Source organism: Actinomyces sp. HMSC08A09 (genome assembly GCF_001807465.1).
Classification (GTDB): Bacteria; Actinomycetota; Actinomycetes; order Actinomycetales; family Actinomycetaceae; genus Actinomyces; species Actinomyces oris.
Map to the genome: position 1 here is coordinate 24,550 of NZ_KV789122.1, position 55,318 is coordinate 79,867.

Sequence of the window (55,318 nt, forward strand, 5' to 3'; positions counted from 1 at the left end):
GGCGTCGCGCTTGGCGCGCAGCTCAGGAGTTAGGGCCGCTTCGCGCGAGGCAGTCGCGCTGGCGTTGGCGTCAGCGATGCCCTTCTCCGCCCGGGCAATAGCCGCCGAAGCGCTGGCGCTGGCGCTCGCACTGGCCTCCGCCTTGGCATCCTTCACCGAGCAGGCCGCCACCCCCAGCGCCAGCGCACACACCGCCACCAAACCAGCCACACCCTGCCGGCACCCGAGACCTGTCCCTGGGCGGGGTCTGCGCCTCGACGGAACCGACCCGCCCGGCCGCTCTGGTCCTTCCGTCAGGGCCGTCCATTCCACGCGCCCGTCGAGGCCGTCGTGGTCCAGAGGGACTTCATGCTCGCGTGCAACAAGATGCGCCTCCGACACTCTCCGCTGGCCGGGGTCGGGTACTGGACGCCGGGCATCTGCAGGCTCGGGGGATCGTAGGGACGCACTCATCACGGAAGCCTCCTCGCCACCGAAACAACTCCATACCCCGCCCGGCCGGGCGACACTGCCCGTCCAGACGGTGCATTGACATTACCTGCCCCAACGCCCCCAAACCAGACCCCGAGGACAGTCTGTGGAAAACCCCGAAACGGGACTCCCTGGAGAGGTCGGCGCCTCTCGCGTCACCAAGTCCACAACCGTCGACTGTGACCGGGACCGGGGAGAGTCATGGTGGCTGCGTGAACCGTGCTCACACTCGGCCACCTGACCTCGCACGATTCCACCAGCCTCTGTGTTGTCTTATGGCTTCTGAGCGTTTCGGATGTCATGACATCTCAGGACACCGGTGGGGTGGGTCTACCAGGTGGGGGAGCTGTTTCGGCCTGTTGGAGGGGGCGGGCCCGGTCGCTGTGGTGGCTGCCGGCGTCGTCTGGGTGCACTGCACGAGGGCGGGGTGTTATTGGACGAGGGTTGGGGGTACTGGGGGTAGGTGGGGCCTTCGTGCAGTACGCACAACCCTTGGTCAGTGGATCCCGACCCTCGTGGAGCAGGCCGACTCAAGGCAAAGCCGGCGTCGGGTCATAGCCTCTAGGGCCCCTGCGCAGACGGCGAGCAGGAAGCGGTGCAGGAGGACCTGTGACGGGGGCGCCGGGCTATGCCGTAAGGACCCCGGACTCACTCCTGCGCGGCCCTGTGTCCACAGCGCTGACATTACCGAGCCTGCCGGCGAAGCACCCCGCGGGGATCGTTGGAATACTGCGGTTCTTCTCCGGCGTGCAGGCCCGATTCGGGGTTAATGTCAGCGCTGTGGACACCCACACCCCGTCATGTCTCACCTCTAGGCCACCCTCGCCTCCTGGACCACCAGCCTGCCCCGGGTTCCCGCCCGAGCGAGTGTCTCAGAAGTCATGACACCCACATGTCTCAGAAGTGAGGAGACAGCACAGATTCCACCAGCCGCGTTCACAACCTCATGTGGAAGTGCATCGCCACCGCTCTGGCACTTTGTGCCATCCGAGTCGCCCACGTCACCGTCCGGCCTCTATCTGGACGGTGACGGGCCACCCCTCCCTGTCCCTGCTCAGGCGAAGACGACGGTGCGGTGCCCGTTGAGCAGCACCCGGTGCTCGGTGTGCCAGCGCACCGCCTGCGCCAGGACCCGGCGCTCGACGTCCTGTCCCTTGGCCTGCAGCACGGACACCGAGTCCTCGTGCCCGGCCCGCGTCACGTCCTGCTCGATGATCGGCCCCTCATCGAGGTCGGCCGTCACGTAGTGCGCCGTCGCCCCGATGAGCTTGACCCCGCGCTCGTGCGCCTGAGCGTAAGGGCGCGCCCCCTTGAATGACGGCAGGAACGAGTGGTGAATGTTGATGACGCCCCCGTGCAGCCGCTCGCACAGGGCGGGGGAGAGGATCTGCATGTAGCGGGCCAGCACCACCAGCTCGATGTCGAGGGAGTCCACCAGCCCCAGCAGTTCGGCCTCGGCGGCCTCCTTGGTCTCCTTGGTGACCGGGATATGGTGGAAGGGCACCCCGTAGAACTCGGCGACGTCCAGCAGCGTCTCGTGGTTGCCCACCACGCCGACGACGTCGACCGGCAGCCCCTGGCTGCGGGCCCGGAAGAGCAGGTCGGTCAGGCAGTGCCCCTCCTTGGAGACCATGATGAGGGTGCGCATCGCCCGCCCCACCTCATCGAGGCTCCACTCCATCTCGTACTCGCCGGCCAGCTCGGCCAGGTCCTTCTCCAGCTCCACGCGCGGCACGGTGGTGAGCACCTGGACCCGCATGAAGAACAGTCCGGTGGAGGAGTCCCCGAACTGCTTGGACTCGGTGATGTTCCCGCCGCGGCGCGCCAGCGTGCCGGTGACCGCGTGGACGATCCCTGGGCGGTCGGGGCAGGACAGGGACAGGACCAGGTGGGCGGCGGAGTCGGTGTGCGCCGTGGAATGAGCCATGGCCTCAGCCTAGTCGGCGCTCGCGCCACTTGACGACGGCGAGCATCAGCCAGGTGGTCACGATGAAGGGCCAGGTGTAGGTCGGCACCGGGATCTCCGTGAAAAGCCGGTCCACGACGACGGTCAGCACCGATCCCACCACCGCCAGCACCCAGGCCCGCCTCCCGGGAGGCAGGAGGACGACGCCGATTGCGATCGCCGTCAGGCACGGCGAGTATCCGCCCAGTCCGTGTGCCGCCTGACCGGCGGGAACGAGCGCCAGCGTCGCTGCCGTCCCGACGACGCTGCCCAGCAGCGCCGCCGCCCCGACTCTCCACCCGGCGATGAACAGCCCAGCCAGGATCAGCGCCCCGCCGACCCAGGAATCGACGAGCACCACCTGGGACTCTCCCGTCAGCACCGCCTCCGGGACCAGCCAGGCCGTCGCCCCACTGACCGGCGCCGGATTCGGGACCATCGGCGCATCGATCGCCCTGAGCAGAGCGGTCAGCAGGCCGGAGACGATGCAGAAAGGAGCTGTGAGCGCCGGGAGCCCGACCGGGGCGAGGGCGCGCTCCAGGGCGCGGTGGACCGCGGGGCAGGCCGCCGCCCCGACCACGGTGACCAGCGTCGCCGGCCAGAAGACCCCCATAGCGGCCCAGGCCGCTGCTCCCACCAATGCCCCGTTGTAGCCCTGGAGTCCGTCACGCACACGCAGATCTAGCAGCCTGGCCGCCACCGTCGACACCGTCGTCCCGAGGACCACCTGAAAGGCCATGAGCGGTGAGTAGACGGCGATGCCGGCCACGATGAGCAGTCCGGTGAGCGCCCGGGGCTGGAAGAAGATCTGCCCCACCCCGCGCCCCAGCGCGCCCACGCCGGACGAGACGATCGACGGGACGACTGAGGCGCCCGGTCCGTCAGCCGGGCGGCGGGACTGGTGAACAGGTGACTCAGGCATGAGGGGCTCCGATCGATAGAGACTCGGGAGGTGCCCGCCGCCCAGGCGAGCGGGCTGTTGCTAGTACTTGCGCAGGTTGAGCCTCGGCGCGCAGAACCACCGGCCGCGCAGAAGCTCGCTGATGTCGAGCATGAGATCGGTCAGACGGGTCGTGTCATCGCCCAGCGCCCGGGCGATGAAGCCGGGCCCCTGCACCCGCGTCACTGCGCCGCGCACGCCGTCGACCTCCAGCATCTGGGCCGCTTCATTGACGAGGGCGTCATCGACCCGGGCGTCGAGCACCGTGAAGGAGGCCAGGTGGCTGTGCCCCTCCAGGCCTCCCAGCCCCGCCAGCCCGGCCTCACCGGGGACCAGGCGCAGGTTGTCGACGACGGCGCACCGCCCACCGACACGGATGTCAGTGCGCATTCGCAGGCAGTCGTAGCCGAAGGCCGAACCGTCCGGGGCCCAGCCGGGGGTGAGGACCTCCAGGGACATGAAGGTCGCCGTCGGGTCCATCTCAACCAGGGTGGTCTGCCGGTAGGAGGACTCCCGGTAGGCGATGACCTGGTCGGGAACGAGTTCCAGCACGGCCCGGGGCCCCAGGTTCACCCGGGTGTCCTGGCGGACCGGGCAGGTGGGGGTGCGGTAGATCTTCGTGGCCGCCTGGGTCGTCAGCACCGCCGAGGCCCCCTGGAGGACCTCGACCTCGGTGAGATAGGAGTCGCCGTCCAGGTACCCGCCTCCGGGATTGACCACGTAGTAGGTCACCTGCCCGGTCTCGTCGAGGTACAGAGGGCGGAAAACCCTCAGTGCTCCCCGGTGGTACTGCTCGATGGCGATGCTCCGGTCCCCGCCCCGGGCGATCCGCAGGTGCAGCTCGCCGGTGGTGCTCACGACTCCAGGTCCGTCATGAGCACGTCATGGTGGATCCACTCGATGACCTGCTCCAGGCCCTCGTCGGTCTTGAGGTTGGTGAAGCAGAAGGGCTTGTCACCCCGGAACACCTTGGAGTCGGCCTCCATGACCGCCAGGTCGGCGCCGACGTGAGGGGCCAGGTCCGTCTTGTTGATGACGAACAGGTCGGACTTAATCATCCCCTGACCGGCCTTGCGAGGAATCTTCTCGCCCTGGGCGACGTCGATGACGTAGATGGAGAAGTCGACCAGCTCGGGGGAGAAGGTGGCCGAGAGGTTGTCGCCTCCCGACTCCACGAACACCACCTCCAGGTCCGGGTGGCGCTCCATCAGCTCGGCGATCGCCGCCTCGTTCATGGAGGTGTCCTCACGGATGGCCGTGTGCGGGCAGCCCCCGGTCTCCAGCCCGATGATGCGGTCCACCGGTAGGACCCCCTGGGCGGCGAGGATCTTGGCGTCCTCGATCGTGTAGATGTCGTTGGTGACGGCGGCCATGGAGACCTCCCGGCTCATGGCCCGGGTGATGCGCTCGATGAGCTGGGTCTTGCCCGCCCCCACCGGGCCGCCCACCCCGATCCGGACCGGGCCGGGGTGGGAACGGTGCGCCGGCTGCTCGGGCGCGTCCGCGTGCTGCTGGCTGGTTGCTGCTGACATGAGAATCTCCTCACTGGCTCTTCAGGAAGGTCTTTCAGGACATGAACATGCGGGCCCGCTGGCGCTCGTGCCGCATCTGGCTGATCTCGATCCCGGGCGCGGCGGCCCCCAGGTCCATTTCATCGAGGCCCCCGATCCGCCTGACCGCGGCGCGGACGTCGCCGCGCACCGAGGCGATGGCGCGCTGACCGGCGTCCTGCCCCAGGGGGATGGCTCGTACAGCGTTCTGCGTCAGCGAGATGACACTGGACTGGAGGTAGGCCGCCGCGACCGCCGCCGCCGGCGCCTCCAGCGCGTAGCCGGCGATCGCCAGCACGATGGCGGGGTGGGAACGGCAGCCCCCGGTGCCCCCGGCGTTCCCGGTGTCCACGAGCGCCGCGTATCGGCTCAGCAGCCTGCCGCCGTCGGTGCCCTCCAGGGCCAGGCGGGCGATGGTGAGCATCCTCCGCCCCATCGTCACCCCGGCCCGGCGGACCTGGATCGGCACCGCCTGAGCCACGAGAAGCGCATCGAGGTGCGCGATCGCCTCCCAGTCATCGGCCGCCACCGCCTCGAAGGCCAGCCGCAGCCCCAGCCCCTCGGAGAAGGTCAGCTGGGTGGACACGAGCGCGCGCAGCCAGGACACGAAGGAGGCCTCACCGTCCACGACACCCTCGTAGATGTAGGTCTCCAGCCCGAAGGAGTGGGAGAAGGCACCCGTGGGCAGCGCGGAGTCGCACAGCTGGGCCAGCGGCAGCTGCCAGCCGGCGACCTCGCCCCACTGCGGGGCGGGAGTGTCAGTGAGTGTGCTCGGCATGACGGAAGGGGACGGGCATGGACCGCTCCATCCGCGCATGACGCACACCCAGGTGCTCCAGGTAGTGCTCGGCGGTGTGGTCGTACTGGATGACCATGACGCCGTCATGCCCCTCAAGGCCCGGGAAGGGCTCCTCCGGCCCGAAGAACTGGGCGGGCAGGTGCCGGTTGCCCAGGTTGTGGGCGACGACCCCCATCTCGCGCACCGTGGCGGGCGCGATGACCAGAACATCGGTGGGCTCCAGGCGCACGACGACGATCCCGCGCTCGTTGCGAAGCAGGATGTCGCCCTCGCGCAGGTCCGGTGCGCCCGGCGCGAGCCGGATGCCGAGCTCGGTGCCGTGGTCGGAGCGCACTCGTTGGATGCGTTTCGTGAGGTCGGCCAGGGGGAGGACCACGTTCTCCACGTGCACGCCCTCCAGCTCCTCGCCGGGCAGGTCGTGGATATTTCCTGAGATGGACTCGATAATCATGAAGGCTCCAGGGGTGAGGGTTCAGAAGAGGAAGTAGCGCTGGGCCATGGCCAGGACGTGGGCGGGCTCGCAGGTGACCTTCTCGCCGTCGACGGTGACCTCGTAGGTCTCGGGATCGACGGTGAGCGCCGGAGTGGCGTCGTTGAAGGCCATGTCCGCCTTCGTCAGCCGCCTCACCCCGCGGGCCGGGCAGATCCTCTTGCGCAGCCCCAGGCTCTGGGGCACTCCCGCATCGATGGCCGCCTGGGACATGAAGGTGATCGAGTTCGACGCCGGCGCCGCCCCGTAACCGCCGAACATGGTGCGCATGAGCGTGGGCTCGGGGGTGGGGATCGAGGCGTTGGCGTCGCCCATGACCGCCGAGGCGATCTGGCCGCCCTTGAGGATCAGGGACGGCTTGACCCCGAAGAAAGCGGGGTCCCACAGCACCAGGTCGGCCCACTTGCCCACCTCCACGCTGCCCACGACCTCGGCGATCCCGTTGGTGCGGGCCGGGTTGATCGTGTACTTCGACACGTAGCGCTTGATGCGCAGGTTGTCGCCGCCCTCCGGGTCCCCGGCGAGCCTGCCGCGAGCCTTCTTCATCTGGTCGGCCACCTGCCAGGTGCGGATGACGACCTCGCCGACGCGCCCCATGGCCTGGGAGTCCGACGACGTCATCGAGAACACGCCCAGGTCGTGCAGCACGTCCTCGGCCGCGATCGTCTCCGGTCGGATGCGCGAGTCGGCGAAGGCGACGTCCTCCGGGATGGCGGGGTTGAGATGGTGGCACACCATGAGCATGTCGAGATGCTCCTCAGCGGTGTTGCGCGTGAAGGGCAGCGTCGGGTTGGTCGAGGACGGCAGGATGTTGGGGTCCTGCGCCAGGGTGATGATGTCGGGGGCGTGACCGCCACCGGCGCCCTCGGTGTGGAAGGTGTGGATGACTCTCCCGCCGATCGCGCGGCGGGTGTCCTCGACGAAGCCGCACTCGTTGAGCGTGTCGGTGTGGATGGCGACCTGCACGTCGAACTCGTCGGCGACCTTGAGGGCCTCGTCGATGACGGCGTGCGTGGCGCCCCAGTCCTCATGGATCTTGAAGCCGACCGCGCCGGCGCGCAGTTGCTCGGCCAGAGGCTCCCGGGCTGAGGCGTGTCCCTTGCCCAGCAGGCCGATATTCATGGGGAAGTCCTCGACGGCCTGAAGCATGCGGGCCAGGTGCCAGGCCCCGGGAGTGATCGTGGTGGCGTTGGTGCCGTCGGCCGGTCCCGTCCCTCCTCCGATCATGGTGGTCACCCCCGAGGCCAGGGCGGTGGCGACCTGGGTGGGGGAGATGAAGTGAATGTGGGAGTCGATGCCCCCGGCCGTCAGGATGCGGTGCTCGCCGGCGATCACCTCCGTGGAGGCGCCGATGACGATGTCGACGTCGTCCATGATGTCCGGGTTGCCCGCAGCGCCGATAGCGCTGATGACGCCGTCGCGGATGGCGACGTCGGCCTTGTAGATGCCGGTGTAGTCGATGATGATCGCGTTGGTGATGACGGTGTCGGGGATGCCCTCGTCCCGCGTGCGCTGGCCGTTGTGGCCCATACCGTCGCGGATGACCTTGCCGCCTCCGAAGACGGCCTCGTCGCCACGGTGGGTCAGGTCCCGCTCGATCTGGGCGAACAGGTCGGTGTCGGCCAGGCGGACGGCGTCCCCAGTGGTGGGGCCGTACAAGGCGGCATGCTCCCGACGGCTGAGTTCCTTGCTCATGATGTGCTCCTGTGCTCTCAGCCCTCGACCGGGCCGTTCGTCTCGCCTGCCAGACCGAAGACCCGCCGTGCTCCCGCCAATGCCACCAGGTGGACTGGCCGGGAGTCGCCCGGCTCGAAGCGAACCGCGGTTCCGGCCGGAATGTCGAGGCGGAAGCCACGAGCGGCCCGCCGGTCGAAGGACAGCGCGGGGTTGACCTCGGCGAAGTGGAAGTGCGAGCCGACCTGAATGGGACGGTCCCCAGTGTTGAGGACGTCGAGACGGAGAGTGGGGCGGCCCTCGTTGATGGTGATGGTGCCGCCTGCGAGTCGGTACTCCCCGGGGATCATGGCAGACTCCTACGAATCGGGTCGTGAACGGAGACGAGCTTGGTCCCGTCGGGGAAGGTCGCCTCCACCTGGACCGCGCGGATCATCTCGGGGACTCCCTCCATGACGTCGTCGTAGGTCAGCAGAGTGGTCCCGTAGGCCATGAGATCCGTGACCGTGCGCCCCTCTCGGGCCCCCTCGAGGATCTCAGCGGTGATGTAGGCGACTGCCTCAGGATGATTGAGCCGGATACCCCTGTCCTTGCGTCTTCGCGCCAGGTCTGCGGCGACGACGATGAGTAGCTTCTCCTGCTCACGAGGGGTGAGGTGCATGGGGGCTCTCCCAGAGATGGATCCGGAGCGGGCGCATAGGCGCGAGCTTGTCCGCGCACGACGGACGCATATAGGCAATGCCTGACATGTTGCAGAAATATTTCCGACTGTTGAGCGGCAAGGATCAGGGAGCAGCTGACCCCCTTGGTTTTCCGCGTCATGGTGAGAGAGAACTGAATATGGTTGACGTGCCGTCGATCCTCGGCGACTGATGTCGATACTGAGGAAAAGCAGGGCCGGGATGCGGTCTGAGACGCATCCCGGCCCTGCGTGGGTGGTGGTGGCTCTTAGCCCTGACGGGCCTTGAGACGGGGGTTCTTCTTGTTGATGACGTAGGTGTGGCCGCGGCGTCGGACCACCTTGGACCCCGGCTGCTTGGCCAGGGACCGAATCGAGGCACGAACCTTCATGTCGGCTCCTTTCCTTCTTCGTGTCCAGTGAGGGCGGTGAGAAATCAAGACGAGGGGCCATCAGCGCCCCGCCTGAGCGCCTACCGCTTGCGCTTGCCGTAGCGGCGCTCGAACTTCTCCACCCGGCCGGCCGTGTCCAGGATGCGGCCCTGGCCGGTCCAGAACGGGTGCGAGGCGCTGGAGACCTCGACGTCGTAGACCGGGTAGGTGTTGCCGTCCTCCCACTCGATGGTCTCCGACGACGTCAGGGTCGAACGGGTCAGGAAGGCGAAGCCTGCGGACTTGTCACGAAAGACGATGGGCTGGTAGCTGGGGTGGATCCCAGGACGCATACGAGCTCCTTGGATGGGGGTGAATGTGAGAACTGACGTGGTGAACGGGCACCGGTGTCGGCGCTGCGAGAGGGCGGTTGCGGCTGCGTGACGCCGCACGCCCCGGCGGGTGCGGGCCCACAGACCCACCCCGCCCGCACCCGCCTACCAGGAGGACTTGACGATGCCCGGCAGCTCGCCGCGCAGCGCCATCTCGCGGAAGCGCACCCGGGAGGTCCCGGTGACGCGCAGGTGCCCGCGCGGGCGACCGTCCACCGCGTCGCGCCGACGCAGGCGAGTGGGGGAGGCGTCTCGCGGCAGCGCGTGCAGCGCCGCCATCGCCTCATCGCGCTCGTCCTGGCTCAGGTGAGGGTTGACCGAGACCCGCTTGAGCTCGGCACGGCGCTCGGCGTAACGCTCCACCACCTGCTGGCGCCGCAGCTCGGCGGCGATCTTGGACTTCTTGGCCATCAGCGCGACTCCTTGTACTCCACGTGCCTGCGCACCACCGGATCGAACTTGCGCAGCACCAGCCGGTCGGGGGTGTTGCGGCGGTTCTTGCGGGTCACGTAGGTGTGGCCCGTCCCCGCGGTGGAGACCATCTTGATGATCGGCCGCAGGTCCTTGCCCTTGGCTCCGCTCATGACAGCTTCTCCCCTCGGGCGAGCATCTGAGCCACGACGACGTCGATGCCCAGCTTGTCAATGGTGCGGATGCCCTTGGCGGACACCGTCAGGCGCACGGTGCGCCCCAGGGACGGCACCCAGTAGCGCTTGCGCTGCAGGTTGGGGTCCCAGCGCCGGGGCGTGCGCTTGTGGGAGTGGGAGACGGACCGGCCGAAGACAGGCCGGGCCCCCGTGACTTGGCAGTAGGTGGTCATGACGAGCATGATATAAGAATGATTCTCAGTTTCGTCAACTCTGCTGGAGGACCTCGTGACCGATCCCTCGGATGACTTTGCCGGCAACCTCGCTGACATCCCCGGCTCCCCGGCCGACGGCCGGCACACCCTGGCCGTCATCGGCGCCGTCGACCCCGCCCTGCTGGACCTGGTCGACCTCGCCCTGGCCGGCCAGGACGCCGTCGTCATCCGCGCCGGGCTCCACTTCGCCGCCGACGACGAGACCGGGAGCAGCGACGCCGACGACGACCTGGTCCGGCTCGTCAGCCACAGCTCGGCCGAGGGCTTCGACGACGAGCCGGTCAGGCTCGACGTCCCCATGCCCTACACCTGCCCCACCTGCTCCCTGCGGGAGGTCCTGGCCGCCGTCACCCAGGACCGTGCCGCCCAGGAACCGGGCGGCACTACCGTCATCCTCCTGCCGGCGTCCATCGAGCTCGCCCACCTCCTGCCCGGCCTGGCCGAGGAGCTCGCCGGCACCGGCGCGAGACTGGCCGGAGCCGCCCACGTCCTGGACGCCACCACCGCCCTGGACGAGCTCCTCGAGCACCGCCAGCTGAGCGCCTTCCCCGGCGACTCCCGCTGCACGGGCGCCGTCCACCTGACCAACCTCGGATACGCCGACCTCGTCCTGGCCCTGGGGCGCGATGAGGACCCCGCCGGGGCCGACCTCATCGAGCACCTGCGCCCCCATGACGCCCTCCTGCTCCCGGGCCTCGACGCACCCCTCCTGGAGACCCTCACCACCCTCACCCACGACGTCGCCACCTCCTTGAGCCGCATCCACCCCGCCTCCACCAGCGCCTGGGGTGGCCCCGACGAGCACGGCGTGTGGACCCTCGACCTCAGCGCCTCCCTGCCCTTCCACCCCGAGCGCCTGCGCTCCCTCGTCGTGGAGCTCGCCGGTCAGGGTCTGTGCGCTCGCGGCTGCTTCTGGCTGCCCAGCCGTCCCGGTCGGGTCTGCACCTGGGAGGTCGCCGGAGGTGCTGTGAGCGTCGGCGACGCCGGTACCTGGGCGGAGGTCCCGGCCGCCCCCTCCGGTGCCGATGACGACGTGGCCGGCGAGCCCCGTTGCCACCTCGTGGTCACCGGCGTCGGGGACGAGGAGATGCGTGAGCAGGTGCGCCGCGCCTTCTCCCGGATCCTCCTGCGCCCCGAGGAGATGGCCCAGGCCCTGGCCTGGATCGGCGCCGACGACGGCATGGGCGACTGGTTCGGGCAGGAGGGCCAGGAGGGTTGAGCGCCCGCTCCCGAGGTGCGAGCCCCGCCCCCAGGCGGCATGCGGTGGTGCTGTGCTGCACTGTGCGGTAGGGGACGGCACGGCTGTGCTCCGGCACGGTAGGGTGTTCCTGTCGCGACTGGCGCCGGGTGGATCACCACCGGGGAGCGGCACGAACACGACTCCGGGGTCGCCCGCCTGGGCCACGGATCGCCCACCAGTGCGCGCACAGCCGCCTGCCATGGCGCAGCGTGCGCCCCACACCTGAGGAGAGACATGACCGCGCAAGCCGTCACCCCGTCCCTGAACCAGCCGCTGGCCGAGCTCGACCCGGACATCGCCGAGGTCCTCACCGGTGAGCTCGCCCGTCAGCGCGAGACCCTGGAGATGATCGCCTCGGAGAACTTCGTTCCCCGGGCCGTCCTGGAGTGCCAGGGCTCGGTCCTGACCAACAAGAACGCGGAAGGGTATCCCGGTCGCCGCTACTACGGCGGCTGCGAGGTCGTCGACGTCGCCGAGTCCCTGGCCATCGAGCGCGCCAAGGCCGTCTTCGACGCCGAGTGGGCCAACGTTCAGCCCCACTCCGGGGCCCAGGCCAACGCCGCCGTCCTCCACGCCCTGGCCACCCCCGGCGACACCCTCCTGGGCCTGTCCCTGGCCCACGGCGGCCACCTCACCCACGGCATGAAGATCAACTTCTCCGGCAAGAACTACAACGCCACCGCTTACGGCGTGGACGAGACCACCATGCGCATCGAGATGGACCAGGTGCGCGAGGCCGCCCTGCGCGAGCGCCCCTCGGTCATCATCGCCGGCTGGTCCGCCTACCCCCGCCACCTCGACTTCGCCGCCTTCCGCTCCATCGCCGACGAGGTCGGCGCTGCCCTGTGGGTGGACATGGCCCACTTCGCCGGGCTCGTCGCCGCCGGCCTGCACCCCAACCCCGTCCCGCACGCCGACGTCGTGTCCACCACCGTCCACAAGACCCTGGGCGGCCCCCGCTCCGGCATGCTCCTGTCCAGCCGCGCCGAGCAGTGGGGCAAGAAGCTCAACTCCGCCGTCTTCCCCGGCCAGCAGGGCGGCCCCCTCATGCACGTCATCGCCGCCAAGGCCGTGGCCATGAAGATCGCCAGCACCGAGGAGTTCCGCGAGCGCCAGGAGCGCACCGTGCGCGGCGCCGCCATCATCGCCGAGCGCCTGGGAGCCGACGACGTGCGTGCCGCCGGCGTCAGCCTGGTCACCGGTGGCACCGACGTGCACCTGGTGCTGGTGGACCTGCGTGACTCCTCCCTGGACGGTCAGCAGGCCGAGGACCTCCTGCACACCGCCGGCATCACGGTCAACCGCAACGCCGTCCCCTTCGACCCGCGTCCCCCGCGCGTCACCTCCGGCCTGCGTATCGGCACCCCCGCCCTGGCCACCCGCGGCTTCGGTGACGCCGAGTTCACCGAGGTCGCCGACATCATCGCCGCCACCCTCGTCCACGGCGCCGCCGGCACCGCCGACGACGAGACCCTGGCGGCCCTGCGCGGTCGCGTGCGCGCCCTGACCGACGCCTTCCCCCTCTACCCGGGGCTGGCCCAGTGAGGGCTCCCTGGAACGGGGCGGCCCGGGTCCTGGACGGCAAGGCCACGGCCGCCGCCCTCAAGGCCGAGCTCAAGGAACGCGTGACGGCGCTGCGCGAGCGCGGCGTCACCCCCGGCCTGGGCACGGTCCTGGTGGGGGAGGACCCCGGCAGCGTCAAGTACGTCGCCGGCAAGCACGCCGACTGCGCCGAGGTCGGCATCCTCTCCATCCGTGAGGACCTGCCGGCCACCGCCACCCAGGCCGAGGTGGCCGCCGCCGTCGACCGCCTCAATGCGGATGACGCCTGCACCGGCTACATCGTCCAGCTCCCGCTGCCGGCGGGCGTGGACACCAACGCGATCCTGGAGCGCGTCGACCCGGCCAAGGACGCCGACGGCCTGCACCCCACCAACCTGGGGCGCCTGGTGCTGCGGGCCTCGGGGCCCATCGACTCGCCCCTGCCCTGCACGCCGCGCGGCTGCATCGAGCTCATGGAGCGCCACGGCATCGACCTGGCCGGCCGCAACGTGTGCGTCGTCGGCCGCGGGGTCACGGTGGGCCGCTCCATCGGTCTGCTCCTGGGCCGCAAGGACGTCAACGCCACCGTGGACATCTGCCACACCGGCACCACGGACCTGGCCGAGCATGTGCGCCGGGCCGACGTCGTCATCTCCGCGGCCGGCAGCCCCGGCATCATCACCCCGGAGATGGTCGCCCCCGGCGCCGTCGTCCTGGACGTGGGCGTCTCGCGCGTCGTCGACCCCGCTACCGGCAAGGGCCGCATCGCCGGTGACGTCGCTGACGGCGTCGACGAGGTGGCCTCGTGGCTCTCGCCCAACCCCGGCGGCGTGGGCCCCATGACCCGCGCCCTGCTGCTGGCCAACGTGGTCGAGACCGCGGAGCGTTCGCTCTGAGGGGCGCCGCCGCTCGCCCGACCGGCCGATAACCTTGTGGCCATGACGGACGAGTCCCACGGCGCCCATCCCTCCCATCCTGACCACCCCACCGATCCGGCTGAGTCGGCAGGCTCCACGCACTCCTCGGAACCCGAGCCGGCTCAGCCGGAGGCGTGTCCGCCGGCCCCTGGGGACGCGCTGCCCGCGTCGCCCTCAGCGGACTCGACCGGCTCCCAGGACACGCGACCGGACCGCGGTGGCCTGCGACGGCGGACCCTGATCCTCGGTGCGGCCGGGGCCGGCGTCCTCATCGCCGGCGGAGCCATCCTGGTGCGCTGCTCCACGGGACGCCGGAGCTCACCGACGCCCACGGCCACCGACTCGCCTGCCTCGGCCGCCTACCGCCCCGCCTACCACTACAGCCCCGCCACGGGGAATCTCGCCGACCCCAACGGCCTGGTCCTCTACGAGGGCGAGTACCACCTCTTCCACCAGCAGGACGGCACCTGGGCCCACGCGATCAGCCCTGACATGGTGCACTGGAAGCGCCAGGGGACGGCCCTGAAGCACGACGCGCAGGGCCTGGCCATGTCCGGCAGCTGCGTCGTGGACGGGGCCAACACCTCCGGCCTGGTCGCCGGCGGCGGCCTGGTCGCCGTCTACACCTCCACCGACGGCGGAGAGGCCCAGTCCCTGGCCTACTCCACCGACCGGGGCCGTACCTGGCAGCGCTTCTCCGGCAACCCCGTCATCCCCAACGACGGGCGCAAGGACTTCCGCGACCCCAAGGTCTTCTGGCACGAGGACTCCAAGGCCTGGATCATGATCGTCTCCGCCGGGGACCACGTCTCCCTCTTCCGCTCCACCGACCTCAAGGCCTGGAGACACGCCAGCGACTTCGGCCAGGGCATCGGCTCGCACGCCGCCGTATGGGAGTGCCCCGACCTCTTCCCCCTGACCGACTCCAGCGACGGGCGCACCCGCTGGGTCATGACCCTCTCGGTGGGAGCCAACGAGGAGACGGCCGGCTCCACCGCCCAGTACTTCATCGGCGACTTCGACGGCTCCGTCTTCTTCCCCGAGGACCGCGACACCCGATTCACCGACGTCGGCCAGGACTTCTACGCCGCCCAGAGCTTCGAGCACGTCGAGGGCCGCCGCGTGTGGCTGGCCTGGCTGGGCAACTGGAACTACCCCTACTCGCTGCCTACCGGAGACTGGCGCGGTGAGATGAGCATCCCGCGCGAGCTGTCCCTGACCACCATCGGCGGCAAGCGCACCCTCGTGCAGAAACCCGTCCCCGAGCTCGACGCCCTGCGCGGGCGGGCCGCCGACCTCTCCGGCCTCAAGGCCACCGACACGGTGACGGCTCTGGGCACGGGCCGCACGGTCGAGATCGACCTGACGTTGGACGTCTCCCATGCCTCTGAGGCCTGGCTGGGCCTGGCCCGCGGCACGGTTGATGGCAAGACCCAGGAGGTGCGCGTCGGCGTCGACATCTCGGCCGGCACCCTCTACCTCGACCGCACCGACGGCGGGCTCACGCAGGTTGACGGCAAGGACGAGGGGACCACCACCGACTTCGCCCTGCGTCGCCAGACGCAGTACCGCCCCACCGGCTCCACAGTGCGTCTGCACCTCTACCTGGACCGCTCCAGCCTCGAGGTCTTCGTCGACGACGGTGCCACCGTCGGCAGCCTCCTGGTCTTCACCGCCCCCTCCTGCCAGGAGATCGTCCTGGGAGCCAAGGGCACGGCCACCATCACCTCCGGAAGCCTCACCCCTCTGGCCGCAGCCCTGTAAGGGCGCCGCAGGACTTCGACGACGAGGAGGTGGGGCCGCCGGACGATTCCGACGACCCCACCTCCTGCTCGAGCCGTGATGCCCTGAGTGCGGCGCCTACTTCAGGCGCTGCGGGCGGGTGTCACCGCCGTTGGAGCGGGCCCTGTCGGAGGGGATGTCCGCGAAGCCCCCCAAGCCGTTGGTGCCGTAGGTGCGGTCCACCGAGGTGGTGTCCCCGGAGATGGTGAGCTTCACCGTCGGGGCCAGCGAGCCTCCACGCACCGGGTTGCCGTCCTTGTTGCCGCCGATGGAGTCGATGAAGGACTCCACCAGGCCGCCGGGCATGACGTAGTGCGAGTAGGACTGGAAGGTGTACGGGCTCTGGTTGAAGTCCGGCGAGTAGGGCTTGCCCGGGTTGAAGTTGAGGTTGATGGGGTTGCCCAGCGCGATACCCGTGTTCTGGTTGAGCGGCTTGTAGTCGCTTCGCAGCCCGTCGCCCACGAAGCCGTAGACGCCCTCAGGTCCCTGGAGCCCGTCGGCGTAGGTCTCCCGGTGCGAGATCGTGAACAGGTAGTACTTGCCGTCCTGGAAGTAGATCTGCGGCCGCTCAGTCTGATCGTTGACGCAGTTGCCGCTCAGCAGCGGAGGCAGGTACTCCCACTGGGTCATCGCCTTGTTCTTCGCCCGGGCCAGACCCACGTTGGCCAGCTGGTAGCGGCCGCCGCGCTGGTTGACCGCCTCGACCGTCTCGGCCTTGGGATCGCCCTGCTCGTAGCCGAGGTCCTCCGCGGTGCAGGTGGCCAGAGTGGTGTTCTGCCCGGCCTTGGCCGCGGCGTCTACGTACTGCTGCTCACGGACGAAGGCCGAGTTGCCCTCGAAGACCATGTACTCGGTGGGGTCCGAGGGGTTGTTCTGGTCGCGGAAGGTGAAGGGGTCGCGGAAGTTCACGCCCGGGTTCTGCTCGCGGGTCTGGTAGTACTTGCCGTCCGGGACGAGAAGCTGGTGCTGGGTGCGGAACCCGGTGAGCCACACGCCGCTCTCGTCAGCGTAGATGCGCCCCTCGGACTGCACGATCCGCGGGTCGTAGGGCTTGGAGGACCCGCCGTTGCCGTCCTGACCGTAGCCCTTGTCGCCACTGCCACCGGTGGCGGTGTTGTAGAAGGCCACCGAGGTGTAGAACATGCGGATCTTGTTGCCCTCCATGAGGCGGGCCGAACCGGACCACTCGGTCTGGGCCGTGAAGCTCTGATCCTCGAAGATCGAGCCGGAGGCGCCGTCGGGGAAGACGTGCCCGCCGTAGATCCAGCCGCCGTTGGAGCTGCCTGCGCCGTCGGCCGAGGAGGTCTGCGTGCCGGCCTTGCGGTAGAAGAAGCCCAGGCGCGCGTGGGTGTGGCGGTCGTCGAAGGTGTAGCCGGCGTGCCGGTCGGCTACCAGGGAGAAGGCGATCTCCCAGCCGTTGTAGGAGATCTGGTGGGCGGCCTCATCGGTCAGCGTCCAGGTGTCCCACACCCACACGTCCTCGCTCGTGGCCGGGAAGCCGTTGGAGATCTCCGGCATCGTGAGCTGCTCGGGCATCGAGTTGGTGCCCGACGGCGCATTGGGGTTCGAGACGCGCTGGATCTGCATGGCGTCGGCACGGGTCCACTTGGCGGTGTAGTCCTCCTCGACCCCGTGTGCCGCACCGGTGTGCTTGGTGGCGTTGGCCCAGCCGGGGTTATCGGCCTTGAATCCCGTCGCGTTCTGGGCCGCGGCTCCGCCGGCGGCCTGCTGGTCGCTCTGGCCCGCCTGTGCCTGCTCGGTGGGGCTCTGGCTCGCCTGCGCCTGGTTGGCAGGGGACTGGTCGTTCTTCTGGTCCGCTCCCGCCTCGGGCGAGGCCTCGGCAGTAGCGGTGGCGGTGGGGGAGGCGCTGGGGGAAGGTGCCTCATCGGCGAGTGCAGTGGTGCCGGACCCGGCCACCAGGAGTCCGAGCGTCAGCGCCACGGCCAGTCGTCTGCGACGGGCGCGGAACGAAGTGTGTGTCACGGTCATTGTCCGTACTGTCCTTACTCATGAGGGATGAGGGTGTCAGTGCGCCGTGAGCCTTTGTTATGTGATCTCCCAGGCCCAACCTTAGGAGAACCTGGGGGTGGAGGAACAGGTCTTTGGACCGCTCTGTCAATATCGGGACACTGCCACCAAAGACGTAGCCCCTGCATTCTCAGGGTTTCTTGAGGTTTTCGGCACTTTGGTGACATAGACCACAAGCAAAGGTCTTATCGTCCGGTTATTCTTGAACGCGTTCTCCGTGAGCTGTTCGGTCTCCCATGCCTGTCGGTTCAGGTGGTCGCTCAACGCTGGGCGGCCCCGTGTCTAACGGAGATCCTGTGAGTATCATTCCCATCCGTCTGCGACGGTTATCCGCACCAACATCCGCTCTCCTGGCTGCGCTCGCCCTGGCTGCAGCCGGTCCGGCTGTGGCCGCCCCGGCATCGAACACAGCCGGGCAGTCCACCACCTCCCTGCGCAACACCTCCACGGTGAGCGCTCAGAGCCTCGCCCAGATGGTCGCCGGTCCGAAGGCGACAGTCTCCAACGCATCCGTCTCCGGCAAGGACGTCCAGATCGGCACGGTCAAGGGACTGCCTGGTGACGGCAACGCCATCACCGAGGGGGTCGCCCTATCCACCGGCTCCCTCATCGACCCCGATCCCACCGCCGACTCCGACACCGACATCACCCGCTCCGCCGTCCTGGGACCCAACGACGCCCTGGACACCACTGGTGACTTCGGCGTCGTCGAGGACCCGGCGGGACTGGCCAAGGTAGCCGGCACCGACGTCTACGACGAGGCCGTCCTGGAGTTCGACGTCACCGCCACCAGCTCCAACATCGTCCTCTACTACAGCCTCGGCTCCGAGGAGTACGCCGGTGCCACCGAGGGCACCCCGGCCTCCTGGCAGTCGCGCGGATACAAGGATCCGCTGAGCATCCAGGTCAACGGCACCGAGTGCGCCCACGTCCCCGGCACGCAGACGGCCGTGAGCGCCGCCTCGATCAACGAGTCCTCCAACGCCGCCTACTACACGGCCAATGTCTCGGGACACACCCCGGGACAGATCCCCGTGGAGTTCAACGGCTACACCTCCGCCCTGCCCTGCCAGGCCTCCGTCACCCCGGGGCAGAAGGTGCACGTGCGCGTGGCCATCGCCGACGCCCAGGACGGTCAGCTCGACTCCACGGTTCTCCTGCGCACCCAGGGACTGGGCTTCACCGACAAGCCGATCACCGACCCCTGCAACGCCAAGGCCGGCACCTGTGACATCCCCAGCAACGGCAAGGGTTCCAACGGGAACGGCTCCAACGGGTCGAACAACGGCAAGGACTCCGCCACTCCGCCCGGGCAGGGCAAGCCGGGCGTGACCGACTACAGCGCCGCCTCGCCCACCGCAAGCCCCAAGAAGACTGTGGCCGGTCTGCCCCTGACCGGAACCCAGGCGCTCTTCCTGGGAGGCATCGCCCTGCTGCTCCTGGCTGGCGGTGGTGTCGCGCTCATGCTGCGCCGTCGGCGCCTGACCGGCTCTGAGGCCGGCTGACGGCGAGACTGCGGCCAGCAGACGGCTGACGGGGCGGATGAGGCTCTCCTCATCCGCCCCGTCAGTCTGTGTCTGCGGCTCACCGCTGTCGGGCGCTCAGTCCTCCTCTTGCCGGGAGGCGCGACGCGCCGCCAGCTCCTTGGCCAGCATCGCGCATCCCAGGATGCACAGCGGCATGGAGGCCAGCCACAACAGGGTGCTGACGCGGGACAGCAGCGAGGTCTGAGCCAGGACGGGCAGGACGGCGGCGATGACGATAACCGCCATCCACGCGCCGACTCGTCGGGCGCTGCGCGGCGCCTGGGCGTCGTCGGGTTCCATGGCCCGATCCTCTCACCCGGTGATCTCGAACCTGCGCTCATCCAGGCAGCCGGCGTGCAGGTCGGTGACGGTGAGCCGGCGCACCGAGGCCCACCGCGGGCCGCGCCTCAGCCACGCGATCAGCCGGCCCACGGCCTCCGGCTCGCCCTGGGCCATGACCTCGACGTCGCCGTCGGGCAGGTTACGGACCTGCCCCACCACCCCCAGCTCCTGGGCGGTGTAGGCGCAGTGGTAGCGGAAGCCCACCCCCTGGACCGTGCCCTGGACCAGGACGTGAACGGTTCTCACGGTGCGGGCACTCCTACCGGCGTCGCTCATGGCCCTATCGTCTCAGGCTCAGGGCCGAGCGCGTAGGCTTGCCGCCATGCGTATCGCCACTGTCAACGTCAACGGCATCCGGGCCGCCGCCCGCAAGGGCATGGGGGAGTGGCTCGCCGCCTCCGCCCCCGACATCCTCCTGCTCCAGGAGGTCCGAGCCGACGAGCAGATCGCCGTCGACCTCCTGCCCGGCTACGAGGCCGCCATCTGGCCCTGCCGCATCAAGGGACGTGCGGGCGTGGGTGTCGCCGTGCGCGAGGGCGGCCCCGCCACCCTCGGCGAGCTGCGCTACGGCGTGGCCGCGCCCGGCACCGAGGAGCCCGACGTCGACTCCGGCCGCTGGCTCGAGGCCGACCTGAGCCTCGCCGGCTTCGACGGTCTCGAGCGGCTCACCGTCATCTCCGCCTACCTGCACTCGGGCCAGCTGGGCACCGAGAAGATGGACCAGAAGTATGCCCACCTCGAGCTCGTTGACGCTCGCATGGCCGAGCTCCTGGCCGCCGCCCGCGATGGTGGGCCCCAGGTCGTCATGGCCGGGGACCTCAACGTGGTGCGCTCCGAGCGTGACATCAAGAACTGGAAGCCCAACCACAACAAGATCGCCGGCGTCATGGATGAGGAGATCGCCCACCTGGAGGGCTGGTTCGCCTCCGGCTGGGTGGACGCCTCGCGTCACCTCGTGGGGGACGAGGAGCAGGGGCCCTACACGTGGTGGTCCCAGCGCGGTAAGGCCTTCGACAACAACACCGGCTGGCGGATCGACTACCAGGTCCTCACCCCCGCCCTGGCCGAGCGGGCCCACAGCGTCACCGTGGACCGGGCGCCCGACTACGCCTCACGCTGGTCCGACCACGCCCCGCTCGTCGTCGAGTACCGCTGAAGACGCGGCTGACCTTTTCGGAGAGCACGTCGGGGTCGGGTGCCTGCTCGGCCCGACCCCGACGGCCTCTCAGTAGCGGATCGCGTCGATCGGCCGGATGCGGGTGGCCACGATCGCCGGGATGATGCCCGCCAGCGCGCCCACGGCGGTGGCCGCGACCAGGCCGATGACGGCCGCCACCATGGGGAAGGGCGGGGTCGTGGTCACCGGGATGCCCAGGAAGGCGCTCAGCGGCATGACGCGCATCCCCACGATGGCGATCCCGATGCCGACGACGCCGGCGACCACAGTGGCCACCACCGACTCCAGCATGATGGAGAAGAAGATGCGTCGGCTCGTCGCCCCGAAGGAGCGTCGCACCCCGATCTCGTGGATGCGTTGACGCACGGTCACCAGTGAGATGTTGACCAGGCTCAGGGCCCCCAGCAGCATGACGAACACGCCGGCGGCCGTGACCACCTGGGTGAAGGTGTTCGCGCTGGAGCTGAAGCCACCGCTCTGGAGATTGTCCTCGGCCTGGGTCGAGCCCTGACCGAAGCGCGCGTCCAGGTCCTTCTTGGCCAGGCTGGCGACCTCCTTCGCACCGTCCTGACCGGCCCAGATCTCCAGCGTGGGGGCGGGGCGGGCGGCGTCCTTGGGCAGCCAGTGCTCATAGGGCGTGTTGAGGGCGAAGGCGGTCACGGGCTGGGTGCACGGCAGGCCCGCGTCCCGCTCGGGGTCGCCGCTGCAGCCCATGAGGGAGAGGTCCTCCGCCTCCAGGACGCCGACGATCGTGAAGGAGGTCTGCACCGGGGAGAAGGAGGTGATGGTGACCGGCTCGGTGAGCTGCTGGATCCCCAGCGCGTCGAGGAAGCCCTGGGTGACGACCATGCTCGGGGAGAGGTCGTCCTCATCCTGCGCGGTGAACCAGCGCCCCTGGGAGACGGTCTTGTGGTGCAGGAGCCCGTAGCTCAGGCTCACGGTCTGGGTGGGCACGCTCCGAGCGCCGTCGGGGAAGGAGAAGCGCACGTTGGAGGTGTAGGTCGTCGCCCAGGACTTGACCTCGTAGCGCTCGACGAAGCTGTTCATCGCCGAGGAGATCTTCGCCGCGGTCGCAGCGCTGGTCGTGGAGCCTCCGCCCCCGCTACCAGCGCCCCCTGCGGCGCCCGCACTGCCTGCGCCGCCGGTACCGCCCGCACCGTCGCTGCTGCCGCCGCTGGCACCTGAGTCTGCGCCGGCGCTCGACTCGGGGGCGTCGTCGGCCTGGAGGGCCTGGTCCAGGCCCTTGCCGGTGGGGCTGACGTTGATCGTCACCGTGCCCGGGCGGCCGGTGTACTTCTCGCTGACCTTGTTGATGGCGTCGACGGAGACCTGCCCCAGGGCGATGACGAAGGTCATGGCCGCCACCGCCGCCGCCACGCCCACCAGCGACAGCAGGACCCTCAGCTTGCCGATGCGCAGCTGGGCCCAGGCCTCGACGATGGCGCCGAAGAATCCGGTGAGAATGCCGTTCATGAGGCTCCTTCGTGGCTGGTGGGCGCCGACGGGTAGGGGGATGCCGGAGGGGTGGTGACGACCTCACCGAACTCCTCCAGGCTGCCGACCTTGCGACGCATGACGGAGATCGGGGTGAGGGCGCCGTGATCGAGCCGGTACTGGGTGTGAGCGCGGCCGGCCACGGCCAGGTCGTGCGTGATGATGATGAGGGCGGCACCGTTCTCGGCGCACTGACGCTCCAGGAGCGTCATGACCGAGTTGCCGGTGTCGACGTCGAGGGCGCCGGTGGGCTCGTCGGCCAGGATGACGCTGGGGCGGCGCGACAGCGCCCTGGCGATGGCCACCCGCTGCTGCTCGCCTCCCGATAGGCGCGAGATGGGCGAGCCCACCTTGTCACCCAGGCCCACGGCCTCCAACAGCTCGGCGGCCCGTGCGCTGCGGGTCCAGAAGGCCCTGCCGGTGTCGTACAGGAGGGGTGCCGCTACGTTCTCGGTGGTGGTCAGTCCCGGGATGAGGTTGAAGGACTGGAAGACGAAGCCGAAGGTCTGCCCCCGCAGGTGGGCGCGGCGACTCTCCCCGAGCCGGGAGGTGTCGGTGCCCGAGAGCGTGTAGTGGCCCGATGTCGGCTTGTCGATGAGACCCAGGATGTTGAGCAGAGTCGACTTTCCCGTTCCCGAGCGTCCCACGATGGCCACGTGCTCACCGGGGGAGACGCTCAGGTTGACTCCCGTGAGGATGTGCAGGGGCTCGGAGTCGGGGACGGTGAAGGTACGGGTGATCTCCCGCAGCTCCAGCAGCCCGCTCACAGGATCTCCTTGCCTTCGGAGTCGTAGCAGGCGGAGTTGTCCGGCTCGCAGGTGTCCGGTGTCCCGGTGCGGCGCGTGTCCTTGTTGGGGACGAACTGCAGGACCTGCTGGTCGGCCTTGAGGCCGGCGGTGATCTGGATGTTCGTACCGTCCGTGATCCCCAGCTTCACAGCGGTCTTGACCGCCTTGGAGGCGTCCCCGGACTCGGGCACCAGCCACACGAAGCCCGAGCCGACCTTGCCCTCCACGGCGGTGACCGGAACCATCAGGGCCTCTGAGGCGCTGCCGGCGTCAACGCTGATGGTCACCGGCATACCGGCGAAGACCTTCTGGTCGCCGGGAACCGCGCAGCGCATCTCCACGCTGGTGCCGTCACCGGAGGTAGTCGTCGTCGAGCCGTCCCCACCGGTGGTCGTGGAGGTGGAGGCCTTGGTACCGACCTTGAGGTTGTTGCACTGGAAGGGCGCCGGGCCCCCCTCCAGGGTCAGGGTCGCGGCAGTGGGAGCGTTGGTGAGCCGGTACTGCTGCGCCGCGCTGACGGTCCCGGTGGCCGAGTAGGTCGCGGGGGTGATGGTGGCCACGACGACGCCGACGCCGGTCTCCTGCTGCTTGAGGACCTTGGGGGTCACGGTGCCGCTGACGGGGGCGTAGATCGTGGACCAGGTGACCTTGTCCTCGGTTGGGGTCTGGGTGACGTTGCCGCTCTCATCGGTCTTGGTCACCGGGGGCTGGGACTCGGAGTGCTTGATGTAGAGCAGCGGGTCACCGGCACTGACCTGGGTGTCCTTCTCCACGGCGACCGAGTCCACCACGCCGGCCAGGTCGGCCTGGACCTCGACCGTGGCGTCCTGAACGATGTGACCCTTGACCGAGACCGTGTTGGAGATGCTGCCTTTGGTCACGGGGACGGTCTTGACGTCGGCGGCGTAGCCCGGGGAGATGTCAGCGGTTGTCCCGTCGCCCTGCGAGGGGAAGAAAGCGATCTTCACCAGGGCGACGGCGACGATCACCGCAATGAGGGTCTTGAGGGCGGGCCAGACGAAGCGCTTCACGGCGTCCTCCATGGAAGGCGGCGGGATCAGAACCGGGTAGGGACCCCGGGCTCCTGATTAATACGCGCAGAGACTACGGCACAGGCGGTTGTCTGACTTCATCCTGAAGGAGGAATGCTGACAGTCCTCTCCAACCGAGGTTGGAGAGGACTGATGGTCGTCAGGCGTGGAGGCTCAGCGGTGCGTCGGGGCCGCTCAGGCGAGCCTGCCGGCCGGGGCGGCGGGAACCGCGTCGAGGAAGGCCGGCGGGTTGAAGCCCTCGCGCTGGTAGGCCTCGGCCACGGCGCGGGCCACGTCGTGGACGGTGTCGGCGTCCACCAGGGCGATCGCCGAGCCGCCGAATCCGCCGCCGGTCATGCGCGCCCCGTGGGCGCCGGCGGCGCGGGCCGCCTCCACGGCCACGTCCAGCTCGGGGCAGGTGCACTCGTAGTCCACACGCAGTGACTCGTGCGAGGCGTCCATGAGCCTGCCGGCCTCGGCGAGCTTCTCTCCGCGCAGGGGCTGCCCGTCCTGCAGGAGCGCCACGAGCCGGCGGGTGCGGTCGATCTCGGTGACAACGTGGCGGGTGCGCTTGACCAGCTCGTCGGCGTCGTCGCCGTCGGTGGCCGCGAGGCGCTCCAGGGCGCCGGGCAGGTCCTCGATCGCGATGTCCGCCAGGAGCTCCACCCCAAGGATCTCAGCGGCCCGCTCGCAGGCCGCTCGCCTGGCCCCGTACTGGCCATCGTCCAGAGAGTGCTTGGCCTTGGTGTCGATGACCAGGAGGGCCAGGCCCTCGGCGGCCAGGTCGAAGGGCACGTGGGTCACCGAGCCGTCGCGGCAGTCCAGCTCCAGGGCGTGACCCTCGCGGCAGCGCAGGGAGGCCGACTGGTCCATGCCGCCGGTGGGGGCCCCGGCCATCTCGTTCTCCGTGCGCACGCAGTTGGTCACCAGGCGGGCGCGCCCGGCGTCGTCGGGCTCCTGCGCAGTCCCGGCCAGGCCGAGGTGCGCGACCTCGTCAATGGCGACGGCGGCCGAGCACTCCAGGGCCGCCGAGGAGGACAGTCCGCCTCCCAGGGGCACGCAGGAGACGAGTGCGGCGTCGAAGCCGGGCAGGTTCTCGAAGCCGTCGCGCTCCAGGGACCAGGCGACGCCGGCGATGTAGGAGGCCCAGTGCGCCACCTCCCCGGGGGTTCCCTTCGGGCCGATCGTGTCGAGGTCCATGACGTCGACCTTCTCCCGGGTCTGGGGGGAGACCAGGCGCACGACGCGGTCCTCGCGGCGCCGCAGCGCCAGGTGCGCCCGGTGGGGCAGGGCGATGGGCAGAGCCAGGCCGCCGTTGTAGTCAGTGTGCTCGCCAATGATGTTGACGCGCCCGGGGGCGTACCAGACGCCGTCGGGCTCGGCCTCGAAGACCTCCCGGAACAGGGCGGTGGCGGCCTCGGCGCCCTCCTGGGGGCTCAGCGCAGGGGCGAAGACGGGAGCATCGTTGGTCATCGTGTTCTCCTGTGGTGGGTTGTTGTGAGTGAGCGGACAGGCTGAGGAAGGGGGCGGGAGCGGTGGGGCCGGGTCAGGTGGCGATGGTCAGGCGGGTACCAGCCTGCTGCAGGGCGTCGACGCCGTCGGCGTCGGGCTCGGCCTCGGTCACCAGGACCCCGATGTCCCGGGTGGCGCAGAAGGAACGCAGCCCCAGGACCCCCCACTTGGAGGAGTCCAGCGTGGCCACCACCGTGCGTCCGGCGGCGACCAGCGCCTGGTTGGCGGAGGCCTCCTGCAGGTTGGGGGTCATGAGCCCGGCCTCGGGAGTGAAGCCGTGGGCGCCCAGGAAGACCCACTCCACACGCATCGTGCTCAGTGCGTCGATGGCCACCAGCCCCACCAGGGCGTTCGACGGCGTGCGCTCGCCGCCGGTGATGACCACCGTCGGGGCGTCGCGGTTCTCGGCGCGGGCGGCGTCGGCGGCGTCGAAGAGTACCTGCGCGGCGGGAAGCGAGTTCGTGATGACGGTCAGGGTGGGGAAGTGCTCCAGCTCGGTCAGGGCCTGGGCGAGCGCCAGCGTTGTGGTCCCTGCTGACAGCGCCAGGGAGTCCCCGGGGCGGACCATGGCGGCCGCGGCCTGACCGATGCGGCGCTTGGCCTCCAGGTTGAGGGTCGACTTGGCGGTGAATCGCGGCTCGAGGGTGGTGGGGCCGGCGGCCACCGCCCCGCCGTGGACGCGCTCGACCAGCCCCTGGGTGACGAGCTCGGTGATGTCACGGCGCACGGTCATCTCCGAGATGCCCAGCTCCTCGACGACGTCGGCCACCCGGACCCCGCCGGTGGCCGCGACCCGTTCCAGGATGTGCTCCTGGCGCTGACGGGCGAGCATCGGGGCCGGGCGGGGCGATCCGACGGCGGAGGCTGAGGGGCCGGGTTGCATGGGGACAGTCTGCCAGACCTCGACGTCGAAAACGCCATGTCCGCACGTTCCCGCACAGAGTCGCACAGGCGGCGGCGGGGCGACCGTTCCACCCGTTCGGTCGGTCATGGCACACTTATCCCGCTCGTGCCGCGCTCCCGGCTGGGATAACGGGGGTGTGACACGGTAATGTGTTCGGGTCACCCTCGTGGTCATGCGTTCTCCGGACGCAGGAACTCACATCAACCCGGTCAACCAGTCATCCCGTAGGAGCCCAGGAGTCATGCAGATCCCCGCACCAGACGCGCACCAGTGCGTCATCGGTGTGGCCATCGCCCTGCCCTCCCATTACGCCGCCCAGGTCCGTGCGGTGCGGGAGGCCGCCGGGGATCCTCTGGCCGAGGTCGTGCCGCCCCACATCACGCTGCTGCCGCCCACGGCCGTCGACCTCGACTCCCTCGACGAGGTCGTGCGGCACCTGCGCGATGTGGCCGCTGGGACGAGCCCCTTCGAGGTGCGGCTGGACGAGGTCGGCACCTTCCGGCCCGTCAGCCCCGTGGTCTACCTCGGGCTGCGCAGCGGCGCCGAGGAGTGTGACCGTCTTCAGGTACGGGTGCGCGACCGCCGGGGACCCCTGGCCCGTTCGCTCAGCTTCCCCTTCCACCCTCACGTGACTTTGGCTCACGAGGTTGCCGAGGACGGCCTCGACGTCGCGGCGAGGAAGGGCGCGGACCTGACCATGGACTTCACCGTCACCGAGCTTCATCTCTACCGACACCGTAGCCGGCCCGCCGGCCACGGCGGTGGCCGGTGCTCGGCTTCGGAGGGGAGCTGGGACGTGGTGGCCGCCTTCGCCTTCGGGGGCTCCCTGGCCCCTGACGCCTCCGCCGACACTGCTGTGCCCGCAGTGTCGGTGCCCCCGACGGCTCCGGCGGTGTCGGTGTGATGGAGCGCGTCAAGGAGCTGCTGGCGGCCGGGCGGCGCACACGGGTCGGCCGGGCCCTGATCCGCTACGGCACGGCGCGCGGCGCGCTCATGGCCGGAGGAATCGCCTACACGGGCATGTTCTCGGTCTTCGCCGTCCTCGTCATCGGCGTGAGCATGCTCATGGCGATGCTCGGTCAGCACCCCACCATCCGGGCCGCCGTCGTGGACTCCATCAACTCGTTGCTGCCCGGGGTCATCGACACCGGCAACGGCAAGGGGCTGGTCTCGGTCGAGCAGCTGACCCTCCCCTCGGCGCTCAACCTGGGATCGGTGCTGGCGGCCGGGGCCTTCATCTACTCCGTCATCAGCCTCATGGGCACTCTCAAGATCGCCTTGCGGGCCATGTTCGGGCTGGTCAATCCCGTCATGAGGCCGGTGGTCGGGCAGCTGGCGAATATTGCGGGGTTCCTCGTCATCGTGGCCGGAGTGCTGGTGACGGCCGTGGCCTCGGTGGTGACGACGACGCTGTCGGGCAGTGTCGGTCGTTCCCTGGGCCTGCCGCAGTCGCTGACCGGAACCGGGGCGTGGGTGATGACGCTTCTGCTCTCCTTCCTCATCGACACCGGTGTCCTGGCGCTCCTCATCACTATGTGTGGCATCCGCCCGCCCCGACGCGACCTGCTGCAGGGCTGCATGCTGGGCGCCTTCGCCCTGGGCGTGCTGCGGCAGGTGGGGACCGGGGCGGTCGGCTCGGTGACGCGCAACCCGCTGCTGGCCTCCTTCGCGGCCATCGCCGTCCTCATTCTGTGGCTGCACCTGACCAGCCGCGTCGTGCTGCTCGTGGCGGCCTGGATGGCCAACCCGCCGCTGCCCCGGGACGTCGACCACCCCGACGAGGTCCACGCCCACGAGCGCCCCAACTACGTGACGCTCTCCGTGCCCGAGACCCTGACCTGGCCCCGCCAGTCCATCACCGGCAGCCTCGAGGCGGACCCGACGGCGCACCCCGACTACGTCCCCCCGGTGCCGATCCCGTGAGTGCATGGAAGTACTTCTGGGAGAGGTGGGGAATGGTAGTGCTGATGTCCGAAGGCGAGTTTCTCACGAATCAAACGATGGGGACGACGTGTTCTTGAGGCCTCAGATGCCTACCAAGTCGATAGGGAATAGATACGCTGGTGGTTCGTGAATCCTGGGTTGAGATTCTCGTCCACGCGGGTAATACTGCGTATCGAACACATTCCTTGTTCTCTTCCCTTGAAAGGAGTCGTTGTGTCGGCGGCTAAACGAGTGCTCATCTTTGCGTTGGTTCTGCTGGTAGTGGGGGTGGGGGCCATTGGGGTCAGTCTTATTCCTGCGAGCGGAGAGGCCCCCAAGTACGAATGTGTCACCGATGGGTCCGTCAGTTCCGGGTTCAGCGATCCGGACCAGGGGGACTGCCCCATCACCATTGAGAGCTATCAGGCTCGTGCCGAGTGGAAGAGTCAAGGATGGCTTGGCGAGAGCGCCTATACGGTTCGCAAAGCAGCGGCCGGTGGAGTGGTGCTCGGCATTATTGGTTTGATTGCCGCAGGTGTCATGAAAGCGACCCAGCGGAAGAAGGGCTCTCGGCCCGGGATGTAGATGCTGAGACTGGGGCGGTGGTGTGTGCGAGGTTGCGGTCCGAGCGCTAGCCTGTGGCGGTGACTGAGATTTCTGGCAACCCTGGCAAGCCCGATCGCGCCGTACAGCCCGACAGCTCGGCGCCGGCCATTCACGCCATCATTCCCGCCGGAGGTGCGGGCACCCGGCTGTGGCCGCTCAGCCGACGCCACCGCCCCAAGTTCCTCCTCGACCTCACCGGGGCCGGCCGCAGCCTCCTGCAGGACACCGTTGAGCGCCTGGCCCCACTGACCGCCACCACGACGGTCGTCACCGGCGTCGCCCACATCGCCGCCGTGGCCGACCAGCTCCCGAGCGTTCCGCGCGACAACCTCCTGGCCGAGCCCTCCCCGCGAGACTCCATGGCGGCCATCGGTCTGGCCGCCGCCGTCATCGCCCACCGCCACGGGCGAGACGCCGTCGTCGGCTCCTTCGCCGCCGACCACACCGTGGCCGACCGGGTCGCCTTCGCCGACGCCGTCCGCCAGGCCGCCCGCCTGGCCGAGCAGGGCTGGGTGGTCACCATCGGGATCGAGGCCACCGGCCCCTCGACCGCCTTCGGCTACATCCACGCCGGCGACCCCACCGACGTGCCCGGGGCCCCCGACGGACGCCGGGTCCTGGGCTTCACCGAGAAGCCCGATGCCAACACCGCCGCCGCCTACCTGGCCACCGGCGACTACCGCTGGAACGCAGGCATGTTCGTGGTCCGCGCCGGCGTCCTCCTGGACCACCTCGCCGAGCTCAGGCCCCAGCTGGCCCAGGGCATCGAGGCCATCGCCGCCGTCTGGGACGCCCCCGAGCGCGAGGAGGTCCTGGCCGAGCGCTGGCCCGCCCTGGAGAAGATCGCCATCGACCACGCCATCGCCGAGCCGGTGGCCGCCGCCGGGGGAGTGGCCACTGTGCCGGTCTCCATGGGCTGGAACGACGTCGGCGGATTCGACGCCCTGACCGACCTCGTCCCGCCGCGCACCCAGGGGCCGGCCACCGGTGTCGGAGTGCTCGACGACACCGACGACACCGACGGCTCTACCGGGACGGGCACTGCCGGCGACGCCGCCCCCGCGAACCCCCGCGCAGAGATCCGGGCCCTCGACTCCGACGGCGCCCTCATCGCCGCCACCTCCCGACGCACAGTGGTGCTCCTGGGAGTGCCGGGCGTCGTCGTCGTCGATACTCCCGACGCCCTCCTGGTCACCACCCCCGAGCACGCCCAGGACGTCAAGAGCGTCGTCGACGCCCTCAAGGCGGCCGGCCGAGAGGACCTGCTCTAGCCGAACCACTGCACCGCGGGCGCAGCAGCCGGCGAAGTCGCTGGGACCGCTGGAACCGCTGAGGTCTTGAGGGGCCCGGCGCCGGAAGAAGACAGTCCTCGGGCGCCGGGCTCCTCATTGAAACCACGACGATCACGAGCTCATCCCGGTGGAACAGGTGGTGTGAGAATGAGAGGTTCTCGCCTATCCTTGACACTCGAATGTGTCCCCCGTCGCACGCGAGAACCACGGAGGTTTCCATGAAGAAGGCCTGCTCCGCGATGACGCTCGGCGCGGCCGTGGCCCTGGCCCTGGCCGCCTGCGGGACGCCACCGGCCCAGCGGCCCGCCCGCAACCTGGAGGGCGCCAAGAACTTCACCGCCTGCATGCTCTCCGACGAGGGCGGATTCGACGACCACTCCTTCAACGAGTCCGGCAAGAAGGGCCTGGACCGGGCCGGCAAGGAGCTGGGAGTCAAGACCATTGCCGTGCAGTCGGAGAACTCGGCCGACTACGCCACCAACATCTACGCGCTCATTCAGCAGAACTGCAAGCTCGTCATCGGCGTCGGCTTCAACATCGCCGCCGACCTGACCGAGTCGGCCAAGGCCAACCCCGACATCCAGTTCGCCCTCATCGACGCCTCCTTCATCGGCGCCGACGGCAAGCCCGCCACCCTGCCCAACACCAAGCCGCTGCTGTTCAAGACGGCCGAGGCCGCCTACCTGGCCGGGTATGCCGCCGCCGGTACCTCCCGCACCGGGGTCGTGGGCACCTACGGCGGCAAGCCCCTGCCCACCGTCCAGATCTTCATGGACGGCTTCGCCAAGGGCGTGGCCCGCTACAACCAGGACACCGGCGCCCAGGTCCAGGTCAAGGGCTGGGACACCACCACCGGCAAGGGCGGCTCCTTCGTCGGCAACTTCACCGACGCCGCCAAGGGCCAGGCCATCACCGAGCAGTTCATTTCCCAGGGCGCGGACATCATCATGCCGGTGGCCGGCCCCGTCGGCCAGGGCACGCTGTCCTCCGTGCGCCAGAAGAACGACGCTGGGGGCACCAACGCCGTCATCTGGGTCGACTCCGACGGCTACACCTCCTCCGGTGACGGCAGCATCATCATGACCTCCGTGGTCAAGGAGATCGGCAACTCGGTCTTCGACACCGTCAAGAACGCCTCCGAGGGGAGATTCTCCTCCGAGCCCTACATCGGAACCCTCAAGAACAACGGGGTGGCCGCCGCACCCTTCCACGACTTCGACTCCCGGGTGCCGGCGCCGGTTAAGGCCAGGCTCGAGGAGCTGCGAGCCCAGATCATCGACGGGTCCCTCGACGTCTCCACCCCCTACGACCCCTCCTGACCGCCCGGCCGGGGCCGGCGCCCCGAGCCTCCACCGCCACCCGGAAGCGAGTCTGTTGTGAAGCTTGAGCTGCGCGGGATCACGAAGGCCTTCGGGCCGCTCGTGGCCAACGACCATATCGACTTAACTGTCGAACCCGGCCAGATCCACGCCCTCCTGGGCGAGAACGGCGCGGGCAAGTCCACGCTCATGAACGTCCTCTACGGCCTCCACCAGCCCGACGCCGGAGAGATCCTCATCGACGACGAGCCCGTCACCTTCTCCGGGCCGGGCGACGCCGTGGCCGCAGGCATCGGCATGGTCCACCAGCACTTCATGCTCGTGCCCGTCTTTACCGTGGCCGAGTCCGTCGCCCTGGGCTACGAGCCGGTCGGGTCGCTGGGGCTCCTCAACACCGGCGCCGCCGCGGCCAAGGTCACCGAGATCTCCCGCCGCTTCGGCTTCGACGTCGACCCCCACGCTCTCATCGAGGACCTGCCCGTGGGCGTCCAGCAGCGCGTGGAGATCATCAAGGCCCTGGCCAGAGACGCCAGGATTCTCATCCTCGACGAGCCCACCGCCGTGCTCACCCCGCAGGAGACCGACGAGCTCATCGCCATCATGCGCGAGCTCAAGGCCTCGGGCACCTCCATCGTCTTCATCACCCACAAGCTGCGCGAGATCCGCGAGGTCGCCGACACCATCACCGTCATCCGCCGCGGCCGCGTCGTGGGCACTGCCGAGCCCACCGTCTCGGCCGCCGAGCTCGCCGGCCTCATGGTCGGCCACGACGTCTCCTTGACCGTCGACAAGCCCCCGGCCGACCCCGGGGACGATGGACTCACTCTGGAGGGCATCAGCCTCATCGAGGATGGCACCACCCTCCTTGAGGACATCGACCTGCACGTGCGCGCCGGCGAGATCCTCGCCATCGCCGGCGTCCAGGGCAACGGCCAGACCGAGCTGAGCGAGGTCATCCTCGGGCTACGGCCGCCCACCGCCGGCTCCATCGCCTTCGACGGTCAGGACGTCACCCGCCACACGGTGCGCCGCCGCCTGCGAGCCGGACTGGGGTTCGTGCCCGAGGACCGCACCACCGACGGCATGGTCGCCGAGCTCTCCGTCGCCGAGAACATGGTCCTGGACCGCTACGACGACCCCTCCCTGGGGCGGGGCCCGTCACTGTCCCCGACGCGCGTGCGCCACGCCGCCCACCGGATGCGCGAGGAGTTCGACGTGCGCGTCACCGACGTCGATGACGCCATCTCCACCCTCTCGGGAGGCAACCAGCAGAAGGCCATCCTCGCCCGTGAGCTCTCCCGGCCCCTCAAGGTCCTCGTCGCCTCCCAGCCCACCCGAGGCCTGGACGTGGGCTCCATCGAGTTCGTCCACCAGCGCATCGTCGCCGAGCGCGACACCGGCACCGCCGTCCTCATCATCTCCTCCGAGCTCGACGAGATCTACGCCCTGGCCGACCGGATCGCCGTCATGTACCGCGGACGGATCGTCGGCACCGTCCCGGCCGACACCGCCCGCGACGCCCTGGGCCTCATGATGGCCGGCACCCCCGCCGAGCAGGCCCTCGACCCTCAGGAGCAGACACGATGAGCACCCCCACTACCGGCTCCAGCACCGAAGCGACCCCGACGCCCCTGTCCGAGGACCACTCCGAGGAGCAGACCAAGCACGGCCCGAGCGGCCAGGGCGCCCTGTTGCGGCAGGTCGCCTCCTCACCGGCCGTCGTCGGGTTGCTCGCGGTCCTGACCGCCCTGATCCTCAGCTCGATCCTCATCCTCGCGGCCGACTCCGAGGTGCGCTACACCGCCACCTACCTGCTCAACCGTCCCGGCGACTTCCTCCACGCCACGGCCTCCACCCTGAGCGAGGCCTACAGCTCCCTGTTGCGTGGTGCCGTCTTCGACTGGCGCGCCACGACGGGCGTGCGCATGATCCGCCCCATCACCGACACCCTGACCAACGCCACCCCGCTCATCATCGCCGGGCTCGGCATGGCGGTGGCCTTCCGTGCCGGCCTGTTCAACATCGGCGGCCAGGGGCAGATGATCCTTGGGGCGATCACCGCCTGCTACGTGGGCATCGCCTGGAACCTGCCCCCGGTGGCCCACCTGCTGCTCGCCGTCGTCGGGGCGGCCCTGGGAGGACTGGTGTGGGGCGGCATCGCCGGCGTCCTCAAGGCCCGCACCGGCGCCAACGAGGTGATCGTGACGATCATGCTCAACTCCATCGCCGCCCACCTGCTGTCCCAGGTGCTCAGCCTCAAGGCCTTCAACGGGGAGGGGGAGACCGGCAACCGCAAGTCCCTGACCGTGGCGGATGCCGCCCAGTACCCCTCACTGGCCGGCGACTCCTTCCGCCTCCACGCCGGTTTCCTCCTGGCCCTGCTGGTCGCCGTGGCCGTGTGGTGGCTCATGGAGCGCTCCCGCCTCGGCTTCCAGCTGCGGGCCACCGGCCTCAACGCCGACGCCGCCCGCACCGCAGGCATGAGCGTTCCCTGGGTGACGAGCCTGGTCATGATGATCTCCGGCGCCCTGTGCGGGCTGGCCGCTACCGCGCCGGTCCTGGGCACCCAGAAGAGCATGGACGAGTCCGTCGTGGGCACCATCGGCTTCGACGCCATCACGGTGGCGCTCCTGGGTCGCTCCCGCCCCCTGGGGACCGTGCTGGCCGGCCTGCTCTTCGGGGCGCTGCGCGCCGGGGGCACCGCCATGCAGGCCGCCCCGGGCACCCACATCAAGATCGTCCTGGTCCTGCAGTCCACGATCGTGCTGTTCATCGCCGCGCCGCCCCTGATCCGGGCCATCTTCCGGCTCCCGGAGCGCCGCGACACCCTCGGCGGCACCGCCCCGTCCCCCGCCTCAGTGCCGGCCGCAGCCCCGGCCGCTCCCGCCGTGAAGGAGGCCTGAGCCATGAGCGCATCAACCGCTTCTGCCGACTCTCATGCCGCGACCGCACCGGATGCGTCCGCGCCCGCGGCGCTGGCGCCCATGGATCTGAAGATCCCGATCACTGGCGTCGTCGTGCTCCTGCTGCAGGGGCTCATGGCTCTGGGGGCCCGCGGCTCGACGACCTTCGACCTGACCGCCTCCTCCGACCTCTTCCGGCTCGGGGCCCCCGAGCTCAACGCACGCCTGGTCATCCTCACCACCGCCGGGATCGTCGCGGCTTCCACCGCCGTCGCCTTCGACCGGGCCCGGCGTCGCAGCAGGATCCCGACCTGGGTCGCCGTCCTCATCGGCATCGGATTCGTCCTGGCCTTCCTGGCCTGGGCAGGGGCCGGAAGCCGCGGCGTCATCCCCCTGGTGACCATCCTGTCCTCCGCGCTGGGACTGAGCGTCCCCCTCGTCTACGGCTCACTGGCCGGGATCATCGGGGAGCGCTCGGGCACCATCAACATCGCCATCGAGGGCCAGCTCCTGGGCGGGGCCTTCCTGGGGGCCGTCGTCGCCTCGGCCTGCTCCAACCCCTGGGTGGGGATCCTGGCCGCCCCCGTAGCCGGAGTCCTCGTGGCCCTCCTGCTGGCCCTGTTCGGACTGCGCTACCGGGTCAACCAGATCGTCGTCGGCGTCGTCCTCAACGTCCTGGTCTCCGGGCTCACCGGCTTCCTGTTCTCCACCTTCCTGTCCTCCAGCCCCAGCCTCAACCGGGCCCTGCGCCTGCCCACCCTGGCGGTGCCGCTGCTGTCCCGGATCCCGATCATCGGGCCGGTCCTCTTCCGCCAGACGATCCTCGTCTACCTCATGTACGCGGCCGTGGCGGTCCTGTCCGTCATGCTCTTCCGCTCCCGGTGGGGGCTGAGGCTGCGGGCCTGCGGTGAGCACCCCAAGGCCGCCGACACCGTCGGCATCAACGTCATGCGCACCCGCGTGGCCAACCTGGCCCTGGCCGGGGCGCTCGCGGGACTGGGAGGGGCCTTCTTCACCGTCGGCTCGGGCCTGTCCTTCGAGAACGACATGACCGCCGGCAACGGCTACATCGCCCTGGCCGCCATGATCCTGGGCGCCTGGCGGCCCCTGGGCTCCCTGGGGGCGGCCCTGCTCTTCGGCTTCGCCACCTCCGTGGCCCAGACCCTGCCGGTCATCGGCAGCTCGGTCTCACCGGACATCATCTCCATGATCCCCTACATCGTCACGATCCTGGCGGTGGCCGGATTCGTGGGCAAGGTGCGTGCGCCGGCCGCCGAGGGGGTGCCCTACCCGTGAGCAGCATCGTGCCCACCGAACTGACCGACGCCCACTGGCGGGCCCTGCACGAGTTCGCCGTGGAGGCCATGACCCACGCCTACGCCCCCTACTCCCGCTTCAAGGTCGGTGCCGCCGCCCTGGTCGACGACGGCCGACTCGTCTCGGGGTGCAACGTGGAGAACGCCGGCTACGGCGTCACCCTGTGCGCTGAGTGCGGCCTCGTCTCCGAGCTCACCCGCACCGGGGGCGGGCGCCTGGTCGCCTTCGCCTGCGTGGACGCCCACGGCCGGGCCCTGGCACCGTGCGGGCGCTGCCGCCAGCTCCTGAGCGAGCACGCCGCCGACGGTATGGTGCTGGCCATGCCCTCGGGGATGATGAGCATCGACGAGGTCCTGCCCGACCGCTTCTGCGCCGACGACGTCGAACGCGTCGTCGGTCAGCAGAGCTGAGGGCCGGCTGACCAGCAGCCACAGATGGAGGAGAAACCCCGTGACCGTCCCCGCCGCACCGCCGGCCGTCGAGCCCTTCGACGCCGTCGACGTCATCGCCGCCAAGCGTGACGGCGCCGCCCTGACCGACGCCCAGATCGACTGGGTCGTGGAGGCATACACCCGCGGCGCCGTCGCCGAGGAGCAGATGAGTGCTCTGGCCATGGCCATCTACCTGCGCGGTATGAGCCGGGCCGAGATCGCCCGCTGGACCGAGGCCATGATCGCCTCCGGGGAGCGCATGGACTTCTCCGGCCTGCCCCGCCCCACGGCGGACAAGCACTCCACCGGGGGAGTGGGGGACAAGATCACCCTGCCGCTGGCGCCGCTCGTGGCCGTCTTCGGCGTGAGCGTCCCCCAGCTGTCCGGGCGCGGGCTCGGGCACACCGGCGGGACCCTGGACAAGCTGGAGTCCATCCCCGGCTGGCGGGCCGACCTCACGGGCGAGGAGATCGCGACGATGCTCGATGCCGACGGCCCCGGCGCCGTCATCTGCGCCGCCGGGGCGGGACTGGCCCCCGCCGACAAGCGCCTCTACGCCCTGCGCGACACCACCGCTACCGTCTCCTGCGTCCCCCTCATCGCCTCCTCGATCATGTCCAAGAAGATCGCCGAGGGGACCGGCGCCCTCGTCCTGGACGTCAAGGTCGGCTCGGGCGCCTTCATGAAGGAGTTGGGCCAGGCCCGCGAGCTCGCCTCCACCATGGTGGCCCTGGGCAACGACGCCGGCGTGACCACCCGCGCCCTGCTCACCGACATGTCCACCCCGCTCGGGCTCACCGCCGGCAACGCCCTCGAGGTCGCCGAGTCCCTCGAGGTGCTCGCCGGCGGGGGACCGGCCGACGTCGTCGACCTCACCGTGGCCCTGGCCCTGGAGATGTGCGCCGCCGCCGGCAGACCCGTCGAGGAGGACCAGGCCCGCGCCGCCCTGGCCGACGGACGCGCCATGGACATCTGGCGCGACATGATCTCCCGCCAGGGAGGTGACCCGGACGCACCCCTGCCCCTCGCCCCGGAGACCGAGACCGTCACCGCCCCGGCCGACGGGGTCCTCACCACCTTGGACGCTCTCGCCGTCGGGGTGGCCGCCTGGCGCCTCGGGGCCGGGCGGGCCCGCAAGGAGGACCCGGTCCAGGCCGTCGCCGGCGTCACCATGCACGCCAAACCGGGCGACGAGGTCCGCGCCGGCCAACCGTTGCTCACCCTGCACACCGCCACCCCCGAGCGCTTCACCCGCGCCCGGGAGGCGCTCGCCGGCGGCATCGTCATCTCCGAGGCCGGATCGCCGGAAGCGGCCGACGCCGTCGCCCGCCGGGAGCGCGGCGTCATCCTGGAGCGCATCGGATGACCACGCCCCGGCCGGTGGCCCCCGCCATCGTCGCCCGAGCCGTCAACTCCCGGCTGCGAGTGGGCCGCCTCACCCAGGCGGGCCAGGCCATCACCCTGACCCAGACCGACGCCACCACCTGCGGGCCCACCTGCCTCCTGGCAGCCCACCTGCTCCTGGCACCCGGCCAGCGCGCAGCGGTGACGGACGACCTCGCCCAGGAGATGACCGCCTCGCCACCCGGCCGGGAGGGCAAACAGCTGATGACCGTCCTGTCCCGCCAGCAGCTGCGTCTCCAGCGGGCCATGAATGTCCGCGGCCTGGGGATCCTGCCCTGGCCGAAGGCGCTGGGCTCCACGCCCTGGTCCGTGGCCCGGCAGATGACCGACATCGTGAGCACCTGCACTCCGGGCGGAGGGCGCCGTCGTTACACGGTGAGGTGGGTGAGCGACCACGGGCCCGCCTGGGGCAGTGAGGTCGCCTCGATCCGTGAGGTGCTGGCAGGCGGGCTCCCGGTCATCCTGGTCACCGGCGGCCCGCTCGTCCTCGACGCCGACGCCGAGGGTGAGCCCACGGCGAGGGCGAGGCTGCGCGCGTCCCTGGCACGCACCCCGGCCGTGCCCCGCCACTACGTCCTGGCCCTGCCCTGGCGGACCGTCGGGCAGGACGACCCCGGTGAGGGAAGCGCGCACATCTACGAGCCCTCCAGCGGCGCCGTGCGCCCCCTCGATCTGACCGTCCCGCGCGACCCGCACCGCCCCGGCCCCCGCGAGCTCGGCAACTGGCCCCGCGTCCTCGCCGTCATCGCGCCCGAAAACAATCCATGACGAGTACCAGTTGTGTGGGAGTGATATCCATGTCGACACGGCGAGCCATGCCACTCATCACTGTGCGCGATCTTGATGCTGCCATTGAAGCGTATCGTCGCCTCACCGGGATGGAGGTGGTCATGAATCATGGCTGGATCGCCACCCTGTCCCCGCCAGGGGATCGTTCCATCCAAATCAGTTTGATCGCCTCTGATCCCACTGCTCCGGTCAACCCGGCGGTCTCCATCGAGGTGGATGATCTGGATGATGCCTACCGGATCGCTCGGGAGAACGGCTGGGAGATCGTGCATGACCTCGCTGTGGAGGAGTGGGGAGTGCGTCGTTTCTTCTTCCGGGATGCGGACGGAAACATCGTGAACGTCCTGTCTCATCTGTGATTCCAGCACTGAAGGTGCATCGCGTGGTGCTTTGCCGCATGAGGCGGGTCGGTCCATGATGGATGAACTCTCGTGAAAGGATCCCCATGACCACGCGCGCCCGGATCGCCCGCCTCATCGACCACACTCTCCTCAAGCCCGAGGCCACCACCGCCCAGGTCAATGCGCTCATCGCCGAGGCCGCGGACCTGAACACCTACAGCGTGTGCGTCTCCCCGAGCCTCCTGCCGGTGGAAGTGCCCGACGACCTGCACGTGGCCACCGTCTGCGGCTTCCCCTCCGGCGCCCACGCCACCGCCGTCAAGGCCGCCGAGGCCGCCGACGCCCTGGCCAAGGGCGCCGAGGAGATCGACATGGTCGTCAACCTCCGCCTCGTCAAGGAAGGCGACGCCGACGCCGTCGAGGCCGACATCCGCGGCGTGCGCGAGGCCTGCCGGGGCGCCGTCCTCAAGGTCATCATCGAGTCCGCCGCCCTCACCGATGAGGAGATCGTCTCCACCTGCCGCGCCGCCGAGGCCGCCGGGGCCGACTTCGTCAAGACCTCCACCGGCTTCCACCCCGCCGGCGGCGCCTCCACCCACGCCGTCGCCCTCATGCGCGCCACCGTGGGAGAGCGCCTCGGCGTCAAGGCCTCCGGCGGCATCCGTACCGCCGCCGACGCCCTGGCCATGGTCGAGGCCGGAGCCAACCGCCTGGGCCTGTCCGCCAGCGCCGCCGTCCTGGAGCGGCTGGCGGACTGAAAGGAACCGTGCGTCGTCGCACGTCACCGCACCTCACGGACGGGCCCGGCATAGCAGCCGGGCCCGTCGTCGTCCCCTTCGGTATGCAGCAGGAAGGATCGCCTCAACTTGCCAAGTTTCGGGTCTCCGAAACTATACTCGGCTCTATGAGAACCATCCCCAGTATGAGTCGCCGCAGCGCCGCGGCGCTTGCCTGCCTCGCCCTGTCCGCTCCCGCCCTGGCTGCCTGTGGTCACAGCTCGACCTCGGCCGACGCCGCGGGAACGGTCAAGGCGGTCGCCTCCACGACGCAGATCTGCGACTACATCACCCAGCTCGCCAGCGGCGACGCCTCCAGTGATCTCTCCTTCGACCGCACCGGCGCGGACGGCAAGACCCAGCACTTCGGAGCCGACGCAGCCAAGGCCAAGTCCCACCTCACGCTCACCTGCCTGCTGGCCCCCAACGCCTCAGCGCATGAGCACGACATGACCACGGCCCAGTCCAAGGCCTTGTCCGAGGCGGATCTCTTCTTCATCTCCGGCGTCGACCTGGAGCACTTCCTGGACTCCGCCGTCGACTCCACCGGCTTCAAGGGCACCATGGTGGTGACCTCCGGGGTCGCCGGGGCTGCCGACGTCGATGACCTGGCCGCCCAGAAGAAGAAGGAGGAGGCCAAGCCCTACAAGGTCGACCGGGGTAGCGCCAAGGTCGAGGTCGCCAAGTGGCCCTTCCCGCCGGAGGAGGGTGAGAGCGAGCCCGAGTTCCGCTTCGACCCGCACGTGTGGACCTCACCGAAGAACGCGATCGTCCAGGTCACCAACATCGGTGCCGCCCTGGAGAAGGCCGCCCCCGACCAGGCCGGTGTCTTCCGCAGCCACGTGGACGCCTACGTCGCCAAGCTCAAGAAGCTCGACGAGTGGGCCGCCGGCTCCCTCAACTCGGTACCCCAGGACAAGCGGGTCCTGTTCACCAGCCACGACGCCTTCGGCTACTTCAGCAAGGAGTTCGGCGTGAAGTTCGAGGGTGCCGCCCTGTCGGACTTCAACGCCCAGCAGGACGCCACCGCCGACAAGATCCAGCAGACCGCGGACAAGGTCAAGTCCTCCGGGGCCGTGGCCATCTTCGCTGAGAACTCCAACAACCCCAAGTCCATCCAGAAGGTCGCTGAGGTCGCCGGAGTCAAGGCGGTCATCGGTGATGAGGCCCTCTACGGCGACTCCCTGGGGACCCCCGGATCCGACGGCGAGACCTACATCGGCTCCATCCTCCACAACGTCTCCAACCTCACCAAGGCCTGGGGCGGCACGGTCACCGAGATTCCTGCCGACCTCGCCCAGTGGAGCCCCAAGGCCTCCGACGTCAAGTGAGGAACCGTATGACAGACCCCCGTGATCGCACTCCCGCGATGACCTCCCCAACCACCCGGACCGCTGCTGCCGAACCGGTCGTCACTCTGGAGGACGCCTCCTTCTCCTACGGCTCCTCCACCGTGCTCACCGGTGTTACCGGTCGGGTCCCGGCCGGGCAGGCCCTCGCCCTCGTGGGCCCCAACGGCTCGGGCAAGACGACACTCATGCGGGCACTGCTCGGCATGGTGACCGTCAGCCGGGGCCGGGTGCGTGTCAACGGGGCGGCACCGGGCAGAGCGCCACGGGGGTCCGTCGGATACGTTCCTCAGCTCAGCGACCTCGACCCCACCTTCCCCGTCACCGTGCGGGAGGTGGTCCAGATGGGCATGTACTCCCAGCTCGGCATCCTGCGGCGCCCCGGCGCCGAGGCCCGTCGTCGGGCGCTGGAGGCCCTTGACAGCGTGGGTCTGGCCGACCGCGCCGACAGGCGCTTCGGCACCCTGTCCGGCGGCCAGCAGCAGCGCGTCCTCGTGGCGCGCTGCGTGGCCGCCCGGCCCCGCCTCATCCTCCTCGATGAGCCCTTCAACGGCCTGGACCAGCCCAACCGGGACGCCCTGCTGTCCATCATCACTGACCTCAAGGACCAGGGCATCTCCCTGGTCATCTCCACCCACGACCTCGTTCTGGCCCAGGAGACCTGCGAGCAGGCGGCCCTCCTGGCCGGACGGCAGATCGCCTTCGGCCCGCGCGACGAGGTGCTCGTGGCCCGCTACATCGACGAGGCCTACGGCGGCCACGGCACCACCCGGCTGCTGGGGCTCCGTTCCGGCGCGGGCACGCAGGAGCCGTCATGAGTGAGGCGATGACGCTCTTCAGCCAGGCCCTCGAGCAGCTGCGCCTGGCGGCCCTCAACATCCCCGGGCTCACCGAGCTGGCGACGTACCCCTTCCTCTTCCGCCCCCTGGTGATGGTGGTGCTTCTGGGCGTCGTCGCCGGCGTCATCGGTGTCATCGTCAACCTGCGCAGCGCCGAGTTCAGCGCCGAGGCCATGGTCCACGCCGTCTTCCCCGGGATCGTCGCCGGCGCCGTCTACTGGGGGATCGACGCGATCATCCCGGCGGCCTCCGTTGTCGCCGTCGCCGCGGCCGTGGTGCTGACCATCGTCTCGCACCGTTCGCATCGGGGGGAGGCCTCCGAGGCCGGCACCGCCGTCGTCCTCACCAGCTTCTTCTCCGTCGGGCTCATCCTGTCCCTGGCCAAGGGCGACATGTCCGGCCAGCTCGAGGCCCTCATGTTCGGCCGCCTCCTGGAGGTCACTGATGCGCGCCTCGCCCAGGCGCTCATCGTGTGCGCCGTCGCACTGCTGCTCATTGCGGCGACCTGGAAGGAACAGGTGGCCTACGCCTTCGACCGCACCGGCGCCCGCGCCTCCGGGCTGAGGCTGCTCGCACTCGACCTGGTCCTCAACACCGCCATCGCTGCCGCGGTCGTCTCCGCCTCGACGGCGGTGGGGATCCTTCTGGTCATCGGCTACCTCGTCATCCCCGGTGCGACGGCGCGCGTTCTTGCCTCCCGGGTACGCACCATGGTCCTGGTCGCCATCGCCGTGGGTGTGGGCGGGGGATACCTGGGCATGCTGCTCATGGCCCTACCCGAGCCCTCTGACAAGCCGATCTCACCGCAGGCCACCGTGGCCCTGGTGATGACCAGCATCCTCCTGATCGCCGTCGGCGTCTCAACCGCGCGCGAAAGGCTGCGCGGGCCGGCTCGGCGGGCCGGCTCGGTGCAGTCCGCGGCAGCTGCGTCGACCTCGACGACGGTAGGTGCGAAGGCCAGTGCCGATCCCACCGGGGGACCGGAGGACTCGGCGAGAGGCGTGACCCCGACGGCCAAGAGGAGCCGGGTATGAGAATCGGGTTTGACATCCTCCTGCTGCCCATCGTCGAGGTCCTTCTCATGGGGCTCCTGGCCGGGCTCGTGGGGGCGCTCGCGCTGGTCCATCGCCGGATCTTCTTCACCGAGTCACTCACTCACGCGACCTTCCCCGGAGCGATCGTCGGCGTGGTCACCGCCGCCTGGTTCTCGCGGGCGGTTCTCGGCCAGCGCGCCGACTTCACCCTCCTGTCCGCGCTGGTGCTGGTGGGAGCCGCCTTCATGTGCCTGCCGATGATCTGGCTCATGCGGCGACTGTCCCAGGTTCCCGGGATCTCCTCGCAGTCGGCCGCCGGCGTTGTCCTCACCTTCGGATTCGCCCTGGGCTACTTCCTCAACAAGTGGTTCGCCCCGCTGCCGATCAAGGTGGACTCCTTCCTGGCCGGTTCCGTGCTCAACGTCAATCGCGTCGATGTCATTGCCGTCGGCACCGTCCTGGCGCTGACGGTCCTCGTGCTCGCGGTGGCCGGGCGGTTCCTCACCTTCTACAGCTTCGACCCGCTGGGATACCGCGCCAGCGGTCTGAAGCCCGCCTGGGCCGAGGGGACCGTCATGGTCATGATTACCCTGACCATCGTGATGCTCGTTCCCGCCGTCGGCACGATTCTGCCCATCGCGCTCATCGCTGCGCCCGCGGCCGCGCTGGCGCCGTGGACGCGCACCATGAGCCGGCTGCTGATCGGCGCCCCGATTCTCGGTGCGGTGACGTCCCTGGCCGGGCTGTTGATCGCAGTGCAGCTGAACCTGTCCGCAGGCGGAGTCATCGCCGTGGCCTGTGGAGTGGTCTACCTGGTCTCAGCCCTGCTCCACTGGGCTGCGACGCGCGGTGCCTGGGTGCGAGTGCCGCTGCTACGCCGGGGCTGAGCCCGCGCCGATCCTGCGCGGGCGCTCCCGGCGACGCCGGAGCCAGGCCTGCAATGGGGGTTGTTCAGGCAGCGATCCCCAGAATGCCGCGCAGGTCGGCCTTGATGGCCTCCAGGCGCTCAGCGGCCGCCTCGCGCACCTGCGCCACCGGAGGGTCATTCGTCGGCAGAATCACTTCGCAGTAGCACTTGAGCTTGGGCTCGGTTCCCGAGGGGCGCACGACCACTCGGTCATCCGAGGCCGTCACCCACACCAGGCCGTTCGTGGGGGGAAGGGTACCGCCGTTGCCGTCCGAGACGCCGTCGAGCAGATCCACGGTCGTGGTGACCGGGGAACCGGCGAGCTTGGCCGGCGCCCCGCCCGAACGCAGACGCTCCATGGTGCTGGTGATGATCTCGAGGTCCTCGACCCGCATGCTCAACGGGCTCGTGGCGTGCAGACCGTGGTCACGCGCGAGGCGATTGAGCAGATCCTGCAGGGTCCGGCCCTGCTGCCTGAGCACGGAGGTCAGCACCGCCAGCCGCACCGAGGCGGAGATGCCGTCCTTGTCCCGCACCGCGGCGGGATCGACGCAGTAGCCCAGGGCCTCCTCGTAGCCGAAGACCAGGCCCGGCTCCCGGCTGATCCACTTGAAGCCCGTCAGCGTGCGGCGGAAGCCCAAGCCGTGGGACTGGGCGATCCGGCGCAGCAGGCGGGAGGAGACCACGGAGCAGGCCAGGACCCCGTTGCCCGCGAAGGCAGCCAGCTCGGCGGCCTGCTCACCCAGGAGCGCGCCGACCTCATCGCCCGTCAGCTGACGCCAGCCGCCGGGAGCGTCCTCGTCCGGGATGGCGGCGGAGCAACGATCCGCATCGGGATCGTTGGCGATCACCAGGTCCGCCTCAACCTGCCGGGCCTTGTCCAGCGCCAGGTCCAGCGCCCCGGGCTCCTCCGGGTTGGGGAAGGCGACCGTCGGGAAGTCCGGATCCGGCTCGAACTGCTCAGCCACCTCGACGACGTCGGTGAACCCGGCTCGCGCGAGCACCTCACGGCAGGTGGCCCCACCCACGCCGTGCATCGCCGTCAACACGATCTTCACCGGGGCGGGGGCCGTCATCCGAGCCGCCTGAGCGGCCCGCTCGATGTACTCCTCCCGGATCTCCGGGTCGACCGTCTCCCAGCCCGACTGCGGGCGGGGTACGGAGCTGACCGGGCCGACGGCGTCGATCGCCGCAGCGATCTGGCTGTCATAGGGGGGAACGATCTGGGCCCCCTGACCTGAGTCGGTCACGGCCCGCCCGCCCAGGTAGACCTTGTAGCCGTTGTCCTGCGGAGGGTTGTGCGAGGCCGTCACCATGACGCCGGCGTCGGCCTCCAGGCGCCGCAGCGCGAAGGCGAGTACCGGGGTCGGGCAGTGCGACTCGAAGAGAATGGCCCGACCGCCCGCACCGGTGACGACCGCGGCCGTATCGAGGGCGAACTGCTCGGAGTTGTGGCGGGCGTCGTAACCGATGACGACGCTGAAGCCCTCACCGAGACGGTCCTTGAGGTAAGCGGACAACCCCGCCGCGGCGCGGATGACGACGACCCGGTTCATCCGGTTGGGGCCCCCGCCCAGGCGGCCTCGCAGGCCGGCCGTGCCGAAGGCGAGGGTGCCGCTGAAGGCGTCGCTGAGTGCCCTGCGAGCCGCCTGGGCCTGCTCGCCATGAGAACGGGCGGCGCTCAGCAGCTCAGTGAGCTCGGCGCGGGTGACGGGGTCCGGATCGTCCTGGATCCACGCGTCCACGGCAACGTCGTCGTACACATCTTCAGGGCCTCGGGTCATATCTGTGACGGTACCGCGCGATAACTTCTGGAAACGCTCACAATGACGCTCCTCACTGGTGTTTCCAAACACAAGGAGAATTCAGTCACCAGGGTGACGGAGAGCCCTTGAAGATAAGATGTCTTGAATTAAATTGGCGGTATAATTCGGGTTTGTTTTGAGAGTTCTGAGAGATGAGATGCTGGTGAGAAAGGTGTGGGTGGCGGGGATGAATTTCTGGGACTTTTGTCCCTCACGTGTCCTCTTCTTCTGCGCACTGAATACGTCGCCGTCTCGGCGGGATTAGGGGATCATGACTGCATGAGTTCACGTCAGTCCTACCGCAAGGGACCAGTGGTGCTGCGCGGCACCCAGATCCCCACCCAGACCACCGACGCGCGACTGCTGAGCAGTGACGCCGACGCCGACTGGCTCCACGCCGACCCGTGGCGGGTCATGCGCATCCAGGCGGAGTTCGTCGAGGGCTTCGGGGCCCTGGCGGAGCTGGGGCCGGCCATCAGCGTCTTCGGGTCGGCCCGCACCAAGCCCGAGGATCCCACCTACCGGGTGGCCATGGAGGTGGGGGCGGGGCTGGCGCGCGCCGGCTACGCCGTCATCACCGGAGGCGGCCCGGGCATGATGGAGGCCGCCAACCGCGGCTGCCACGAGGCCGGCGGCACCTCAGTGGGGCTGGGTATCGAGCTGCCCCACGAGCAGGGCATGAACGAGTACGTCGACCTCGGGGTCAACTTCCGCTACTTCTTCGCCCGCAAGACCATGTTCGTCAAGTACTCCGACGGATTCGTCGTTATGCCCGGCGGAATGGGGACCCTCGACGAGCTCTTCGAGGCGCTCACCCTGGTCCAGACTCAGAAGATCTCCTCCTTCCCCATCGTCCTGGTGGACAGCGGCTACTGGGGTGGGCTGCTGGAGTGGCTGCGCACCTCGATGATCGAGCGCGGCATGATCGCTGCGAGCGACCCCGACCTGCTGCACGTCGTCGATGACGCTGAGGCGGCCGTGGACTACGTGGTCAGTGCGGCCCGCAGGCTGCGCGACGGCCGGGCAGGGGCGTGAATCGCGTCATGGCGGGCCCGTCCTCGAACGTTGCACCTTGAATGTCGTAGAATATGACAGGTCGCGCGGCGATGTGCCCGCGCAGCACTGACGAAAGGTGAGCACATGGCTGCCATGAAGCCCCGGACCGGAGACGGCCCCCTCGAAGTCGTCAAGGAAGGCCGCGCCATCATCATGCGGGTTCCGCTTGAGGGTGGTGGTCGACTCGTCCTCGAGATCACGGCCGATGAGGTCAAGGCACTCGGAGAGGCCCTGGCCAACGCCAAGATCTGAATGATCCTGGCGCCCGGGGGCAGCCGGGTACCACTGGGACCTCGGCGTCGAGGAGCCGGTGGCCGAGTCATCCAGCCTCGCGAGAGAGGGCCGGACCCAATGCGGGTCCGGCCCTCTTCGTCGTTCCGGCCGGTTGGGCGGTGAACAGTCAGGTCTGGCGCACGGAGACGAGCAGGCCGTCTCCGACGGGCAGCAGCGTGGTCAGCAGCGCGCGGGAGGCCCGCAGCGCCTTGCCGAGCTCGCGGGCTGCCACGGTGGTGACGTCGCGGCGGGCCGGGTCGGCCACGTGGTCGTTCCACAGGGCCCGGGTGACGGCCAGGACTCCGCCGGGGCGCAGCATCCGCAGGGCGTTGGAGGCCAGGAGGATCGCCTCCTCCGGGGCGACGTCGAGCACCACCATGTCGTAGGAGCGGGCCGCCATCCGGGGCATGACGTCCGAGGCCCGCCCCTGGATGATGCGAGTGCGTGAGGAGGGATAGCCGGCCCCGTCGAAGGCGCGACGCGCCTCGCGCTGGAGCTCGGGCTCGACATCGATCGTGGTGAGGACCCCGTCAGTGCCCATGCCGCCCAGCAGCCACAGGCCCGAGACACCGGTGCCGGTGCCGACTTCGGCCACGGACTTGGCTCCCACTGAGGCGGCCAGCATCCGCAGCGCGGCTCCGGTCCCCGAGGACACCGGGGTGATGCCGAGCTCGAGCCCGCGTATGCGGGCCTGGGCGGTGGCCTCGTCCTCCGCGGTGAAGTCCTCCGTGTAGGACCAGCTCAGCGTCTTGTCCGCACTCACTGTGAGCCTTTCTTCTGCTGCGGGGTGCCAGGCGCACCCCTCAAGCCACATTGTTCCAGGTGTTCGGCCCGATAGGCGGAAGGGCGCTCGCCCGGGTGAGTCCGCCGGTAGGCGAACCGAGGCGGATTCGGACCGGTGGGACTCCCTATACTGAGCGGCGTGTTCGGCATCAACGGATCTGAGTTCCTCGTCATCATCCTGGTGGCGGTGATCGTGGTGGGGCCGCAGCGCTTGCCCGAGTACACCCGCAAGCTCACGCAGATGGTGCGTCAGCTCCGGGTGTTCCTGGACAACGCGCGCAGCCAGATCGCTGAGGAGGTCGGCCCCGAGATGGCCGACCTGGACCTGTCCAGCCTCGATCCGCGCCAGTACGACCCGCGCAAGATCGTGCGTGACGCCCTGGGGGAGGACATCGACGCCATCCGCGAGGATCTCGCCCACCCCTTCCGCTCCGTCGGCTCAGCCGCCAAAGAGATGTCCGACGACGCCGCACAGGCTGTCAACGACGTGGTCAAGAAGGATCGGGCCACGTCGCTGAGCAAGCAGATCGAGGCCAAGCGTGACGAGCGGCTGGCCGAGAAGGATGCCGAGAAGGCTGAGAGCAGCGGGAGCACCGAGGGCTCCGAGAATTCCGAGAGCACTGAGGGTGTCGAGAACGCTGAGAGCCCGCAGAGCGCTGAGCAGGCAGCTGCCGCTCCGCCGCGGGGAGTGCTCCAGCAGGCGGACGACGTCGAGGATGACGCCGAGGCCGAGACTGAGGCTGGGTCAGTCGAGTCGGTCGAGTTGGTCGAGTCGGCCGACGGGGCTGACGAGACTGAGCCGGAGAAGACAGAGCCCGAGCAGTCCGGGGAGGCCGAGGACACGGAGGGCACTGAGCAGCCGGAGCAGTCCGAGCGTCCGGCCGAGCCGGAGCCGGTGGAGGTCCCGACAAGCCTGGTCGAGCCGCAGGCCGCTGCCTCCGGCGAGGATGCAGGGGACGCCACCGCGGCGGGTGATGACTCCCGTACCCGCGTGCGTCCTCTGTCCCCGCGTGACATCGTGCGCGCCGCCAACGCCGCTGCCCGCACCCGCGCCGAGGCTGCGCGCATCGCCGTCGACTTCTGACCCGTACGAGCTCCGCCCCATCGAGCCGGGCGAAAGAGCCGTCGGGCGATGTGACCAATGCCGGACTCGGTAAGAGAGCCGGCGGGACCGGCATCAGGCCGGGGTGACCCCCAGGCTCTTGCCGGCCAGGCCGCGAGAGCGGTGAGTCAGGCGCTGGGCCACGGCGGACAGCTCCAGGGCCGCGGGGGCGTCGGCGGCCGGCTTGCCGTCCTCGGCCACGGTGGCCGGCAGACCGGTGTCAGAGCCCTCGCGCAGACGGATGTCCAGCGGCAGCTGGGCCAGCAGCGGCACCTCGTAGCCGAGGGTCTCGCTCAAGGAGGCGCTGACGATCTCGCCCCCGCCGGAGCCGAAGATCTCCAGGCGTGAGCCGTCGGGCTGGGGCATGTAGGACATGTTCTCGATGACGCCCACCACCTTCTGGTGCGTCTGGGTGGCGATGAGGCCGGTGCGCTCTGCGACCTCGGCGGCGGCCGTCTGCGGGGTGGTGACCACGAGAATCTCGGCGTTCGGGAGCAGCTGGGCCACGGAGATCGTCACGTCGCCGGTGCCGGGCGGCAGGTCCAGCAGCAGGACGTCCAGGTCGCCCCAGAACACATCGGACAGGAACTGCTGGACGGCGCGGTGCAGCATGGGGCCGCGCCACACAACCGGCTGCTTGTCCTCAACGAACATGCCGATGGAGATGACCTTCACCCCGTGGGCCACCGGCGGCACGATCATGCCGTCGAGCTGGGTGGGCACCCGGTCCACCCCCAGCATGCGGGGGATGGAGAAGCCGTAGATGTCGGCGTCTACCACGCCCACGCTCAGGCCCTGGGCGGCCATGGCGGCGGCCAGGTTCGCAGTCACCGAGGACTTGCCGACCCCTCCCTTGCCGGAGGTGACGGCGTAGACCCGGGTGAGGTTGCCCGGCTGAGTGAAGGGAACCACCGGTTCGGCGGCCCCTCCGCGCAGGCGGCGCCGCAGCTCGGCCTTCTGCTCGTCGTTCATGACGCCCAGGCTCACCTGCACCTCGGTGACACCCTCGACGGTGCTGACCTCGCGTCGGGTGTCGGCGGTGATCGTGTCCTTCAAGGGGCACCCGGCCACGGTCAGGAGCACCTCGACGCTGACCACGCCGTCCTCGGCGATGTCAACGGTGGAGACCATTCCCAGGTCGGTGATGGGGCGGTGCAGCTCGGGGTCGATGACCCTGGCCAGCGCCTCCATGACGGCGTCATGAGTCGGTTGCGTCATGGGCCCATCCTAGGGGTGCCGTCGAGCGCCACGACAGGTGGCGAGTCCCACGTGAGGGCCGGGTGCTCCCTCACTGGGCGGTGCGCTGTCCAGGAGTGGTGCTGGGCTCGTCGTCGCCGCTGTCCTGGAACTCGGCGATCTCCTCACGGGTGAGGCGCTCCTCGGCGAGGATCTCGCTGAGCATGTCGCGAAGTTCGCTGCGCACGAAGTCGCGGGTGGCGACGTCGTTCATGGCCAGGCGCAGGGCGGCGATCTCCCGGGTGAGGAACTCGGTGTCCTCCAGGTTGCGCTGGGCGCGCTGGCGGTCCTGCTCGGCGGTGACGCGGTCGCGGTCGTCCTGTCGGTTCTGGGCCAGCATGATGAGGGGGGCCGAGTAGGAGGCCTGGGTGGAGAAGGCCAGGTTGAGCAGGATGAAGGGGTAGGGGTCCCAGGCCTGCTGCATCTTGGCCAGGATGAGGTTCGCCACGATCCACACAGCGACGAAGATCGTCATGTAGAGCACGAACTTGGGCGAGCCCATGAAGCGGGCGGTGGCCTCGGCGAAGCGGCCGAAGCCGTCCGAGCGCGAGGCGTGGGCCGGATGCGTCCTGCGCAGCCACCGCAGGCGACTGTCGGGCAAGGGCTGGTCGAGCTGGTCAGGCATTGGCACCCCTCTCGATCGTCTCGTCGGTGACGGCCTCGTCGGCCACGCGCCAGTCGTCGGGCATGAGGTGGTCCAGGACGTCGTCGACACTGACGGCGCCCAGCAGGCGTCCGGCGTCGTCGAGGACCGGCAGGGCCGTCAGGTTGTAGGTGGCCAGCAGGCGGGTGACGGTACCGATGGAGTCCTCGGGGCGCACGGAGTCGACGTCGGTGTCCACGATGGAACCGACCATGCGCTGAGGGCGCTCGCGCAGGGCCCGCTGGAAGTGGATCATGCCCACGAACTTGCCGGTGGGGGACTCCAGGGGCGGGCGGCACACGAAGCCGACGGCGGCCAGGGCGGGAGGGATCTCGGCCTTGCGGGACTGGGCCAGGAAGGTCGCCACTGTTGACTCGGGGGGCAGGATGATCGGCTCGGTGGTCATCAGGCCGCCGGCGGTGTACTCGTCGTAGGCCATGAGGCGGCGCACGTCCTCGGCCTCCTCGGGCTCCATGAGGCCCAGCAGCTCGGCGGCCTTGAGCTGGGGGAGGTCGGCGACCAGGTCGGCGGCGTCGTCGGGCTGCATGGCGTCCAGGACGTGGGCGGCGCGCCCTGCCTCCAGGCGGGACAGGAGGGCGACGGCGTCCTCGTTGCCGAGCTCCTCCAGGACGTCGGCCAGGCGCTCATCGGTCAGCTCGGCGGCCACGCGCATCTGGCTGTCCTGGGGTAGATCGCGCATGACGTCGGCCAGGTCGGCCGCCTTGAGGTCCTCCAGGGTGGCCAGCAGTGCGGTGGCGCCCTGCTGGTCGGCGCTGGCGGCCAGGCCGCTGACCTCGTCGGGGCGCACCGTGAAGGTCTCCCCGCGCCGCAGGCCCAGGGGACCCGAGGAGGCACGCTGGACGAACAGGCGGGTCACCTTCCAGTCCATGCCGCGGTCGCGCTCGATGGCCACGTCGCGCACCGTGACGTTCCCCGAGCCGTCGCGCATGGTGACCACCCGGTCCAGCAGCTCGCCGACGACCAGGGTCTCAACGTGGCGCTGGGTGAAGCGGCGGATGTTCATCAGGCCCGTGGTGATGACGGCCCCGGGCTCGATGGCGGTGATCCTCGACAGGGGCAGGAAGACACGGCGCCGGCTGGAGACCTCGATGACGAAGCCGACGGCCCTGGGTTCTCCGCGCATCTGCAGCAGGACGACGACGTCATGGACCTTGCCCACCTCATCGCCCAAGGGGTCGAAGACGGAGGTACCGATGAGGCGGGCCACAAAGACCCTGCTGGTCGTGCGCGTCCTGGTGTTCTCCACAAGCCAAGCCTATGCGCCTGAGGCGTGATTGCCTGCCGATGGGCCCGTACCGCGTGCCCGCGCGTGCGACGATAGCCCCCATGAACGCCAATCCGAGCCCGTTGTCCTCCCTGACCTCGTCCAGTGGTGGTGTCATGCCCCAGGGGGAGGAGGTGGCCTCCTTCGCGACCTACCCCGAGGCGCAGAGGGCGGTCGACGCTCTGTCGGACCAGGGCTTCCCGGTGCAGCACCTGGCGATCATCGGAACCGACCTGCGTCAGGTTGAGCGCATCACCGGGCGTATGAGCTGGGGGAGGGCGGCGATGTCGGGGGCTCTCAACGGCCTGTGGATCGGGGTGTTCTTCGGCATCATCATGTCGGTGGCCGGCAGCAGTGGTCCCAGGCTCAACTTCTGGGCCTGTGTCCTGCTGGGGGTGCTGTGGGGGATCGTCTTCCAGCTCTTCAGCTACGCCCTGACCCGGGGGCGGCGCGACTTCACCTCCATCAGTCAGGTCGTGGCCTCGCGCTACTCGATCCTCGCCGCCCGGGAGATTCACGAGGCCAGCCAGGCTCTGGCCGACGTCCCGGGCAACCTCGCGCGTGGGGCGGGCGCGCTGCGGCGCTCCCAGGAGCGGCGTCGTGCGCGACAGGAGGCCCCCGGGCCCACCGCCTTCGGCTCGCGCCCCGACGAGCAGCCCCGCTTCGGGGTGCGCCTGCCGCAGCCCGGCAGTGACGCTCCTGAGCGGACCCCCACCGCCTCGGCCGGCTCCGCCTCCGGCGCCCCGTCCGTTGCTGAGGACTACGACCCCTTCCTGCGCCCCTCGCGATCGGAGGGTCGCAAGGAGCCGGGGGCCCCGGCGTCGTCGCAGGAGTCCGACGATGAGACCGGCTCCGGTGACAAGGGCTGAGCGGCACTGAGGGACGAGGGAGCGCGACAATGAGCATTCCGGTGGGGCTGTCGACCGCCTGTGTGGTTCCCGGCAGTGTTCCCGACACCTTCGCCATCGCCCAGGAGCTGGGCTACGACGGCGTCGAGATCATGGTCTGGAGTGAGAAGGCATCCCAGGACGCCACCCGGCTGGCGGCCCTGGTGGAGAAGCACGACCAGCCGGTGCTGGCGGTCCATGCCCCCACGCTGCTGGTGACCCGTGGGGTCTTCGGCGCCGATCCGTGGGACAAGGTGGACCGCTCCATCGAGCTGGCCCACTACCTCGAGGCGCCCACGGTGGTGCTGCACCCGCCCTTCTTCTGGCAGACCCGCTACGCGCGCTCCTTCATCGCCGGGGTCGCGCAGCGCGAGGCGACCACGGGCATCCACCTGGCGGTGGAGAACATGTTCACCTGGCGGCCACGCCACGCCCACTCCACGCGCGACTTCCAGGCCTACTCGCCCACCTGGGATCCGGTGGGGCAGGGCTACAAGTCAGTGACGCTGGATATCTCCCACGCCGCCACCTCCGGCTCCGACGCCCTGGCCATGGCCCGGGCGCTGGGGCCCACGCTGCGTCACCTGCACCTGACCGACGGCGTGCCCGGGCCCCTGGACGACCATCTGCTGCCCGGGCAGGGCAACCAGGACTGCGCCGGGGTCCTCAAGCACCTGGTGGCCACCGGCTTCGAGGCCGGTGGGGGACAGGTCGTCGTCGAGGTGACCACCCGGTCCATGACGGCCGCCCAGCGTCTCGAGGGCCTCGCCAGCGCGCTGGCCTTCGCCCGTGAGCACCTGGAGGGTGGGGAGCCGGCTCACATTCCCGAGCCGACCCGCAAACGCTACCGCCGTTCCTGACCCGGCCTAGCAGTGGGCGGCCTCGTGCTCGAGGTGCGAGACGGGCTCGAGCTGGAGGGTCGCGTGCTGGATTCTGACCGGGAAGTGCTCGGCCACGCAGTTCTGGAGCCGGTCGAGGATCTCCTCGGTGTGACCGTCGCGCAGGCACTCGTCGCGCACGACGACGTGCGCGGTCAGCACCGGCATGCCCGAGGCGACGGTCCAGGCATGCAGGTCGTGGACCTCCTCGACGTGGTCGATGCCGAGCATGTGCGAGCGCACCTGCGCCAGGTCCAGCTCCCGGGGAGTGAAGTCCATGAGCACGGCCAGGGCCGAGCGCAGCAGCGTCGCCGCCCGGGGCAGGATGAGGACGGCGATGAGCAGGGAGGCCACGGCGTCGGCCCGGGTCCAGCCGGTGCGGGCCACGACGGCGGCAGCGATGATGACGCCCACTGATCCCAGGGCGTCATTGAGGACCTCCAGCAGGGCGGCCCTCATGTTGAGGTTCTCGCCGTGTCCGTCATGCCCCCGGCCGCCGGAGAGGACGAGTAGCGCGATGACGTTGGCGGCCAGGCCGATGACACCCATGACGAGCATGCCCGAGGCCTCGACCTGCGGTGCTACGAGCAGGTTGTGAACCGCCTTGAAGGCCACGAAGAGCCCGACGACGGCGAGCATGCCCGCCTGGAGCGCGGCCCCGATGACCTCGGCGCGACGCATGCCCCAGGTGGAGCGGTCCGTGGCCGGACGCGTGGACAGCTGGGCGGCCGTCAGGGCCATGGCCAGGCCGGCGACGTCGGTGAGCATGTGCCCGGCGTCGGCCAGCAGCGCCAGCGATCCGGTGACAAGGGCGGTGACGATCTCGGCCACCAGGACCGTGGCCGACAGGCACAGGGCGACCAGGAGCCGACCGCGTGAGGCCCTGGCGCCGTGGTTGTGCGAGTGACCGTGGGAGTGGTGGTGGGAATGGGTGTCGGGCTCGTGGCCGGCTGGGGTGCTCACTGCGGCTCCTTGCTCCGGCTTGCTCCGTCCGCGGAGATGATGGCGGCCAAGGACTCGGCAGCGGCCAGGACCTGCTCGATGGCCTCGGGATTCTCGATCCGGCTGACGTTGGCCCGTCCGTGGGAGTGGCTGGAGATGAGACCGGCGCTGCGCAGGATCGCCAGGTGCTGGGAGACGGTCGACTGGGCCAGGCCCAGGTGCTCGGTCAGCTCCACCACCCGGTGCTCGCCGCCGTGGAGGTGGCGCAGGATCGCCAGGCGGGTGGCGTCCCCCAGGACGTCGAGCAGGGAGGCCACGGTGGAGGCCTCGCGCACAGCGCCGTGGTCCTGGGGGCGGTCCTCGGGCAGCAGCCCATGTTTCATCGTCATACGGCGATGCTATCTACAAACAACGATGAGCGGCAAGGTAGGTGACCGAGCAGTCAGTCAGTCGGCAGTCAGTCGGCGATGAGCCCGCTCACCCAGGCCTCGACCTCCTCCACGGTGCGGGGCACGTCCTGAGTGAGGCGCTCCACGCTGCCGTCCTCGCGCACCACGACGTCGTCCTCGATGCGCACGCCCGTGCCACGCATCTCGGCGGGCACCAGCAGGTCGTCCTCGCGGAAGTACAGTCCCGGCTCGATGGTGAAGCACATGCCCGGCTTGAGTTCGGCCTCCATGTACATCTCGCGGCGCGCCTGGGCGCAGTCGTGGACATCCAGGCCCAGGTGGTGGCTGGTGCC

The 55,318-nt window shown here is 69.8% G+C and carries 58 protein-coding genes, 1 pseudogene and 1 riboswitch (1 of these 60 cut by a window edge); of the genes and pseudogenes, 28 read left to right on the forward strand and 31 right to left on the reverse strand.

The annotated features are described in order from the left end of the window. The 15 genes and pseudogenes from HMPREF3165_RS13795 to rpmB all read right to left on the reverse strand — a co-directional run. Positions 1-198, reverse strand: a pseudogene (locus tag HMPREF3165_RS13795) (hypothetical protein); the annotation flags it as partial. A gap of 1,327 nt (positions 199-1,525) precedes the next feature. Then, positions 1,526-2,398: a formyltetrahydrofolate deformylase gene (gene purU / locus HMPREF3165_RS06670; RefSeq protein ID WP_070511720.1), complete on the reverse strand. Its 873-nt coding sequence runs from the start codon at positions 2,396-2,398 to the stop codon at positions 1,526-1,528. 4 nt (positions 2,399-2,402) lie between these two features. Further along, positions 2,403-3,338 (reverse strand): urea transporter, encoded by a 936-nt coding sequence (locus HMPREF3165_RS06675; protein WP_070511723.1) that lies wholly within the window; start codon positions 3,336-3,338, stop codon positions 2,403-2,405. Between the two features lie 60 nt (positions 3,339-3,398). Continuing rightward, entirely contained in the window at positions 3,399-4,214 is an 816-nt protein-coding gene (locus HMPREF3165_RS06680; protein ID WP_070511726.1) for an urease accessory protein UreD, read from the reverse strand. Continuing rightward, the gene (gene ureG / locus HMPREF3165_RS06685; protein ID WP_176747015.1) at positions 4,211-4,888 is read right to left on the reverse strand and encodes an urease accessory protein UreG; all 678 of its coding nucleotides are present in this window, start codon (positions 4,886-4,888) and stop codon (positions 4,211-4,213) included. The genes HMPREF3165_RS06680 and ureG overlap by 4 nt, the downstream gene beginning before the upstream one ends. Positions 4,889-4,922: 34 nt before the next feature. Further along, positions 4,923-5,684, reverse strand: a complete 762-nt coding sequence (locus HMPREF3165_RS06690; protein ID WP_070511729.1) for an urease accessory protein UreF — start codon at positions 5,682-5,684, stop codon at positions 4,923-4,925. Further along, positions 5,665-6,156, reverse strand: coding sequence for an urease accessory protein UreE (gene ureE, locus HMPREF3165_RS06695; RefSeq protein WP_070511732.1), 492 nt, complete (start codon positions 6,154-6,156; stop codon positions 5,665-5,667). Before ureE ends, HMPREF3165_RS06690 begins: the two co-directional genes overlap by 20 nt. Positions 6,157-6,177: 21 nt before the next feature. After that, complete coding sequence (gene ureC, locus HMPREF3165_RS06700) at positions 6,178-7,890, reverse strand: urease subunit alpha (RefSeq protein WP_070511735.1); 1,713 nt, start codon at positions 7,888-7,890, stop codon at positions 6,178-6,180. Between the two features lie 17 nt (positions 7,891-7,907). Next, the gene (locus HMPREF3165_RS06705; RefSeq protein WP_009405845.1) at positions 7,908-8,219 is read right to left on the reverse strand and encodes an urease subunit beta; all 312 of its coding nucleotides are present in this window, start codon (positions 8,217-8,219) and stop codon (positions 7,908-7,910) included. Next, positions 8,216-8,530 carry an urease subunit gamma gene (locus HMPREF3165_RS06710; RefSeq protein WP_009406366.1) on the reverse strand — a complete coding sequence of 105 codons (315 nt, stop codon included), beginning with the start codon at positions 8,528-8,530 and terminating at the stop codon, positions 8,216-8,218. The genes HMPREF3165_RS06705 and HMPREF3165_RS06710 overlap by 4 nt, the downstream gene beginning before the upstream one ends. Positions 8,531-8,817: 287 nt before the next feature. Next, entirely contained in the window at positions 8,818-8,940 is a 123-nt protein-coding gene (gene ykgO, locus HMPREF3165_RS06715; protein WP_003782012.1) for a type B 50S ribosomal protein L36, read from the reverse strand. Positions 8,941-9,020: 80 nt separating this feature from the next. After that, a complete protein-coding gene (locus HMPREF3165_RS06720) occupies positions 9,021-9,272 on the reverse strand; it encodes a type B 50S ribosomal protein L31 (RefSeq protein WP_003789587.1) in 252 nt (83 codons plus the stop codon). Positions 9,273-9,416: 144 nt separating this feature from the next. Beyond that, positions 9,417-9,722, reverse strand: coding sequence for a 30S ribosomal protein S14 (gene rpsN / locus HMPREF3165_RS06725; protein ID WP_070511737.1), 306 nt, complete (start codon positions 9,720-9,722; stop codon positions 9,417-9,419). Next, positions 9,722-9,895, reverse strand: a complete 174-nt coding sequence (rpmG, locus tag HMPREF3165_RS06730; RefSeq protein ID WP_003789591.1) for a 50S ribosomal protein L33 — start codon at positions 9,893-9,895, stop codon at positions 9,722-9,724. Before rpmG ends, rpsN begins: the two co-directional genes overlap by 1 nt. After that, a complete protein-coding gene (gene rpmB, locus HMPREF3165_RS06735; RefSeq protein WP_003789593.1) occupies positions 9,892-10,131 on the reverse strand; it encodes a 50S ribosomal protein L28 in 240 nt (79 codons plus the stop codon). Before rpmB ends, rpmG begins: the two co-directional genes overlap by 4 nt. Before the next feature lie 55 nt (positions 10,132-10,186). Here rpmB and HMPREF3165_RS06740 point away from each other — a divergent pair, with 55 nt between their 5' ends. From HMPREF3165_RS06740 to HMPREF3165_RS06755, 4 genes are all read left to right on the forward strand, one after another. After that, a complete protein-coding gene (locus HMPREF3165_RS06740; protein ID WP_070511740.1) occupies positions 10,187-11,392 on the forward strand; it encodes a CobW family GTP-binding protein in 1,206 nt (401 codons plus the stop codon). A 104-nt stretch (positions 11,393-11,496) separates the two neighbouring features. Next, positions 11,497-11,582, forward strand: a riboswitch (ZMP/ZTP riboswitch). Between the two features lie 65 nt (positions 11,583-11,647). After that, positions 11,648-12,958, forward strand: a complete 1,311-nt coding sequence (gene glyA / locus HMPREF3165_RS06745; protein ID WP_070511743.1) for a serine hydroxymethyltransferase — start codon at positions 11,648-11,650, stop codon at positions 12,956-12,958. Continuing rightward, a complete protein-coding gene (locus HMPREF3165_RS06750) occupies positions 12,955-13,851 on the forward strand; it encodes a bifunctional methylenetetrahydrofolate dehydrogenase/methenyltetrahydrofolate cyclohydrolase (protein WP_003789598.1) in 897 nt (298 codons plus the stop codon). The genes glyA and HMPREF3165_RS06750 overlap by 4 nt, the downstream gene beginning before the upstream one ends. Before the next feature lie 42 nt (positions 13,852-13,893). Beyond that, a complete protein-coding gene (locus HMPREF3165_RS06755; protein ID WP_070511745.1) occupies positions 13,894-15,636 on the forward strand; it encodes a glycoside hydrolase family 32 protein in 1,743 nt (580 codons plus the stop codon). 96 nt (positions 15,637-15,732) lie between these two features. On the opposite strand, the gene HMPREF3165_RS06760 is transcribed toward HMPREF3165_RS06755, so the two are convergent. Beyond that, positions 15,733-17,643 (reverse strand): glycoside hydrolase family 68 protein, encoded by a 1,911-nt coding sequence (locus HMPREF3165_RS06760; protein WP_070511749.1) that lies wholly within the window; start codon positions 17,641-17,643, stop codon positions 15,733-15,735. Positions 17,644-17,978: 335 nt separating this feature from the next. Here HMPREF3165_RS06760 and HMPREF3165_RS06765 point away from each other — a divergent pair, with 335 nt between their 5' ends. Beyond that, positions 17,979-19,187 carry a choice-of-anchor L domain-containing protein gene (locus HMPREF3165_RS06765; RefSeq protein ID WP_070511752.1) on the forward strand — a complete coding sequence of 403 codons (1,209 nt, stop codon included), beginning with the start codon at positions 17,979-17,981 and terminating at the stop codon, positions 19,185-19,187. A 96-nt stretch (positions 19,188-19,283) separates the two neighbouring features. Here HMPREF3165_RS06765 and HMPREF3165_RS06770 read toward each other — a convergent pair whose 3' ends face one another. Together HMPREF3165_RS06770 and HMPREF3165_RS06775 are read right to left on the reverse strand one after the other, a co-directional pair. Next, on the reverse strand, positions 19,284-19,508 hold the full coding sequence (locus HMPREF3165_RS06770; RefSeq protein WP_070511754.1) for a hypothetical protein: 225 nt from the start codon (positions 19,506-19,508) through the stop codon (positions 19,284-19,286). Positions 19,509-19,520: 12 nt separating this feature from the next. Next, a complete protein-coding gene (locus HMPREF3165_RS06775; protein ID WP_070511755.1) occupies positions 19,521-19,826 on the reverse strand; it encodes an acylphosphatase in 306 nt (101 codons plus the stop codon). Positions 19,827-19,872: 46 nt separating this feature from the next. On the opposite strand from HMPREF3165_RS06775, the gene HMPREF3165_RS06780 reads away from it, so the two are divergent. Continuing rightward, complete coding sequence (locus HMPREF3165_RS06780; RefSeq protein WP_070511757.1) at positions 19,873-20,706, forward strand: exodeoxyribonuclease III; 834 nt, start codon at positions 19,873-19,875, stop codon at positions 20,704-20,706. A 69-nt stretch (positions 20,707-20,775) separates the two neighbouring features. Here the strand turns inward: HMPREF3165_RS06780 and HMPREF3165_RS06785 are convergent, their stop codons facing one another. From HMPREF3165_RS06785 to HMPREF3165_RS06805, 5 genes are all read right to left on the reverse strand, one after another. After that, on the reverse strand, positions 20,776-22,200 hold the full coding sequence (locus HMPREF3165_RS06785) for an ABC transporter permease (protein WP_070511759.1): 1,425 nt from the start codon (positions 22,198-22,200) through the stop codon (positions 20,776-20,778). Then, positions 22,197-22,988 carry an ABC transporter ATP-binding protein gene (locus HMPREF3165_RS06790; protein ID WP_070511762.1) on the reverse strand — a complete coding sequence of 264 codons (792 nt, stop codon included), beginning with the start codon at positions 22,986-22,988 and terminating at the stop codon, positions 22,197-22,199. Before HMPREF3165_RS06790 ends, HMPREF3165_RS06785 begins: the two co-directional genes overlap by 4 nt. Continuing rightward, positions 22,985-24,052 carry a permuted SH3 domain-containing protein gene (locus HMPREF3165_RS06795; protein ID WP_003789614.1) on the reverse strand — a complete coding sequence of 356 codons (1,068 nt, stop codon included), beginning with the start codon at positions 24,050-24,052 and terminating at the stop codon, positions 22,985-22,987. The genes HMPREF3165_RS06790 and HMPREF3165_RS06795 overlap by 4 nt, the downstream gene beginning before the upstream one ends. 183 nt (positions 24,053-24,235) lie before the next feature. Further along, a complete protein-coding gene (gene galK / locus HMPREF3165_RS06800; RefSeq protein WP_070511764.1) occupies positions 24,236-25,513 on the reverse strand; it encodes a galactokinase in 1,278 nt (425 codons plus the stop codon). Between the two features lie 73 nt (positions 25,514-25,586). Further along, positions 25,587-26,384 carry a DeoR/GlpR family DNA-binding transcription regulator gene (locus HMPREF3165_RS06805; RefSeq protein ID WP_020991847.1) on the reverse strand — a complete coding sequence of 266 codons (798 nt, stop codon included), beginning with the start codon at positions 26,382-26,384 and terminating at the stop codon, positions 25,587-25,589. A gap of 313 nt (positions 26,385-26,697) precedes the next feature. Between HMPREF3165_RS06805 and HMPREF3165_RS06810 the strand changes: the two genes are divergently transcribed. From HMPREF3165_RS06810 to HMPREF3165_RS06890, 17 genes are all read left to right on the forward strand, one after another. Then, a complete protein-coding gene (locus tag HMPREF3165_RS06810; protein WP_070511766.1) occupies positions 26,698-27,360 on the forward strand; it encodes a 2'-5' RNA ligase family protein in 663 nt (220 codons plus the stop codon). After that, positions 27,357-28,379: a YihY/virulence factor BrkB family protein gene (locus tag HMPREF3165_RS06815; protein WP_070511769.1), complete on the forward strand. Its 1,023-nt coding sequence runs from the start codon at positions 27,357-27,359 to the stop codon at positions 28,377-28,379. Before HMPREF3165_RS06810 ends, HMPREF3165_RS06815 begins: the two co-directional genes overlap by 4 nt. 234 nt (positions 28,380-28,613) lie before the next feature. After that, complete coding sequence (locus HMPREF3165_RS06820; protein ID WP_070511771.1) at positions 28,614-28,964, forward strand: hypothetical protein; 351 nt, start codon at positions 28,614-28,616, stop codon at positions 28,962-28,964. A gap of 68 nt (positions 28,965-29,032) precedes the next feature. Then, positions 29,033-30,256: a mannose-1-phosphate guanylyltransferase gene (locus HMPREF3165_RS06825; RefSeq protein WP_070511922.1), complete on the forward strand. Its 1,224-nt coding sequence runs from the start codon at positions 29,033-29,035 to the stop codon at positions 30,254-30,256. Positions 30,257-30,495: 239 nt separating this feature from the next. Beyond that, complete coding sequence (locus HMPREF3165_RS06830; RefSeq protein ID WP_009406014.1) at positions 30,496-31,596, forward strand: BMP family lipoprotein; 1,101 nt, start codon at positions 30,496-30,498, stop codon at positions 31,594-31,596. A gap of 57 nt (positions 31,597-31,653) precedes the next feature. Continuing rightward, positions 31,654-33,183 (forward strand): ABC transporter ATP-binding protein, encoded by a 1,530-nt coding sequence (locus HMPREF3165_RS06835; RefSeq protein ID WP_070511773.1) that lies wholly within the window; start codon positions 31,654-31,656, stop codon positions 33,181-33,183. Beyond that, positions 33,180-34,499: an ABC transporter permease gene (locus HMPREF3165_RS06840; RefSeq protein ID WP_070511775.1), complete on the forward strand. Its 1,320-nt coding sequence runs from the start codon at positions 33,180-33,182 to the stop codon at positions 34,497-34,499. The genes HMPREF3165_RS06835 and HMPREF3165_RS06840 overlap by 4 nt, the downstream gene beginning before the upstream one ends. Before the next feature lie 3 nt (positions 34,500-34,502). Continuing rightward, complete coding sequence (locus HMPREF3165_RS06845) at positions 34,503-35,795, forward strand: ABC transporter permease (protein ID WP_070511777.1); 1,293 nt, start codon at positions 34,503-34,505, stop codon at positions 35,793-35,795. Then, entirely contained in the window at positions 35,792-36,226 is a 435-nt protein-coding gene (locus HMPREF3165_RS06850) for a cytidine deaminase (protein WP_070511780.1), read from the forward strand. The genes HMPREF3165_RS06845 and HMPREF3165_RS06850 overlap by 4 nt, the downstream gene beginning before the upstream one ends. A gap of 40 nt (positions 36,227-36,266) precedes the next feature. After that, positions 36,267-37,613, forward strand: a complete 1,347-nt coding sequence (locus tag HMPREF3165_RS06855) for a thymidine phosphorylase (RefSeq protein WP_070511783.1) — start codon at positions 36,267-36,269, stop codon at positions 37,611-37,613. After that, positions 37,610-38,419 carry a hypothetical protein gene (locus HMPREF3165_RS06860; RefSeq protein WP_070511786.1) on the forward strand — a complete coding sequence of 270 codons (810 nt, stop codon included), beginning with the start codon at positions 37,610-37,612 and terminating at the stop codon, positions 38,417-38,419. Before HMPREF3165_RS06855 ends, HMPREF3165_RS06860 begins: the two co-directional genes overlap by 4 nt. Positions 38,420-38,466: 47 nt before the next feature. Continuing rightward, positions 38,467-38,799: a VOC family protein gene (locus HMPREF3165_RS06865; protein WP_080553338.1), complete on the forward strand. Its 333-nt coding sequence runs from the start codon at positions 38,467-38,469 to the stop codon at positions 38,797-38,799. A gap of 86 nt (positions 38,800-38,885) precedes the next feature. After that, positions 38,886-39,539 (forward strand): deoxyribose-phosphate aldolase, encoded by a 654-nt coding sequence (gene deoC, locus HMPREF3165_RS06870; RefSeq protein WP_070511788.1) that lies wholly within the window; start codon positions 38,886-38,888, stop codon positions 39,537-39,539. Positions 39,540-39,703: 164 nt separating this feature from the next. After that, on the forward strand, positions 39,704-40,888 hold the full coding sequence (locus HMPREF3165_RS06875; protein ID WP_070511791.1) for a metal ABC transporter substrate-binding protein: 1,185 nt from the start codon (positions 39,704-39,706) through the stop codon (positions 40,886-40,888). A gap of 8 nt (positions 40,889-40,896) precedes the next feature. Beyond that, positions 40,897-41,724: a metal ABC transporter ATP-binding protein gene (locus HMPREF3165_RS06880; RefSeq protein WP_070511794.1), complete on the forward strand. Its 828-nt coding sequence runs from the start codon at positions 40,897-40,899 to the stop codon at positions 41,722-41,724. Then, positions 41,721-42,779 (forward strand): metal ABC transporter permease, encoded by a 1,059-nt coding sequence (locus tag HMPREF3165_RS06885; RefSeq protein WP_070511797.1) that lies wholly within the window; start codon positions 41,721-41,723, stop codon positions 42,777-42,779. Before HMPREF3165_RS06880 ends, HMPREF3165_RS06885 begins: the two co-directional genes overlap by 4 nt. After that, entirely contained in the window at positions 42,776-43,666 is an 891-nt protein-coding gene (locus tag HMPREF3165_RS06890; RefSeq protein WP_070511800.1) for a metal ABC transporter permease, read from the forward strand. The genes HMPREF3165_RS06885 and HMPREF3165_RS06890 overlap by 4 nt, the downstream gene beginning before the upstream one ends. A 64-nt stretch (positions 43,667-43,730) precedes the next feature. Here the strand turns inward: HMPREF3165_RS06890 and HMPREF3165_RS06895 are convergent, their stop codons facing one another. Continuing rightward, complete coding sequence (locus tag HMPREF3165_RS06895) at positions 43,731-45,470, reverse strand: phospho-sugar mutase (RefSeq protein ID WP_070511803.1); 1,740 nt, start codon at positions 45,468-45,470, stop codon at positions 43,731-43,733. 300 nt (positions 45,471-45,770) lie between these two features. Here HMPREF3165_RS06895 and HMPREF3165_RS06900 point away from each other — a divergent pair, with 300 nt between their 5' ends. Next, positions 45,771-46,526, forward strand: coding sequence for an LOG family protein (locus HMPREF3165_RS06900; RefSeq protein WP_070511805.1), 756 nt, complete (start codon positions 45,771-45,773; stop codon positions 46,524-46,526). Positions 46,527-46,631: 105 nt separating this feature from the next. Then, complete coding sequence (locus HMPREF3165_RS06905) at positions 46,632-46,799, forward strand: DUF3117 domain-containing protein (RefSeq protein ID WP_009396029.1); 168 nt, start codon at positions 46,632-46,634, stop codon at positions 46,797-46,799. A gap of 148 nt (positions 46,800-46,947) precedes the next feature. Here HMPREF3165_RS06905 and HMPREF3165_RS06910 read toward each other — a convergent pair whose 3' ends face one another. Further along, positions 46,948-47,583 carry an O-methyltransferase gene (locus tag HMPREF3165_RS06910; RefSeq protein WP_009406302.1) on the reverse strand — a complete coding sequence of 212 codons (636 nt, stop codon included), beginning with the start codon at positions 47,581-47,583 and terminating at the stop codon, positions 46,948-46,950. Between the two features lie 159 nt (positions 47,584-47,742). Between HMPREF3165_RS06910 and HMPREF3165_RS06915 the strand changes: the two genes are divergently transcribed. Beyond that, a complete protein-coding gene (locus HMPREF3165_RS06915) occupies positions 47,743-48,687 on the forward strand; it encodes a twin-arginine translocase TatA/TatE family subunit (RefSeq protein ID WP_070511808.1) in 945 nt (314 codons plus the stop codon). Between the two features lie 93 nt (positions 48,688-48,780). Here HMPREF3165_RS06915 and HMPREF3165_RS06920 read toward each other — a convergent pair whose 3' ends face one another. The 3 genes from HMPREF3165_RS06920 to HMPREF3165_RS06930 all read right to left on the reverse strand — a co-directional run bounded on the left by HMPREF3165_RS06920 (position 48,781) and on the right by HMPREF3165_RS06930 (position 51,851). Then, a complete protein-coding gene (locus tag HMPREF3165_RS06920) occupies positions 48,781-49,923 on the reverse strand; it encodes an Mrp/NBP35 family ATP-binding protein (protein WP_070511811.1) in 1,143 nt (380 codons plus the stop codon). 70 nt (positions 49,924-49,993) lie between these two features. After that, complete coding sequence (locus HMPREF3165_RS06925) at positions 49,994-50,566, reverse strand: DUF1003 domain-containing protein (RefSeq protein ID WP_010614716.1); 573 nt, start codon at positions 50,564-50,566, stop codon at positions 49,994-49,996. After that, a complete protein-coding gene (locus HMPREF3165_RS06930) occupies positions 50,559-51,851 on the reverse strand; it encodes a magnesium transporter MgtE N-terminal domain-containing protein (protein ID WP_070511813.1) in 1,293 nt (430 codons plus the stop codon). Before HMPREF3165_RS06930 ends, HMPREF3165_RS06925 begins: the two co-directional genes overlap by 8 nt. A gap of 80 nt (positions 51,852-51,931) precedes the next feature. On the opposite strand from HMPREF3165_RS06930, the gene HMPREF3165_RS06935 reads away from it, so the two are divergent. Together HMPREF3165_RS06935 and HMPREF3165_RS06940 are read left to right on the forward strand one after the other, a co-directional pair. Beyond that, a complete protein-coding gene (locus tag HMPREF3165_RS06935) occupies positions 51,932-52,738 on the forward strand; it encodes a YflT domain-containing protein (protein ID WP_070511816.1) in 807 nt (268 codons plus the stop codon). A 29-nt stretch (positions 52,739-52,767) separates the two neighbouring features. Further along, positions 52,768-53,616, forward strand: coding sequence for a sugar phosphate isomerase/epimerase family protein (locus HMPREF3165_RS06940; RefSeq protein ID WP_070511819.1), 849 nt, complete (start codon positions 52,768-52,770; stop codon positions 53,614-53,616). Between the two features lie 6 nt (positions 53,617-53,622). Here HMPREF3165_RS06940 and HMPREF3165_RS06945 read toward each other — a convergent pair whose 3' ends face one another. The 3 genes from HMPREF3165_RS06945 to HMPREF3165_RS06955 all read right to left on the reverse strand — a co-directional run. Then, positions 53,623-54,597, reverse strand: coding sequence for a cation diffusion facilitator family transporter (locus HMPREF3165_RS06945; protein ID WP_070511822.1), 975 nt, complete (start codon positions 54,595-54,597; stop codon positions 53,623-53,625). Beyond that, a complete protein-coding gene (locus HMPREF3165_RS06950) occupies positions 54,594-54,965 on the reverse strand; it encodes an ArsR/SmtB family transcription factor (protein WP_070511825.1) in 372 nt (123 codons plus the stop codon). The genes HMPREF3165_RS06945 and HMPREF3165_RS06950 overlap by 4 nt, the downstream gene beginning before the upstream one ends. A 68-nt stretch (positions 54,966-55,033) precedes the next feature. After that, positions 55,034-55,318, reverse strand: the final stretch of a protein-coding gene (locus HMPREF3165_RS06955) for an aminopeptidase P family protein (RefSeq protein WP_070511828.1). It continues 1,341 nt past the right edge of the window; only the last 285 of its 1,626 coding nucleotides appear in the window; its start codon lies off the right edge, out of view — the gene reads right to left on this strand; it ends in the stop codon at positions 55,034-55,036.

Bases quoted from the DNA above. Each gene is read 5' to 3' on its own strand.
- ureE (WP_070511732.1), bottom strand. From the start codon at position 6,156: ATGATTATCGAGTCCATCTCAGGAAATATCCACGACCTGCCCGGCGAG.
- rpsN (WP_070511737.1), bottom strand. From the start codon at position 9,722: ATGGCCAAGAAGTCCAAGATCGCCGCCGAGCTGCGGCGCCAGCAGGTG.
- purU (WP_070511720.1), bottom strand. From the start codon at position 2,398: ATGGCTCATTCCACGGCGCACACCGACTCCGCCGCCCACCTGGTCCTG.
- HMPREF3165_RS06940 (WP_070511819.1), top strand. From the start codon at position 52,768: ATGAGCATTCCGGTGGGGCTGTCGACCGCCTGTGTGGTTCCCGGCAGT.
- galK (WP_070511764.1), bottom strand. From the start codon at position 25,513: ATGACCAACGATGCTCCCGTCTTCGCCCCTGCGCTGAGCCCCCAGGAG.
- HMPREF3165_RS06755 (WP_070511745.1), top strand. From the start codon at position 13,894: ATGACGGACGAGTCCCACGGCGCCCATCCCTCCCATCCTGACCACCCC.
- HMPREF3165_RS06845 (WP_070511777.1), top strand. From the start codon at position 34,503: ATGAGCGCATCAACCGCTTCTGCCGACTCTCATGCCGCGACCGCACCG.
- HMPREF3165_RS06885 (WP_070511797.1), top strand. From the start codon at position 41,721: ATGAGTGAGGCGATGACGCTCTTCAGCCAGGCCCTCGAGCAGCTGCGC.
- HMPREF3165_RS06690 (WP_070511729.1), bottom strand. From the start codon at position 5,684: ATGCCGAGCACACTCACTGACACTCCCGCCCCGCAGTGGGGCGAGGTC.
- HMPREF3165_RS06785 (WP_070511759.1), bottom strand. From the start codon at position 22,200: ATGAACGGCATTCTCACCGGATTCTTCGGCGCCATCGTCGAGGCCTGG.
- HMPREF3165_RS06905 (WP_009396029.1), top strand. From the start codon at position 46,632: ATGGCTGCCATGAAGCCCCGGACCGGAGACGGCCCCCTCGAAGTCGTC.
- HMPREF3165_RS06890 (WP_070511800.1), top strand. From the start codon at position 42,776: ATGAGAATCGGGTTTGACATCCTCCTGCTGCCCATCGTCGAGGTCCTT.
- HMPREF3165_RS06710 (WP_009406366.1), bottom strand. From the start codon at position 8,530: ATGCACCTCACCCCTCGTGAGCAGGAGAAGCTACTCATCGTCGTCGCC.
- deoC (WP_070511788.1), top strand. From the start codon at position 38,886: ATGACCACGCGCGCCCGGATCGCCCGCCTCATCGACCACACTCTCCTC.
- HMPREF3165_RS06840 (WP_070511775.1), top strand. From the start codon at position 33,180: ATGAGCACCCCCACTACCGGCTCCAGCACCGAAGCGACCCCGACGCCC.
- HMPREF3165_RS06920 (WP_070511811.1), bottom strand. From the start codon at position 49,923: ATGACGCAACCGACTCATGACGCCGTCATGGAGGCGCTGGCCAGGGTC.
- HMPREF3165_RS06775 (WP_070511755.1), bottom strand. From the start codon at position 19,826: ATGAGCGACGCCGGTAGGAGTGCCCGCACCGTGAGAACCGTTCACGTC.
- HMPREF3165_RS06810 (WP_070511766.1), top strand. From the start codon at position 26,698: ATGCAGATCCCCGCACCAGACGCGCACCAGTGCGTCATCGGTGTGGCC.
- HMPREF3165_RS06880 (WP_070511794.1), top strand. From the start codon at position 40,897: ATGACAGACCCCCGTGATCGCACTCCCGCGATGACCTCCCCAACCACC.
- HMPREF3165_RS06770 (WP_070511754.1), bottom strand. From the start codon at position 19,508: ATGGAACCCGACGACGCCCAGGCGCCGCGCAGCGCCCGACGAGTCGGC.
- HMPREF3165_RS06705 (WP_009405845.1), bottom strand. From the start codon at position 8,219: ATGATCCCCGGGGAGTACCGACTCGCAGGCGGCACCATCACCATCAAC.
- HMPREF3165_RS06895 (WP_070511803.1), bottom strand. From the start codon at position 45,470: ATGACCCGAGGCCCTGAAGATGTGTACGACGACGTTGCCGTGGACGCG.
- rpmG (WP_003789591.1), bottom strand. From the start codon at position 9,895: ATGAGCGGAGCCAAGGGCAAGGACCTGCGGCCGATCATCAAGATGGTC.
- HMPREF3165_RS06795 (WP_003789614.1), bottom strand. From the start codon at position 24,052: ATGGAGGACGCCGTGAAGCGCTTCGTCTGGCCCGCCCTCAAGACCCTC.
- HMPREF3165_RS06950 (WP_070511825.1), bottom strand. From the start codon at position 54,965: ATGACGATGAAACATGGGCTGCTGCCCGAGGACCGCCCCCAGGACCAC.
- HMPREF3165_RS06875 (WP_070511791.1), top strand. From the start codon at position 39,704: ATGAGTCGCCGCAGCGCCGCGGCGCTTGCCTGCCTCGCCCTGTCCGCT.
- HMPREF3165_RS06925 (WP_010614716.1), bottom strand. From the start codon at position 50,566: ATGCCTGACCAGCTCGACCAGCCCTTGCCCGACAGTCGCCTGCGGTGG.
- ureG (WP_176747015.1), bottom strand. From the start codon at position 4,888: ATGTCAGCAGCAACCAGCCAGCAGCACGCGGACGCGCCCGAGCAGCCG.
- HMPREF3165_RS06760 (WP_070511749.1), bottom strand. From the start codon at position 17,643: ATGACCGTGACACACACTTCGTTCCGCGCCCGTCGCAGACGACTGGCC.
- HMPREF3165_RS06935 (WP_070511816.1), top strand. From the start codon at position 51,932: ATGAACGCCAATCCGAGCCCGTTGTCCTCCCTGACCTCGTCCAGTGGT.
- ykgO (WP_003782012.1), bottom strand. From the start codon at position 8,940: ATGAAGGTTCGTGCCTCGATTCGGTCCCTGGCCAAGCAGCCGGGGTCC.
- HMPREF3165_RS06830 (WP_009406014.1), top strand. From the start codon at position 30,496: ATGAAGAAGGCCTGCTCCGCGATGACGCTCGGCGCGGCCGTGGCCCTG.
- HMPREF3165_RS06675 (WP_070511723.1), bottom strand. From the start codon at position 3,338: ATGCCTGAGTCACCTGTTCACCAGTCCCGCCGCCCGGCTGACGGACCG.
- HMPREF3165_RS06900 (WP_070511805.1), top strand. From the start codon at position 45,771: ATGAGTTCACGTCAGTCCTACCGCAAGGGACCAGTGGTGCTGCGCGGC.
- HMPREF3165_RS06860 (WP_070511786.1), top strand. From the start codon at position 37,610: ATGACCACGCCCCGGCCGGTGGCCCCCGCCATCGTCGCCCGAGCCGTC.
- HMPREF3165_RS06865 (WP_080553338.1), top strand. From the start codon at position 38,467: ATGCCACTCATCACTGTGCGCGATCTTGATGCTGCCATTGAAGCGTAT.
- rpmB (WP_003789593.1), bottom strand. From the start codon at position 10,131: ATGACCACCTACTGCCAAGTCACGGGGGCCCGGCCTGTCTTCGGCCGG.
- HMPREF3165_RS06780 (WP_070511757.1), top strand. From the start codon at position 19,873: ATGCGTATCGCCACTGTCAACGTCAACGGCATCCGGGCCGCCGCCCGC.
- glyA (WP_070511743.1), top strand. From the start codon at position 11,648: ATGACCGCGCAAGCCGTCACCCCGTCCCTGAACCAGCCGCTGGCCGAG.
- HMPREF3165_RS06720 (WP_003789587.1), bottom strand. From the start codon at position 9,272: ATGCGTCCTGGGATCCACCCCAGCTACCAGCCCATCGTCTTTCGTGAC.
- ureC (WP_070511735.1), bottom strand. From the start codon at position 7,890: ATGAGCAAGGAACTCAGCCGTCGGGAGCATGCCGCCTTGTACGGCCCC.
- HMPREF3165_RS06805 (WP_020991847.1), bottom strand. From the start codon at position 26,384: ATGCTCGCCCGTCAGCGCCAGGAGCACATCCTGGAACGGGTCGCGGCC.